Origin of the sequence: Psychrobacillus sp. AK 1817, assembly GCF_008807035.1 — a bacterium.
In the GTDB taxonomy this organism is placed as follows: domain Bacteria; phylum Bacillota; class Bacilli; order Bacillales_A; family Planococcaceae; genus Psychrobacillus; species Psychrobacillus faecigallinarum.
Genome location: NZ_CP031739.1, coordinates 2,364,531 through 2,422,201 on the forward strand (window position 1 = coordinate 2,364,531; position 57,671 = coordinate 2,422,201).

The window sequence follows — 57,671 nt, forward strand, 5'->3', positions numbered from 1 at the left end:
ATAAAAGCAGTAGATCCTACTCATCTTAGCTTATTTGCAGGTACTACCTTTGTTGGAATTGTTTCTGCCGTTGCATGGGGACTTGGCTACTTTGGGCAGCCTCATATCATTGTTCGTTTTATGGCTATAAGCTCTGTAAAAGAAACTAAACAAGCTCGTCGCATCGGTATCGGTTGGATGATTTTAAGTTTAGCTGGAGCAATTGGAACTTCTTTAGTTGGAGTTGCATATTATCAACAAAATCCAAACCTTAGTTTAGATAATCCTGAAACTGTATTTATTGCTCTTGGGCAAATTATATTCCATCCATTTATTGCAGGCATTATGCTAGCTGCTATTTTAGCTGCAGTAATGAGTACCATCTCATCTCAGCTAATAGTTACTTCTTCGGCTCTAATAGAAGATTTGTACAAAGCAGTGATTAAAACAGATGCTTCTGATAAAACATATGTTTTATATGGACGCCTTGCGGTACTAGTTGTATCTATAATAGCCTTGGTAATTGGTTGGGATCAAGAGTCTACTATCTTGAAACTTGTTTCCTTTGCTTGGGCTGGTTTTGGAGCTGCTTTCGGACCGGTTATTTTACTTTCTTTGTATTGGAGAAAGCTAACTTCACAAGGCGCAGTATGGGGAATGGTCATCGGGGCAATAACTGTTGTCATTTGGGGTACTAACGAAACACTTTCAGATACATTATATGAAATTGTTCCAGGTTTCCTTTTAGCTCTTATTTTCACTGTTGTAGTAAGCTTGTTAACCTACAAGCCTAATGCAGAGATTGAAAAAGAATTCGATGAAACAGTTCGATTGTTAAAAGAAGAACGTAGTAAAAAATAAGCAAAGGGCTAACCGCATATCTACGGTTAGCTCTTTTTCTATATATTGTCCTATATGATATTTGTCATAGTGTTGACTTGACGTTTATGCCTACTCCTAATACCAACACTTCTATATAGTTAACCTAACAAGTTCTATATGTAGGAGGAATAATAATGAGTAGAGAAAAAACACTCGAGTTACGTAAAAATGTAAAGCCATTTGAAAATTCCGAGTTAAAGAAAAGTATCGTCCAGTTGGTTAATACGATTCCACCATTTTTTATCCTCTGGTTTTTAGCCTATTTAAGCCTCGACATTTCTGTATGGCTGACTGTTGGATTGTCTGTCATTGCTGCAGGATTTGTCGTTCGTATATTTATTATCTTTCATGATTGCACACACGGATCCTTCTTTAAAAATAAAAAAGCTAACAATATAACAGGAACTATCACTGGTATTATCACATTGTTTGCTTACGAAAAGTGGAAACGCGAGCATAATATTCATCATGCAACTAGCGGTAACCTAGATAAACGTGGAGTCGGCGATATTTGGATGATGACCGTTGAAGAGTATGTAGAGGCTTCACCTATGAAGCGACTTTCTTATCGACTATATCGCAATCCTATCGTTATGTTTGGCTTAGGACCTGCATTACTATTTTTAGTAAGTAATCGTTTTAATCGTAAAGGCGCTCGAGGAAAAGAGCGTAATAATACGTATATCATTAACATTTCAGTGATTGCAATTTATTCTTTCATGATTTGGATGATTGGCTGGCAAGCCTTTGCAATTATTCAAGGAACTATTCTTTTTGTAGCAGGAGCATTAGGTATTTGGTTATTCTACGTACAACATCAGTTTGAGGATTCCTATTTCGAGGATGAGAAAGAATGGGATTATGTGAAAGCTGCCATCGAAGGAAGCTCTTATTACAAGTTACCACGTGTACTACAATGGGTAACTGGCAATATCGGCTTTCATCATGTGCACCATCTAAGTCCAAGAGTTCCTAATTACAATTTAGAAAAAGCACATGAATCGACACCACCTTTACACAAGGCAACAACCATCAATCTTCGTACTAGCTTACAGTCCATTCATTTCCGTTTGTTTGATGAAGAAAATAAAAGCTTTGTAAGCTTTAAAGAGATTAAGCATTTGCTGAAGCAATCCAATCTAAATGCTAAAAATACAACATTTGAAGGAAAATAAATCCCTAATTTAACCATTCCTTTTTACGAGGGAATGGTTTTTCTATTATAATGTAGGAAAGCGTATATGCGAGAGGTGTCTTATAAATGACAAAGTGGTATCAAATTTTCCCTAAATCTCCCTGGTTAAGTATTTATGCTTGGGTAGTATTTTGTATCTTCCCTTTCTTCTTCATCTTTCGTTCCAATGAGCTTTCAGAAATTATTTTCGGCTTACTCTTAACCGGTATATTCTTTCTTGCATATCGTCTTTCCTTTAAGTCTACAGGTTGGTTTTTATACGTTTGTTTAGCTATTGAAATTACGATTAGCTTATTTATGACCTTCTTTTACGGCTATATATACTTTTCTATTTTTCTTTCTTTCTTTATTGGTAATATCACACAAAAGGTAGGCTTCTTTTTAATATATAGCTTAAATATTGTTGCAACCTTAACTGTAGTCATCATTGGTTTCTTTGTAGAAATAGAGCTATTTATCTCTCAATGGCCATTTTTAGTCATATGTATGCTTGGTGTAATCCTATTGCCTTTTAGCAGCTATAATCGACATAAACGAGAAATGTTAGAGGGCCAATTAGAGGATGCTAATAAACGGATTGCTCAGTATATGGTTATAGAGGAACGAGAAAGAATAGCAAGAGATTTACACGATACGCTTGGTCAAAAGCTATCAATGATAGGATTGAAAAGCGACTTAGCTGGAAGATTAATGGATAAGGACCCTGAGGCAGCCAAGCATGAAATTCAAGATATTCACCAGACTGCACGTTCCGTTTTGAAGGAAGTACGGGAATTAGTTACAAACATGCGGGGTACTAAATTAGAGGATGAGATTTATCGAGTGCAACAAATATTAAACGCGGCGGAAATTTCTTGTAAGTTTAGTGGTTCTCTCAACACTGTTAAACTCCCTCCAATTGTAGAAAATATGCTAAGTATGTGTCTGAAGGAAACAGTCACGAATGTAGTAAAACATAGTGGAGCTACATCGTGTTCGATTTCTCTCAAGCAGTCTGCTAAAGAAACCCTACTGAAGGTACATGACAATGGCAAGGGTTTAGATCTTAGTAAGGATTGGATTAAAGGACATGGATTGCAAGGTATTAAGGAACGATTGGAATTTGTAAATGGCAGTCTTGATATCTATTCAAAAAATGGCACTACCATCAATATACGAGTTCCAAATGTAATATTACAAACACGGCAGGAGGATTAGACATGATACGAATTGTTATAGCTGAAGATCAACGGATGGTGTTAGGGGCACTTGGCTCTCTTCTCAATCTAGAAGAAGACATGGAAGTAATCGGTAAAGCAAATAATGGAGAGGAAGCTCTTAAACTTATTCAACAGCTTCAACCTGATATTTGTATTATGGATATTGAAATGCCTATTAAAAGTGGACTAGATGCTGCGGAAGAGTTAAAAGATAACCCTTGTAAGGTAATTATATTAACTACCTTTGCCCGCTCAGGATATTTTGAAAGAGCACGTAAAGCAGGAGTTAATGGTTATCTTTTAAAGGATAGTCCTAGTGAGGAGCTCGCAAATTCTATCCGTATAATTATGGATGGCCGCAGAATTTATGCTCCAGAATTAGTAGATATGGCCTTTGAAGAAGAGAATCCTTTAACCGAAAGAGAGAGCCAAGTTCTTGAACTAATTGCCGATGGCAAAAATACAAAAGAAATTGCAAATGAGCTTTTCATTACAACAGGGACTGTCCGAAATTATATATCAGTGATTTTAGAAAAGCTTCAAGTGGGTAATCGAATTGAAGCAATCTCTCGTTTTAAAGAAAAAGGTTGGTTCAAATAATAATTCTCCATTTTTATAGTTACTTTTTTCCATATTTCGCGTCTAATACTTTACACACTTTTGAATTGTACTAGTCAAGTCAATAATCCTTTAATAAAAGGAGGAGAGTGAAATATGAAAAAAAAGTATCTTATTTTAACCCTTGTCCTAATTGCATGTGTCGTACTATTAATTGTTTTTGTCCCAAATGTATTTAGCAATGTTGAAGCTCCCGACAAGGAAGTATCCGAGGAGAATCAAGAGGCAATTATGACGGAGCGGGAACAGGAAAGCACTGACAAGCAAGTGCATTACACGATTAACTTTGACGAAGATCGTTATAAGCTAATCGTAGGCGACCAGTCGGACGTTCTTACAACAAGAGAGCCTTTAGAGGAAAAGTATCCAGAGGTTTCTATGAAATTTGAACAAATCAAAGATCAAACACCGGATGAGCTGCTCCCCATTTTAGAAAAACAAATAGAATTGGATTATACCAGTCCGAAAGAAACAGAAACTGTTACAGAACCAGTGAGAGGATACTGGTTGCACGCAATTAGCCATGATACTACGGGGTTAACTAATTGGGATAGTCCGGTCGGCGACATTTATATCATTGACAATGGTAATGGTGGCAGCTTTGTTATTACACAGAAGTATTTTCTAGAAGCTGCTGAAGGTCACGGTTCGAATTTCCGAAGTATACTAGAGACATTTCAAATAGTAGATAAATAAATATAAAACCCCCTGCTTTTATTCACTCTAAATGTGAAATTTGCAGGGGGTTTTACTTACTTTTTAATGTGACAACGACTAACTCAGGAGTATTAAATACACGAATAGGTACCAAACTGTTACCTAAACCACGGCTTACAATCATTGTTGTATCCTCTGCTTCATAGGTTCCTGATGTATATTTAGGAAACACTCCCTGCCCAGGAGCAACTAAACCTCCTAATCCGGGAATTCGGAATTGGCCTCCATGCGCATGACCAGAGAACACTAAATCCATTTTATAATCTACATAGTCTTGAAATACCTCTGGTCGGTGGGACAGCACTAGCGTATAATCCTCGCTATCTTCAAACCGCTTAAGCTGCTCATTAACTGAGAAACCGCTTAAGGGGTCTTCAATGCCGATAATACGCATCTTTTCACCGTTATATTCCATCATTTCTTCTTCATTGGTTAAAACATGGACACCCACATTCTGTAAGGAAGTTTTAATATGATTTACATCATTGGTGGCAATTTCATGATTCCCTGTAACATAGTAAACTGGTGCTATATTAATAATTTGATTGACTAAATCTAGACTATTCTGTAAGTCATAGCGATTGCTGTCAATTATATCACCCGTTATAAAAATAATGTCCGGGTTTATGTCCTTAATCTTATTGACGAGTTTAACTTGTTTTTCCCCAAATGTTGCATCATGTAAGTCTGAAATTTGTAGTATTGTCCAATCATTAAAGCTAGCTGGAATCTTTTCTGATTCAATTGTAACTTCGTTAATACTTACGCGAGTGTTCCCTATGTAAAGCGCCACAGCTAATATTACTACTAATAAAAAAATCCATTTTTTCATCTAAAATCTCCTAGTTTGTATGTACAAAGAGGTTGTTCACGTGAGATTCAAAATAATCCCCATACATTTATATGGGGATTGCTAAATTTGTCGACTTTTCTTATTTCCCAGGAAATAAGTGCTAGTTCATTCCACTAGTGGCTGAAAAAACAAAGAAAATTATAATAGCATAAAGCAAAATAGTTAACACTATAGAAATAGCCATCCAAATAAGTGTTGCTCGTGCATAGTTACGTCTTGGATCTGGATTTCCAAACCCCCAGATAAACAGCATAACTAAATTGGCGATTGGAATAATCATAATAAGCATTGTAATTAGCCAATCTCCTACGGACATCTCAGTAGAAGTCTTTGAAGTCGAGCCTTCTGGTTTGTACTTTTGTAGCTGCTCCTCTTCATATGTGTTCAAATCAATTCCTCCATTCCCTATTATAATTACATGAGAAAATCATGTCTATTTCCATTTTACGTTATAAAAGGTAAAATAGTCATCTAATTATAGAAAAGAATTATTGAATTTTCATCATACTCATCGGAGTTACAATTCCAATTAATTGATTGCTTAATTTTCCATTCTTGGTAATGAGAAGAGCTTCTAATCTCTTCCCTCTTCCAATTGCAGATTTGAATATTTCCAGCGCCTCATAGACAGACATATCAGCTTCTACAAACCGATGATTCTCTCTATTACTTTCATGCTTCAGAATTTCACCCAAAGTAGCTTTTTTTCGGGAGAAGTTCTCGGATTCAGCCTCACTTGCCATCCACATAGTAATCCCTACAGGTGTAATGAGCCCCTTAAATTTATCATCACTATATACAGGAAACTGATTATATTTTTTGTCCTTAATAATCTTTAGTGCATAGATTAAAGAATCTGTTTCTTGAAAGGTAGTCACATTACCTGAGAACATTTGAGCCACAGTTATAGGTTTACTAAGAGCGCCCTCTAGTTCTTCCATCCTTGCTACGACCTCTTCATGAGGTTCAGCTATAGCATATTCCATTGTTGTTCTATGATGTACAATGGCATTTCTTAAATCGCCATACTCTCGTAAATCTGCTTCATATCTTCTAATAATAGCGTTCTTCTTTTTCGCGAAGTCAATTAGCCTAAAAAAAGATAGGTGCTCCTGCGTACCAACCATCTCTCTCATGATTTTGTCTAAACGGTTATAGGATGTAATGAAACGATCCGAGTTACGTAACTCCATGCTTTAGTCACCTCGTATTATATTTTTGCTTTAAATATATTCTTTTTAGCAAAATACACTGCTCCAATCAGTAAAATGCCAATTACCAATATAGTGATTAACATGCTCCACATGAAAGAACTCTGTGGTATATCCCCATTTAAGACTAGCCCCGCATACATCGGTAGCTTCCATGGAGAGATAGTCCAGTATGTGCCTAACAATCCATCTACAAACTGAACAAATATTACCAAAATGACAGATATGGTAGAAGCAATCCCTGTAGAGAATGCAGCGCTTGAAAACAAAACAATACTTACGACAAATAAAAGCCATATGATATAAGTACCTGAAAATCCAAAGAAGCTGGAGAATTCAATTGTTCCAAAAAGAATCGACGTATAATATAGACTTGCCATAATTCCTATAATAAAACTTCCTACAACGATTATACTCATTACAGCTAGTTTGCTACTTACATAGTCGGTAAATGAAATAGGCCGAACATATAACAAAGTAGCTGTTCCATTTTTTCGTTCCCTAGATACTAGCCCTGCAAACGCTAATGTCACTACTAGCATTCCGATTAATTGATATTGATTAATGGTGGACATTAGTATTTGCTCAGGCGTCATTGGAGGGAATTGAATGACTGTACCCTCTGGTAGATTGCCAACAGAGCTTAAAATCTGTGGCATATAGTAATTAGCTACTGGCTCAGTAATTCCAAAGAGAACAAATACGAGAGGAATCCATAGAAGTTTGAAATTACGAGTATTTTCTCTCCATTCCTTTTGAAATAACACTAGAAATGTCCTCATTGTTTGTTCACCACCTGCATAAATATTTCCTCGAGATTAGCTGCAGCCTTCTCTATCTTTTGGATATTCCAGTCATCCAGGGCAACATACGCTAGAATCTCTCTCATTTCAGGCTCCATTCCTCGTAAAGGAATCCAGACAGATTTCCCTTTTTGAATGGCTTTCCATGGGGAACTACTCACAAACCTTCCAGAATCTTGCTCGTTAGAGAAAAAAACTTTAATCATTGGATTGGCATACTTTTCACGAACCATCGATAGAGATCCTTGTTCGACTAGTTCTCCGTTTCTTAAAAATAATAGTTGATCTGTCATTTCCTCTGCATCATTTAAAATATGCGTGGAATATAGGATAGTCGTTTTTTCTTGAAGCTCCTTTAAGAGATTCAATATCTCTCGTCTACCTACTGGGTCCAAAGCCGATACTGGCTCATCTAACAAAAGGAGGGATGGTTGGTGTACAATAGCCTGTGCTAATCCTAACCTTTGTTTCATTCCACCAGAAAATGTTCCTATTTTTTTCTTCTTTGCTTTTTCTAAACCTACAAAATCTAATATTTTCTCTGCTTCTAATTTGGCCGTTCTCGTCTCTATCCCACTTAATTTTGCTGTCATCTCGGTAAACTCAAGTGCTGTGAGCCACGAAAAAAATTTAGGATACTGCGGTAAAAAACCAATCATGCTCCTAAGATCACTCTTATTTCCATCTAACTTAATATCACCAAATTTTGGCTCCACAAGACCTGTCAGCATAGAGAGAGTAGTCGTTTTACCCGCCCCATTAGGCCCAATCAAAGCAGTAGAAGTATTTTTCATCAATGAAAAGGATACATCTCGAACTACTGTTTCTCTTCCATATTCTTTTGTTAGTGATTCTACGCTTAATAATATTGTCATTCGTTACGTCTCCCCACTATAAAATATAAAATAGAACCTAATATTCCAGATATTAATATAATTATTGCCCATAGCCACTTAGGACCATTTGTTGCATATATTCTTATAAGGTCAATAAAGGCTACCAACATTAAAATGAATTGTAAAATAATAATTGGTAATACTAATTCCCAAGGTATAGTTGAAAAATTCAATATAGTTCCTCCTTTTTAATTCCTACCTTTATAAAAGAAAGGTTTCATAAATTATGTTATAATAAAAAATTGGGGGGTGAATTGAATGGAAACTATTATAAGAAAAGCTAAAAGAGAAGACGCCGAAGCCTCAGTTCCGCTGATCATGGAGGCAATCGGAGATATTTCTATGCAAATGACTGGTGAAACTGAAGAATCAGCAATTACCCAGGAATTCATTCACTTATTTACTCAAACCAGCAATCGTCATTCATTTTTAAATACATACGTTGCAGAAATGGAAGGTCAAGTTGCTGGAGTTCTAGTTTTTTATACTGCTGAACAAGCAGTTACTTTGGATGCTAATTTAGAGAAGTATCTTTCGGCCAAAAGTGGAACACAGGTTACGATCGATAAAGAGACGTTACCTGGAGAATGGTATATAGATACTGTAGTCGTTGATCCAACCTATCGTGGACATGGGATTGGAACGAAACTGTTAAATTTTGCTGAACAAGTAGTTAAAAATAACGGTGGCGGGAAACTCTCCTTGAATGTAGAAACTGAGAAAGAGGCTGCAATACGCTTATATAATCGTCTAGGATTTGAAAATGTTTGTCCTTGGACCATTATCGGCGAGCCTTTCTATCACATGGTGAAAACGGTAGGCCCCTGATTGAAGGAGAAGCAAGGTTATGAAATTATGGATTTACCCTTTAATGGTTGTCTTCGCAGCCAGCTGTTATGGGACCTTATCAACAATGGTGAAGTTAGCAATTGGACAAGGATATACAGCTTCTGAAGCTGTTTCCAGTCAATATATTGTTGGTTTCCTATTAGCATTACTCATCTACATGGTTACACAAAGAAAAATACCACGCCTTTATGGCGGGTTTAAAATTGTACTGTTAGCAGGTATTTTTACAGCAACTACGGGTATTGTCTATGGACAAGCTCTTATATATTTACCAGCCTCTCTAGCAGTAGTCATGCTCTTCCAGTTTACTTGGATTGGCACATTGATTGATTGTATAATAAGAAAAAGATTACCTTCTCGAGCAGAAGTTATCTCTCTTATTATTTTATTTGCTGGTACTTTACTAGCTGCAGGTGTACTAGATGTCGATTTAAGCGGAATCGACTGGAGAGGCTGGGTTTATGGTTTCGCAGCCGCGGTATCCTTCTCACTTAACATGAACATCAATACTAAACAAGTAGAGGGAATGAATACTACTACTCGTCTGCTATGGGTTTCCTTTATCGCTGCTTTGATGATTTCGGTTTTCCAAAGCCCAGAAATTATGTGGAATGGGAAACTTTTCACAGAATCTCTTCTTTTCTTGGGACTAGGCTTAGGATTACTAGGTATCATTATCCCAATCTATTTCTTCGTAATTGCTGTACCAAAAGTAGGCGGGGCAGTTTCATCTATTTTAAGTGCAATGGAATTACCAGTTGCTGTTATGGTATCCGTGCTTGTTCTAAGTGAAGCTCTTACCTGGCTACAGGTACTAGGAATCGTTGTCATATTGATAGGTATGTGTATACCAACAATTGCAGACATCCGAAGAAAACAAAAACAACAGAAGGCTATATTTTAACTTGAAACGCTGAACTACTAGTTCAGCGTTTTTTTAATGATAAGAAAAGATTTAGGAATAGGCTTTCTATCACTCATTTACTTAAAGTAGATACCTTCATTTTTTATTTAATAAACTCAAGGATTCCTTCAACCAATCCATCTGCTAGAGGAAGGCTGGGATCTGTATATGTTGCCATATTTCCTGCTTCATCGACTGGAGATTCCTTTAATACATGATTCATCTTCTCAATGATCAATAGTTCAGAATCTCCCTTTGCTTGATGTAAAAGTTTTGCATCGTTACTTGGAACTTGCATATCAAATGTACCGTTTACGATTAATACTCTTGAATCTAATTGTTGAATTTGTTCAGCTGGATTGTATTGTAGCCATGAAATCATATATGGTTGAACAGACGGACGAAATATGCTTTGCAATTCATTAGAGACTTCTTCCACCTGTAGACCTTGCTTAAGCTTTTCTAATATTTTTTGAGATTCCTCCATAAGATTATTTGGTAACTGAGCGCTTAATTGCTCTTTTAATATCTCATCTATTGGTCTCCCCGCACCTGCTAGTGATATAAAGATAGAGGCATCTACCTCTTTTGCAGCAACCATACCTATAAGAGATCCTTCACTATGACCTATGAAGCCTATATCACTAAAGCGTTCGTCTTCTTTCGCAAAGTTTGCCCAGGCTTCTGCATCTTCAATATAGTGATGAAATCGTAGCTCTACTTCCTTTGTGGCAAGATCAATATTTTGTCCTACTCCTCTTTTATCATAGCGTATGCTAGCAATTCCTTCAGCTGCTAGTTCTTCTGCAATCATTTTTAAGCTATTATTTTTCCCTACCATAACTAAGGAGTTCCCATTACGATCGGTGGGTCCTGAACCTGCAAGAATAATCATAAGCGGAAAAGGTCCTTCCCCCTCAGGAACTTCTATTTGACCAATCATTTTGCCACCCTTTACTTCAATTTCTTCTAAATGCTCAGCAGTTCCTTCAAGTTCATTTACTTTGCTCACTTCAAACGGGAACGACTGCCCTTGTTGTGTAAACGTCCCGGCGATTTTTTCATTTTCCAGCTTTCCTAGAAAGGATATCTTTTGTCCCGGCAGCGGCATGTTAAAAGTAATATCAGTATCGTTTAGAGTAATGTTGGTAAGCGGGTGATCATTTAAACCCTGGATAGGGATACTAATACTTCCTTTTTCTTTTGTAAACTGTATAGTGATTGGTAACGGCTGATCAGGCACATTAATAGATCCTTCCCATATCCCTTCTACAGTCTCTAAGGAAACAGTTTTCTTTGATTCATCCTTACCTTTGGACACATCGTTCACCCCCTGTTTGTTACTACAAGCTGAAAGTATTATAAAAAGAAGTATTAAAGTTAATATAAGGCCCTTTTTATTGATTATTTCCATCCCCCTTCTGTTCTATTTTAAGTATAACAGTAGTGCATAAAGGAGTAAATATTTTAATTGTTGTTTAAAATAATTATTATAATTATTCATCATAAGCTTAAAGGGTTTAAATTTGCATGTCCCTTGGGCTGCGAAAACAGATGGGTGGCAGATTTCTTCGTCACCCGCAGTCGATCGGTTCTCGCGTATGCTATACGCTCCGAGCCTCTCTTCCTTGCTTCCTCGAACTCTTTGCCCCTCTGCTTTCTCGTACACTTGCTTAGATAAAGATGATTGCCTTCGGCCTTTTTCTCTTTATACAAAAAAGCCGCCACCGATTACTCGGTAACGACTTCCTATAGTGCCCAGCGACGTCCTACTCTTGCAGGGGAACCCCCAACTACCATCGGCGCGGCTACGAAACCAGATGGACGGCAGATTTCTTCGTCAGCTGCAGTCGATCGGTTCTCGCGTATGCTATACGCTCCGAGCCTCTCTTCCTTGCTTCCTCGAACTCTTTGCCCCTCTGCTTTCTCGCACACTTTCTTAGATAAAGATGATTGCCTTCGGCCTTTTCTCTTAATACAAAAAGCCGCCACCGATTACTCGGTAACGACTTCCTATAGTGCCCAGCGACGTCCTACTCTTGCAGGGGGAGACCCCCAACTACCATCGGCGCTGAAGAGCTTAACTTCCGTGTTCGGTATGGGAACGGGTGTGACCTCTTCGCCATCATCACTAGACTTGTCGGCTTTCAATACAAATTGTATGGAAACCCTACTGAGTTGTTCACTCAAAACTGGATAAAAGACATCAGTTGAAACAAACAATTTGGTTAAGTCCTCGATCGATTAGTATTCGTCAGCTGCACGTGTCGCCACGCTTCCACCCCGAACCTATCTACCTCATCGTCTTTGAGGGATCTTACTTACTTGCGTAATGGGAAATCTCATCTTGAGGGGGGCTTCGTGCTTAGATGCTTTCAGCACTTATCCCGTCCACACATAGCTACCCAACGATGCCCTTGGCAGAACAACTGGTACACCAGCGGTGTGTCCATCCCGGTCCTCTCGTACTAAGGACAGCTCCTCTCAAATTTCCTACGCCCACGACGGATAGGGACCGAACTGTCTCACGACGTTCTGAACCCAGCTCGCGTACCGCTTTAATGGGCGAACAGCCCAACCCTTGGGACCGACTACAGCCCCAGGATGCGATGAGCCGACATCGAGGTGCCAAACCTCCCCGTCGATGTGGACTCTTGGGGGAGATAAGCCTGTTATCCCCGGGGTAGCTTTTATCCGTTGAGCGATGGCCCTTCCATGCGGAACCACCGGATCACTAAGCCCGTCTTTCGACCCTGCTCGACTTGTAGGTCTCGCAGTCAAGCTCCCTTCTGCCTTTACACTCTTCGAATGATTTCCAACCATTCTGAGGGAACCTTTGGGCGCCTCCGTTACACTTTAGGAGGCGACCGCCCCAGTCAAACTGCCCGCCTGACACTGTCTCCTACCCGGGTTACGGGTATGGGTTAGAATTTCAATACAACCAGGGTAGTATCCCACCGACGCCTCCTCCGAAGCTGGCGCTCCGGGCTCTAAGGCTCCTACCTATCCTGTACAAGTTGCACCAAAATTCAATATCAAGCTACAGTAAAGCTCCACGGGGTCTTTCCGTCCTGTCGCGGGTAACCTGCATCTTCACAGGTACTATAATTTCACCGAGTCTCTCGTTGAGACAGTGCCCAGATCGTTACGCCTTTCGTGCGGGTCGGAACTTACCCGACAAGGAATTTCGCTACCTTAGGACCGTTATAGTTACGGCCGCCGTTTACTGGGGCTTCAATTCGCACCTTCGCTTGCGCTAAGCACTCCTCTTAACCTTCCAGCACCGGGCAGGCGTCAGCCCCTATACTTCACCTTACGGTTTTGCAGAGACCTGTGTTTTTGCTAAACAGTCGCCTGGGCCTATTCACTGCGGCTCTTCTAGGCTATACACCCAAAAGAGCACCCCTTCTCCCGAAGTTACGGGGTCATTTTGCCGAGTTCCTTAACGAGAGTTCTCTCGCTCACCTTAGGATTCTCTCCTCGACTACCTGTGTCGGTTTGCGGTACGGGCACCTCCCACCTCGTTAGAGGCTTTTCTTGGCAGTGTGAAATCAGGAACTTCGGACTAAGTCCTCGCCATCACAGCTCAATGTTACAGAGTGCGGATTTGCCTACACTCACACCTCACTGCTTGGACGTGCATAACCAACAGCACGCTTACCCTATCCTACTGCGTCCCCCATCACTCAAACGGTGGGGTGGTGGTACAGGAATATCAACCTGTTGTCCATCGTCTACGCCTATCGGCCTCGACTTAGGTCCCGACTAACCCTGAGCGGACGAGCCTTCCTCAGGAAACCTTAGTCATACGGTGGATGGGATTCTCACCCATCTTTCGCTACTCATACCGGCATTCTCACTTCTAAGCGCTCCACCAGTCCTTCCGGTCTGACTTCAACGCCCTTAGAACGCTCTCCTACCACTGATACCAAAGGTATCAATCCACAGCTTCGGTGATTTGTTTAGCCCCGATACATTTTCGGCGCAGCGTCACTCGACCAGTGAGCTATTACGCACTCTTTAAATGATGGCTGCTTCTAAGCCAACATCCTGGTTGTCTAAGCAACGCCACATCCTTTTCCACTTAACAAATACTTTGGGACCTTAGCTGGTGGTCTGGGCTGTTTCCCTCTTGACTACGGATCTTATCACTCGCAGTCTGACTCCCAAACATAAATCATTGGCATTCGGAGTTTGTCTGAATTCGGTAACCCGGGATGGGCCCCTAGTCCAAACAGTGCTCTACCTCCAAGATTCTAACGTTTGAGGCTAGCCCTAAAGCTATTTCGGAGAGAACCAGCTATCTCCAGGTTCGATTGGAATTTCTCCGCTACCCACACCTCATCCCCGCACTTTTCAACGTGCGTGGGTTCGGACCTCCAGTAAGTGTTACCTTACCTTCATCCTGGACATGGGTAGATCACCTGGTTTCGGGTCTACGACCACATACTCATTCGCCCTATTCAGACTCGCTTTCGCTGCGGCTCCGTCTTCTCAACTTAACCTCGCATGTAATCGTAACTCGCCGGTTCATTCTACAAAAGGCACGCCATCACCCGTTAACGGGCTTTGACTATTTGTAGGCACACGGTTTCAGGGTCTATTTCACTCCCCTTCCGGGGTGCTTTTCACCTTTCCCTCACGGTACTGGTTCACTATCGGTCACTAGGTAGTATTTAGCCTTGGGAGATGGTCCTCCCGGATTCCGACGGAATTTCACGTGTTCCGCCGTACTCAGGATACACTCTGGAGGGAATGAATTTTGGACTACGGGGCTTTTACCCTATCCTGCGGACCTTTCCAGGTCGCTTCATCTAACTCATTCTTTTGTAACTCCGTATAGAGTGTCCTACAACCCCAAGAGGCAAGCCTCTTGGTTTGGGCTCTTCCCGTTTCGCTCGCCGCTACTCAGGGAATCGAATTTTCTTTCTCTTCCTCCAGGTACTTAGATGTTTCAGTTCCCTGGGTGTGTCTCAGATGCGCTATGTATTCACGCAAATGTACTGCCCCATTACGGGCAGTGGGTTTCCCCATTCGGAAATCTCCGGATCGAAGCTCACTTACAGCTCCCCGAAGCATATCGGTGTTAGTGCCGTCCTTCGTCGACTCCTAGTGCCAAGGCATCCACCGTGCGCCCTTATTAACTTAACCTAAAAGTTAAAAGTACTACACTTGCGATCACGTAAGTGATCACAATTTGAATATCTTGCGTTTGTTTCTTTTTTTGATGTCGTTTTATCCAGTTTTCAAAGAACAAAATTATTTCGTTGGTGGAGCCTAGCGGGATCGAACCGCTGACCTCCTGCGTGCAAGGCAGGCGCTCTCCCAGCTGAGCTAAGGCCCCGAAATAAAAAAAGGTATGGTGGGCCTAAATGGACTCGAACCATCGACCTCACGCTTATCAGGCGTGCGCTCTAACCAGCTGAGCTATAGGCCCTCTTTGAATTTCCATATCTATTATATGTTAATATACATGAACATTCAAAACTGAACTGCAAAACGTTAAGATACAGATAAAGATCTGTATTCCGAATATATCCTTAGAAAGGAGGTGATCCAGCCGCACCTTCCGATACGGCTACCTTGTTACGACTTCACCCCAATCATCTGTCCCACCTTCGGCGGCTGGCTCCCAAAAGGGTTACCCCACCGACTTCGGGTGTTACAAACTCTCGTGGTGTGACGGGCGGTGTGTACAAGGCCCGGGAACGTATTCACCGTGGCATGCTGATCCACGATTACTAGCGATTCCGGCTTCATGTAGGCGAGTTGCAGCCTACAATCCGAACTGAGAACGGTTTTATGGGATTAGCTCACCCTCGCGGGGTTGCGACCCTCTGTACCGTCCATTGTAGCACGTGTGTAGCCCAGGTCATAAGGGGCATGATGATTTGACGTCATCCCCACCTTCCTCCGGTTTATCACCGGCAGTCACCTTAGAGTGCCCAACTGAATGCTGGCAACTAAGATCAAGGGTTGCGCTCGTTGCGGGACTTAACCCAACATCTCACGACACGAGCTGACGACAACCATGCACCACCTGTCACCGCTGTCCCCGAAGGGAAAAGCCTATCTCTAGGCCGGTCAGCGGGATGTCAAGACCTGGTAAGGTTCTTCGCGTTGCTTCGAATTAAACCACATGCTCCACCGCTTGTGCGGGCCCCCGTCAATTCCTTTGAGTTTCAGTCTTGCGACCGTACTCCCCAGGCGGAGTGCTTAATGCGTTAGCTGCAGCACTAAGGGGCGGAAACCCCCTAACACTTAGCACTCATCGTTTACGGCGTGGACTACCAGGGTATCTAATCCTGTTTGCTCCCCACGCTTTCGCGCCTCAGCGTCAGTTACAGACCAGAAAGCCGCCTTCGCCACTGGTGTTCCTCCAAATCTCTACGCATTTCACCGCTACACTTGGAATTCCGCTTTCCTCTTCTGTACTCAAGTCCCCCAGTTTCCAATGACCCTCCACGGTTGAGCCGTGGGCTTTCACATCAGACTTAAAGGACCGCCTGCGCGCGCTTTACGCCCAATAATTCCGGACAACGCTTGCCACCTACGTATTACCGCGGCTGCTGGCACGTAGTTAGCCGTGGCTTTCTAATGAGGTACCGTCAAGGTACGAGCAGTTACTCTCGTACTTGTTCTTCCCTCACAACAGAGTTTTACGATCCGAAAACCTTCTTCACTCACGCGGCGTTGCTCCATCAGACTTTCGTCCATTGTGGAAGATTCCCTACTGCTGCCTCCCGTAGGAGTCTGGGCCGTGTCTCAGTCCCAGTGTGGCCGATCACCCTCTCAGGTCGGCTACGCATCGTCGCCTTGGTGAGCCGTTACCTCACCAACTAGCTAATGCGCCGCGGGCCCATCCTGTAGTGACAGCCGAGACCGTCTTTTAACATCTCCTCATGTGAGGAAATGGATTATTCGGTATTAGCCCCGGTTTCCCGGAGTTATCCCAATCTACAGGGCAGGTTGCCCACGTGTTACTCACCCGTCCGCCGCTAAATCAGAAGAAGCAAGCTTCTTCATCATTCGCTCGACTTGCATGTATTAGGCACGCCGCCAGCGTTCGTCCTGAGCCAGGATCAAACTCTCCATAATAGAGAACTTAAAAAGCTCATTTTGTTTTGCTGGCATCATCATTAAATGATGTCAAAAATTGTTTTGCGTCAATACAACCGAAGTTGTTTGATGCTATATGTCTTAACGTTTTGCATGTTCAGTTTTCAATGTTCATGGTGGAGCCTAGCGGGATCGAACCGCTGACCTCCTGCGTGCAAGGCAGGCGCTCTCCCAGCTGAGCTAAGGCCCCAATATTATAAATAACTGGTCGGGAAGACAGGATTCGAACCTGCGACCCCTTGGTCCCAAACCAAGTGCTCTACCAAGCTGAGCTACTTCCCGTATATATGGCGCGCCCGGCAGGAGTCGAACCCACAACCTTCTGATCCGTAGTCAGACGCTCTATCCAATTGAGCTACGGGCGCTAATGTTTCATAAAAGTGGTGCCGAGGACCGGAATCGAACCGGTACGGTAGTCACCTACCGCAGGATTTTAAGTCCTGTGCGTCTGCCAGTTCCGCCACCCCGGCACTTTGATGAATCTTTGGAGCGGAAGACGAGGTTCGAACTCGCGACCCCCACCTTGGCAAGGTGGTGTTCTACCACTGAACTACTTCCGCTCGGTTATTAAGTTAAATGGTGCGGGTGAAGGGAGTCGAACCCCCACGCCTTGCGGCGCTAGATCCTAAGTCTAGTGCGTCTGCCAGTTCCGCCACACCCGCATATTTATTTCACAAAAAGTGAATGAGCCATGTAGGATTCGAACCTACGACCCTCTGATTAAAAGTCAGATGCTCTACCAACTGAGCTAATGGCTCGAAAAATGGTGCCGGAGAAAGGACTTGAACCCTCAACCTACTGATTACAAGTCAGTTGCTCTACCAGTTGAGCTACTCCGGCAGGAGTAAAGTTATGGTGGAGGATGACGGGCTCGAACCGCCGACCCTCTGCTTGTAAGGCAGATGCTCTCCCAGCTGAGCTAATCCTCCTGGGTAATATTAATTTCTTATTACAAGCCCAGCGACGTCCTACTCTTGCAGGGGGAGACCCCCAACTACCATCGGCGCTGAAGAGCTTAACTTCCGTGTTCGGTATGGGAACGGGTGTGACCTCTTCGCCATCATCACTAGACTTGAATAATTTAATTGAAAGACAAGTTCTATTATAACAAGTTTGTAGAGTTTTACAAGCCTTATTATCAAAAAAATATTATTCTTTCAAAACTGAATAAACTGACATCATTAGAAACAAACAATTTGGTTAAGTCCTCGATCGATTAGTATTCGTCAGCTGCACGTGTCGCCACGCTTCCACCCCGAACCTATCTACCTCATCGTCTTTGAGGGATCTTACTTACTTGCGTAATGGGAAATCTCATCTTGAGGGGGGCTTCGTGCTTAGATGCTTTCAGCACTTATCCCGTCCACACATAGCTACCCAGCGATGCCCTTGGCAGAACAACTGGTACACCAGCGGTGTGTCCATCCCGGTCCTCTCGTACTAAGGACAGCTCCTCTCAAATTTCCTACGCCCACGACGGATAGGGACCGAACTGTCTCACGACGTTCTGAACCCAGCTCGCGTACCGCTTTAATGGGCGAACAGCCCAACCCTTGGGACCGACTACAGCCCCAGGATGCGATGAGCCGACATCGAGGTGCCAAACCTCCCCGTCGATGTGGACTCTTGGGGGAGATAAGCCTGTTATCCCCGGGTAGCTTTTATCCGTTGAGCGATGGCCCTTCCATGCGGAACCACCGGATCACTAAGCCCGTCTTTCGACCCTGCTCGACTTGTAGGTCTCGCAGTCAAGCTCCCTTCTGCCTTTACACTCTTCGAATGATTTCCAACCATTCTGAGGGAACCTTTGGGCGCCTCCGTTACACTTTAGGAGGCGACCGCCCCAGTCAAACTGCCCGCCTGACACTGTCTCCTACCCGGGTTACGGGTATGGGTTAGAATTTCAATACAACCAGGGTAGTATCCCACCGACGCCTCCTCCGAAGCTGGCGCTCCGGGCTCTAAGGCTCCTACCTATCCTGTACAAGTTGCACCAAAATTCAATATCAAGCTACAGTAAAGCTCCACGGGGTCTTTCCGTCCTGTCGCGGGTAACCTGCATCTTCACAGGTACTATAATTTCACCGAGTCTCTCGTTGAGACAGTGCCCAGATCGTTACGCCTTTCGTGCGGGTCGGAACTTACCCGACAAGGAATTTCGCTACCTTAGGACCGTTATAGTTACGGCCGCCGTTTACTGGGGCTTCAATTCGCACCTTCGCTTGCGCTAAGCACTCCTCTTAACCTTCCAGCACCGGGCAGGCGTCAGCCCCTATACTTCACCTTACGGTTTTGCAGAGACCTGTGTTTTTGCTAAACAGTCGCCTGGGCCTATTCACTGCGGCTCTTCTAGGCTATACACCCAAAAGAGCACCCCTTCTCCCGAAGTTACGGGGTCATTTTGCCGAGTTCCTTAACGAGAGTTCTCTCGCTCACCTTAGGATTCTCTCCTCGACTACCTGTGTCGGTTTGCGGTACGGGCACCTCCCACCTCGTTAGAGGCTTTTCTTGGCAGTGTGAAATCAGGAACTTCGGACTAAGTCCTCGCCATCACAGCTCAATGTTACAGAGTGCGGATTTGCCTACACTCACACCTCACTGCTTGGACGTGCATAACCAACAGCACGCTTACCCTATCCTACTGCGTCCCCCCATCACTCAAACGGTGGGGTGGTGGTACAGGAATATCAACCTGTTGTCCATCGTCTACGCCTATCGGCCTCGACTTAGGTCCCGACTAACCCTGAGCGGACGAGCCTTCCTCAGGAAACCTTAGTCATACGGTGGATGGGATTCTCACCCATCTTTCGCTACTCATACCGGCATTCTCACTTCTAAGCGCTCCACCAGTCCTTCCGGTCTGACTTCAACGCCCTTAGAACGCTCTCCTACCACTGATACCAAAGGTATCAATCCACAGCTTCGGTGATTTGTTTAGCCCCGATACATTTTCGGCGCAGCGTCACTCGACCAGTGAGCTATTACGCACTCTTTAAATGATGGCTGCTTCTAAGCCAACATCCTGGTTGTCTAAGCAACGCCACATCCTTTTCCACTTAACAAATACTTTGGGACCTTAGCTGGTGGTCTGGGCTGTTTCCCTCTTGACTACGGATCTTATCACTCGCAGTCTGACTCCCAAACATAAATCATTGGCATTCGGAGTTTGTCTGAATTCGGTAACCCGGGATGGGCCCCTAGTCCAAACAGTGCTCTACCTCCAAGATTCTAACGTTTGAGGCTAGCCCTAAAGCTATTTCGGAGAGAACCAGCTATCTCCAGGTTCGATTGGAATTTCTCCGCTACCCACACCTCATCCCCGCACTTTTCAACGTGCGTGGGTTCGGACCTCCAGTAAGTGTTACCTTACCTTCATCCTGGACATGGGTAGATCACCTGGTTTCGGGTCTACGACCACATACTCATTCGCCCTATTCAGACTCGCTTTCGCTGCGGCTCCGTCTTCTCAACTTAACCTCGCATGTAATCGTAACTCGCCGGTTCATTCTACAAAAGGCACGCCATCACCCGTTAACGGGCTTTGACTATTTGTAGGCACACGGTTTCAGGGTCTATTTCACTCCCCTTCCGGGGTGCTTTTCACCTTTCCCTCACGGTACTGGTTCACTATCGGTCACTAGGTAGTATTTAGCCTTGGGAGATGGTCCTCCCGGATTCCGACGGAATTTCACGTGTTCCGCCGTACTCAGGATACACTCTGGAGGGAATGAATTTTGGACTACGGGGCTTTTACCCTATCCTGCGGACCTTTCCAGGTCGCTTCATCTAACTCATTCTTTTGTAACTCCGTATAGAGTGTCCTACAACCCCAAGAGGCAAGCCTCTTGGTTTGGGCTCTTCCCGTTTCGCTCGCCGCTACTCAGGGAATCGAATTTTCTTTCTCTTCCTCCAGGTACTTAGATGTTTCAGTTCCCTGGGTGTGTCTCAGATGCGCTATGTATTCACGCAAATGTACTGCCCCATTACGGGCAGTGGGTTTCCCCATTCGGAAATCTCCGGATCGAAGCTCACTTACAGCTCCCCGAAGCATATCGGTGTTAGTGCCGTCCTTCGTCGACTCCTAGTGCCAAGGCATCCACCGTGCGCCCTTATTAACTTAACCTAAAAGTTAAAAGTACTACACTTGCAATCACGTAAGTGATCACAATTTGAATATCTTGCGTTTGTTTCTTTTTTGATGTCGTTTTATCCAGTTTTCAAAGAACAATTTAAATGCTCATCATAAAAATGAACACTCAAAACTGAACTGCAAAACGTTAAGATACAGATAAAGATCTGTATTCCGAATATATCCTTAGAAAGGAGGTGATCCAGCCGCACCTTCCGATACGGCTACCTTGTTACGACTTCACCCCAATCATCTGTCCCACCTTCGGCGGCTGGCTCCCAAAAGGGTTACCCCACCGACTTCGGGTGTTACAAACTCTCGTGGTGTGACGGGCGGTGTGTACAAGGCCCGGGAACGTATTCACCGTGGCATGCTGATCCACGATTACTAGCGATTCCGGCTTCATGTAGGCGAGTTGCAGCCTACAATCCGAACTGAGAACGGTTTTATGGGATTAGCTCACCCTCGCGGGGTTGCGACCCTCTGTACCGTCCATTGTAGCACGTGTGTAGCCCAGGTCATAAGGGGCATGATGATTTGACGTCATCCCCACCTTCCTCCGGTTTATCACCGGCAGTCACCTTAGAGTGCCCAACTGAATGCTGGCAACTAAGATCAAGGGTTGCGCTCGTTGCGGGACTTAACCCAACATCTCACGACACGAGCTGACGACAACCATGCACCACCTGTCACCGCTGTCCCCGAAGGGAAAAGCCTATCTCTAGGCCGGTCAGCGGGATGTCAAGACCTGGTAAGGTTCTTCGCGTTGCTTCGAATTAAACCACATGCTCCACCGCTTGTGCGGGCCCCCGTCAATTCCTTTGAGTTTCAGTCTTGCGACCGTACTCCCCAGGCGGAGTGCTTAATGCGTTAGCTGCAGCACTAAGGGGCGGAAACCCCCTAACACTTAGCACTCATCGTTTACGGCGTGGACTACCAGGGTATCTAATCCTGTTTGCTCCCCACGCTTTCGCGCCTCAGCGTCAGTTACAGACCAGAAAGCCGCCTTCGCCACTGGTGTTCCTCCAAATCTCTACGCATTTCACCGCTACACTTGGAATTCCGCTTTCCTCTTCTGTACTCAAGTCCCCCAGTTTCCAATGACCCTCCACGGTTGAGCCGTGGGCTTTCACATCAGACTTAAAGGACCGCCTGCGCGCGCTTTACGCCCAATAATTCCGGACAACGCTTGCCACCTACGTATTACCGCGGCTGCTGGCACGTAGTTAGCCGTGGCTTTCTAATGAGGTACCGTCAAGGTACGAGCAGTTACTCTCGTACTTGTTCTTCCCTCACAACAGAGTTTTACGATCCGAAAACCTTCTTCACTCACGCGGCGTTGCTCCATCAGACTTTCGTCCATTGTGGAAGATTCCCTACTGCTGCCTCCCGTAGGAGTCTGGGCCGTGTCTCAGTCCCAGTGTGGCCGATCACCCTCTCAGGTCGGCTACGCATCGTCGCCTTGGTGAGCCGTTACCTCACCAACTAGCTAATGCGCCGCGGGCCCATCCTGTAGTGACAGCCGAAACCGTCTTTTAACATCTCCCCATGTGAGGAAATGGATTATTCGGTATTAGCCCCGGTTTCCCGGAGTTATCCCAATCTACAGGGCAGGTTGCCCACGTGTTACTCACCCGTCCGCCGCTAAATCAGAAGAAGCAAGCTTCTTCATCATCCGCTCGACTTGCATGTATTAGGCACGCCGCCAGCGTTCGTCCTGAGCCAGGATCAAACTCTCCATAATAGAGAACTTAAAAAGCTCATTTTGTTTTGCTGGCATCATCATTAAATGATGTCATTTCTTTTGCTTGAAGAACTAGTCTATCAAGCTATATTTCTTAACGTTTTGCATGTTCAGTTTTCAATGTTCATTGCGCCGTTTCGTTTTGGCGACTTTAATATCATACCAAATCTACTTTTCAATGTCAACAACTTTTTTTAAATTGTTTTTCGTGAAATTCGAAGTAAAAATGAGAACTTGATTACTATACCACCATGTGTGCACCTATTACAAGGGTTTTATACAAAAAAATAAATAAAACTTTCGGCGCACTATATATAGTGATATAAATTAAAAGAGATACTACCAATGGTAGTATCTCTTTCCTTGTTCCTTTTAATCTCTATGACGCATTGTAGGGAATAATAGGACATCGCGAATAGATGGAGAATTTGTTAATAACATCACCAAACGATCTATCCCGATTCCTAGTCCTCCTGTAGGTGGCATTCCATATTCTAAAGCTTCTAAGAAATCCTCATCCATTTCATGTGCTTCATCATTTCCAGCAGCTTTTTCTTCTAATTGCGCTTCAAAGCGTTGACGTTGATCGATAGGATCGTTCAACTCCGTGAACGCATTAGCATGCTCACGACGAACTATAAACAACTCAAAGCGATCAGTAAAGCGTCCATCTTCTGGATTTTTCTTCGCAAGCGGAGAAACCTCTACTGGATGACCATAGATAAATGTTGGTTGAACTAAAGTCTCTTCTACTTTTTGCTCAAAGAATTCATTTAACACATGACCTACTTCCATAGAAGGTTTCACATCTACACCATGTTCTTTAGCCAATGCATGAGCATCCTCTTTCGTCATCTCTTTCCAGAAATCAACTCCAGTTGTCTCTTTAACCGCATCAGCCATATGCCAACGTCTCCAGCCAGGCGCTAAGTTAATCTCATCGTCTCCATATTTAACGGTAGAAGAACCTAGAACTTCCTGCGCTACATGCGCTACCATGTTCTCTGTCAGGTTCATAATATCTTTATAATCAGCATACGCCTCATATAACTCAATCATTGTAAACTCTGGGTTATGTCGAGTAGATACACCTTCGTTACGGAACACACGACCTATTTCGTATACCTTTTCCAGTCCACCTACAATTAGGCGTTTTAAATGTAATTCGATTGCAATACGTAAGTAAAGCTCCATATCTAACGCATTATGATGCGTAATAAACGGACGAGCTGCTGCCCCTCCTGCTACAGTATGTAACAATGGTGTTTCTACTTCTAAGTAGCCCTGGCTATCTAAGTAACGACGCATCGATTGAATGATTCGACTTCTAGTGATAAATGTATTTTTGCTTTCCTCGCTAGTCATTAAATCTAAATAGCGTTGGCGATAGCGTTGTTCCACATCTTTTAAGCCATGAAATTTTTCCGGCATTGGACGTAATGACTTTGTTAAGAAGGTAAATTCTGTTGCTTTTACTGACAATTCACCTACCTGAGTTCTAAATACATTTCCGCGAACTCCTACAATGTCTCCTAAGTCAGCTGTTGTAAATAGTTCATAGGCATCTTCACCGATTGCATCTTTTCGTACATATATCTGAATTTGCCCACCCAAGTCTTGGATATGCGCAAAGCCAGCTTTCCCTTTTCCACGCTTGGTCATAATTCGACCTGCAACCACTACTTCGTGAGATGTTTCTTCTAACTGTTCTTTTGTGAACTCATCAAATTCAGCAATAACTTGATCACTTAAATGAGTTCTTTCATATTTACCACCAAAAGGATCTAATCCTTTTTCTTGTATGGTAGTCATCTTCTGGCGTCTCACCAAAAGTTGATCATTTAATTCTTCCATGTTAGACATTTCCTTCACTCCTTTTGCAATCTATTATTCGCAAGTATCATTTACGTTGCATTTATTGTACACAATTTCAGGGTTCTCTTCATCTTTTATTTCACAATCGAAGATTTTTCATTTTTCTGACGTATGATAAAAACGGAAAGAGCCGCCACTTGTCGTGACAGCCCACTAATTAAGCAAGAATTGTACTAGCCTCATTATATTCCTTTGAGGATTCTTCTGCAAAGAATCGTAAGTAGTCCTTAAGCTCTTGAGCAGTTTCTGTTTGGTTAATCATATTTCTTGCTGTACCATTCCCTCGAATGCCTTTAAGGTACCAAGATGCATGCTTACGCATTTCACGAACCGCAATGCCCTCTCCCTTTAAAGCTGTTAAACGATCAAAATGTAATAAACACACATCTATTTTCTCTTGGACTGTCGGCTCTGGTTTCAATTCTCCTGTTTCTAGGTATTCCACTGTACGATAAATCATCCATGGATCCCCTAAAGCAGCGCGTCCAATCATTACTGCGTCGACACCTGTTTCCTCTAACATACGCTTCGCATCTTGCGGTGTATTTACATCACCGTTACCGATGACTGGTATATTTACTGCTTCCTTTACTTGGCGGATTAAATCCCAATTTGCATGACCTTCATACATTTGTACACGAGTACGTCCATGAACGGCAACCGCTGCTCCACCAGCTCGTTCCACAGCTTGAGCATTTTCAACCATGTATAAATGCTCTTCATCCCAGCCAGTGCGCATTTTAACACTTACCGGTTTTTTTACGTTATCTACAACTGCAGAAACCATTTCATATATCTTGTTAGGGTCTAGAAGCCATCTTGCACCAGCTTCACATTTTATAATCTTGTTAACTGGGCACCCCATGTTAATATCTATAATGTCTGCAGAAGTATGTTCATCTACATACTTAGCAGCTGCTACAAGTGTTTCCTTCTCACCACCAAAAATCTGAAGTGATAGTGGATTTTCTCGCTCATCAATATAAAGCATGCTCAAAGTCTTTTCGTTCTTAAACACGATCCCTTTATCACTGATCATTTCAGCGTAGACTAGTCCTGCTCCAAATTCTTTTACTGTTAGGCGGAATGCTGAATTACAGATGCCAGCCATAGGAGCTAAAACTACTCGGTTATCCATTACGTGCTTACCAATTTGAAATGGTTTAGTTGATGCGTTAGTCATTATTCTTCACCTTCTTCTGCTACTCCTTTTAGTTCTTCTAGCTTTATATCGAGTATGGCAGCTATTTTTTCCAACTGTTTTTCGGTTGGAACACGCTTACCTTGTTCTATTTTGCCAAGTATAGACACAGACATATCCATTTCTTTTGCAAGTTCTACTTGCTTAATCATCTTTAACCTTCGAAATGCACGAATGCGTCGACCCCATCGAACGATTTCCATAAATGGACGCCCTCTTTCTGATCATGCACTATATTCGAAAAAGCTTGTTTTGTACTTGGATGGACTAATTCAGAGTTTATTTCCACAAGCGGAACAAGCACGAACCCTCTTTCTGTCATCCTAGGATGAGGAATGATTAGGTCTTCCGTTTTCATATTTTCTTCATTATACAACAAAATGTCAAGGTCTACAGTTCTCGGACCCCAGCGAACTAATCTCTTTCTTCCGAGCAAGTCCTCTATTTCGTTGCATTTTTTTAATAATTCATGAGGAGAATATAAAGTCTTAAGCTCTACGACTATATTTAAAAAAGCGGCTTGGTCCACGTATCCCACTGGATCTGTCTCATAGACCGATGACATCCTTTTTACCTCTATCTGTTTTGTCTCTTTCAATAAACCGACTGCCTCTTGTAAAAACTCTAAACGATTTCCAATATTAGAACCTAGAGAAATATATGCTAAATTCATATTGTACCTCTCGTTATATTGACAGCCACCGAAGTGTAGTGCCCAATAATCGGAGGATTTGGTTTCACTAAATGTATTCGACATCCACTTACCTTTTCTTTATACTCCTCCAGTATTCGAGAGGCAATTCTCTCAGCCACAGCTTCTATTAACAAATAAGGTTTTCCTTCCACTATTTCCTTACAAAGCTCAAATACCTCAGCATAGTTAACCGTTTCGTCTAAATTATCTGTTTCTCCAGCTTTTTTTAAGTCGCAAGCAAGCGTCACTGTCACTTTAAAAATTTGACCAAGCTTTGTTTCCTCTGGAAGCGCTCCATGAAAGCCGTAAAATTCTAAATCGTTTAAATGAATATAATCCATTCGTTAAACCTCCACTTTCATATCGGTGCCTTTGCCCATTAAAGCATCCATCATTTTTGTCATTCTTGCAATCTCCATGACATCATGCACTCTTACTATATGACAGCCAAGCTGGACACCATAGCAAACAGTGGCTCCTGTGCCCTCCATTCGCTCGTCCACAGGTAAATTTAACACATTGCCAATCATGCGCTTACGGGATGTAGCAAGCAATACTGGGTAGCCCATATCCACTAGGTCAGCTAAATGCTGCATCATTAAAATATTTTGTTCGTGAGACTTCGCAAATCCAATACCGGGGTCTAACCAAATATTTTCATGAGGAATACCTGCTGACCTTGCAATTTGAATGCTTTCTTCTAAATCCCGCTTCGCTTCTGTCCAAAAATCTACATAGTCTTCATTATCTCGATTGTGCATTAGAATAATAGGGACATTCAATTCTGCTGCCACCTCGGCAATCTTGGTATCTCTCTTGGCTCCCCAAATATCATTAATAATGTGGGCACCAGCTTCTATAGCTGCTCTTGCAACAGTAGATTTATACGTATCAATAGAAATAATAGCATTTACCTGCTGACTGATAGCCTTAATGACAGGTACCACACGTGCAATTTCTTCTTCGTCAGATATGAGTGTGTATCCCGGTCTTGTAGATTCTCCTCCCACATCTATTATCTTTGCTCCTTCTGCCACCATTTGTTTTGCTCTAGCAACAGCTTGTTCTATCTCATTAAACTTTCCTCCATCTGAAAAAGAATCTGGCGTCACGTTTAGAATACCCATTATGATTGTTTCATTTCGAAAATCTAGAGTGACTCCTCCCATTTCAAGTGGATGCGAGTTGTATTGTAAATTCATGCTATGTCCTCCTTTCTCCCTCTATACATTCTACGTATTGTTTATGAAGCACTTTATAAACAGGGCCCTGGTTACCCAAAAACTGTTTCTCCCCAATACTTTTAATCGGAACTATTTCCTGAACTGCGTTTGTTATAAATACCTCATCCGCCAATTCTAGTTGAGACTTTGTATAAAGACCTTCCGCTATATCCATTGTACAGTTTTTTAAAATCCATTTCCTAGTCGTGCCATTTAAAATACCAGTCTCTACTGAGGGAGTATATACTTTACCGTCCTTCACCCAAAAGACATTAGAAGTAATGCCTTCTGCAACAAAACCTTCTGCATTTACAAAAATTCCTTCCTGCGTGGCCAAAGAATCTATTTCAAATCTAGCTTGAACATTGTTTGCAAAGTGATGGGATTTATGACGTATGGAGCTTTCTGGAGAATTTCTGACAGTCTTTAACCAAATTGCTGACTTCTCTTTTCCTCGTACGGTAGAAGGAAGAGGCTTTCGAAATATAATAACGGTTGGTTGAGGATAATCGCTTGGCTGAAGACCAATGTCATGAATGCCTGCAGAGACATTTAATCGAAAATATCCATCTTCCCCGTTATTCGCTGCTGTTAATAAATTCACAGCCTTCAGAATAGACTGCTTCTCATATGGTATTGCTATTCGAAAGTCTGACAGCGCCTTCGAGAGTCTTGACCAATGCTCGTCCCACAAAAAAACTTCGCCATTGTAAGTTCGAAACGTTTCGAAAAAACCTAGACCATACAAAAAGCCATGATCATAGGCTGATACTGTCAGTTCACTTGCTTTAAATAGCTGTCCATCCTTCCATGCCTCCATTTAAAGCATCTCCTTAGCGTAACAGTGATCTTTTACAAAATTTTGGATAAGCTTTTTCCCTTCCTCCGTCATAATAGATTCGGGATGGAATTGTACACCTTCTACCGCAAACTCTTTGTGACGCAGCCCCATTATTTCTCCCTCTTCCGTCCACGATGTAACTTCAAGACAGTCTGGAAGGGATTTTCTTTCCACTATTAAAGAATGATAGCGAGTAGCATGGAACGGGTTAGGCATATCCTTATTTACACCCTTATCATCATGAAAGACTAGAGACGTTTTCCCGTGCATCAATCGTTCTGCGCGAATTACTTTACCGCCAAAAGCTTGACCAATTGATTGATGCCCTAAACAAACCCCTAGTATAGGAATTTTTCCTGCGAAATAGGTTATTACATCTAAGCTAATGCCTGCCTCATTCGGAGTGCAAGGACCGGGAGACACCACAATGATTTGAGGTGACAATCGTTTGATCTCTTCTATAGAAAGCTCATCATTACGAACGACCCTTACCTCTACACCCTGCTCTCCGATGTATTGCACAAGGTTGTAGGTAAAAGAATCGTAGTTATCAATCATTAATATCATTTGCTTCCCCCTTCTGCCATTGCCTTCGCCTGCCATAATGCCTTCGCTTTGTTAATCGACTCCTTATATTCTGCGCTAGGCTTCGAATCAATCACAATACCTGCTCCAGCTTGGATATGTGCCATTCTATCTTGAATAAACGCCGTCCGGATAACAATATTAAGCTCTATATCCCCTGAATAACCAAGCCATCCTATAGAACCTGTATACAAACCTCTTCGCACAGGCTCTAATTCTTCTATTATTTCCATCGTTCTTATTTTAGGAGCGCCAGTAATAGTACCACCCGGGAACATTGCCCGTACTATATCTGCGTTTGTGACACCAGGACGTAACTCTCCTTTTACATTGGAGACGATATGCATGACATGAGAATATCGCTCAATCGCCATGAACTCATTCACTTCAACGGTGCCATAGGCAGAAACACGTCCTAAGTCGTTCCGTTCCAAATCAACAAGCATTACATGCTCAGCACGCTCTTTTTCATTTTCAATCAGCTCATTAGCCAACAATATATCCTCTGCTTCGTCTTTTCCTCTAGATCTTGTACCAGCAATAGGACGTGTAGAAAGTTCCATTCCCTTTTTCTTCACTAACAGTTCTGGAGATCCCGATACAACAGCAAAGTCCGGAGAATGTATATACGCCATATAAGGAGAAGGATTGAAAGTACGTAATGCCTCATACATCTCGACGGGTGATGCCTTTAACTCTTTTGATTGGCGAACTGATAAATTAACTTGGAATACATCTCCTTGAGCAATATAATCTTGAATTTTTAGAGTAGCGGCTTTAAATTCCTCTGCACTAACAGATACATGTAGCTGAGCTGAATCCTCATGAAATTCCGTGGCAGCTCCCGGTAGAAATATTCTGGACGATATGCCCTGGTCAGCTGCCTGTCTGTATTGTTCCTCCATTTTAACTAAGTCCTCTTTACTGTTGGAGAGCTTCATCAGTGTTACCACTTCTGTCTCCACATCTAAAACAGCCCAGCAGTCTAGCAGGTAAAAATAGATATCCGGTATTTGCAAATCGTCTTTTGAGAGATTTGGTAGGGATTCTATCTTTCTAGCATAATCATAGCTAATAAAACCAGCAGCCCCTCCTTGAAAATCGGGAAGCTTTTCATCGTAAAGGATTTTATATTCAGCAATGAGTCGCTCTAGCTCCTCTAAAGGTTCACCTTCTCTAAATTCTTTTTCTCCTTCTCTCCAAACAATGTGGATTCCCTTCTCATCAGACTTGACAGTAGCTAAAGGATTCCATGCTGCAACAGAAAGATGCCCACCTCTCCCGCTCTCTAAGAACAAATGATGTGTTTCATTTTTGGTAAGTTCTTTATATCCATAAAAAAATGCCTCTTTAGACATTTGAAAAGAATGTGTATCAAGGTGTAATTCCACTATTTTTTATCCCCCTAAAAAAACAATCTGACTTCATCTTAACGCGAAACTGTTGCTTTTTGCCACAAAAAAGAGAGGAAGTAAATAAACTTCCTCTCATGAAATCAACTATTATGAAATTAACATCCCAAGCACTTAATTAGTCTTCGAATTGATAAAGAGGTGTGCTTAAGTAACGCTCACCGTTATCAGGGATAACAGCAAGAACTTTTTTACCTTTGCCAAGCTGTTTTGCCAGCTGAAGCGCTCCATATATAGCAGCTCCTGCAGATACTCCGCCTAAAATCCCTTCGTTTTTAGCTACTTCACGAGAAGTTGCATAAGCGTCCTCGTTAGAAACTTGAATAATGGAATTGTATAACTCTGTATCTAATACTTCTGGTACAAATCCTGCTCCAATTCCTTGGATTTTATGGGGTCCTGGTTTACCACCAGAAAGAACACTAGAATCTTTTGGTTCAACAGCAGCAATATGAATGTTTGGGAATTTTTCCTTCAACACGCCACCAGCACCTGTGATTGTACCACCAGTACCTATTCCTGCAACAAATCCATCTAATTGGTCAAACGCTTCAACAATTTCAGGACCAGTTGTTAAACGATGTACCTCTGGGTTAGCTGGGTTATTAAATTGTTGGGGCATGAACCAGCCATTTTTGTCCGCTAATTCTTGCGATTTCGCAATTGCTCCCTTCATACCGTCTGCTCCAGGAGTTAAAACTAATTCCGCACCGTAAGCACGAAGTAGGTTTCTACGCTCTAAGCTCATTGTATCAGGCATTACTAATACCGCTTTATACCCTTTAGCTGAGGCAATCATCGCAAGTCCAATCCCTGTGTTTCCGCTAGTCGGTTCGATAATAGTACTGTCAGCAGTTAATTTACCCGATTTTTCAGCATTTTCAATCATTGCTAGAGCAATACGGTCTTTTACGCTGCTACCTGGGTTGAAGTATTCTAATTTTACGTAAACTTCAGCATCTTCTAGGTTAGTCACTCTGTTTAGTTTGACAATCGGTGTTTTACCTATTAAATCCGCTACACTATTCGCTAACTTTGCCATTCTACGATTCACTCCTAATCCCTACTTGATTGATAGGTTTTATTTCCTATATCATATCAATCTTAGAGAACTACTGTCAATTAATACAGTTCGCCAAATAAAGTAAATTTTTTCGAGGTAAGATCCACTAAATTATTGGAGCCTCTCTTAATTTTATGCGACTTCAAACAAAAATAGTCTACCTACAATTCTCTCGATCAATACAAAACTACTTATTTTCTTTACGATAAATAAAAAGACAAAGAAAACCAAGAATTGAGATTCTCACTTTTCTTTGTCCATCGCCTATTGCATTAAAAAATATTTTTGTTTATTGTTCACCGTATATCCACTCTGCTTTATATTCCTGCCAGAATGATTCTTGAGTTACGGATTGGGGTATTTGGCTCAGCGCAAGCTCTCGCTTTATATGACCTTCTACTTCATCATAAGAGAAGGCTTGCCCTTCAAATATATTCTGTACAAGTGCTATCGCGTACCTGCCATCCTTAAGCTCAATTACCCCACTCGTTTTTCCTTCTTTAACCTTAGCTAAAGCTTCAACTATAGCCTCATCTATCGAATCAGTGCCTTTTGAAATGTAGCCGACATCTCCCCCTAAGCTCGCGGAGCTAGGATCTATGGAGCGCTCTCTTGCTAATCCATCAAAGGAAGAGCCATCCTTTAATTCTGTTAAAACAGCATTACCTTCCTCTTCTGTAGCAATATAAATTAAACTAGTACGATAGGAAGTTGGGATATTGTAGAGATTTTTGTTATTTTCATAGAAATCTTTCATCTCTTTCGCCTCTACGTTAATATCTTTTGCCAATACCTTTTCTAAAATTAGACGAGCGCGAATTTTTTTCCTTAATACCTCTTCGTCATATGCTTGAAGGGAAGTGTCTGTGCCTTCCCTTGTAGAACGTATTAATGCCAGTTCTAAATTTATTTCATCATCTGTTACCTTAATATCATTTTTCTTAGCTGCAGCTTCCATTACCTCTGCATTAACCATGTCCAAGAGTACTTCTTTCCCATACACCATTTCCATTGAAGCCATCCATTGCTCTTTCGTAATAACCTTTCCATCAACTGACGCGACTTCTTCAGATGCTTTTGCTTGTCGATCATTTGGTATTAACCAAGCTATAAACCAAAGTAGGTTGCCAAGTAAAAGTATACCAAGTACTACAAGTACCGGTTTAGTTTTTAAATGTCGTTTAGGTTGAGATGGAATATTATTATGAATTGATTTCATCGATAAAGGACTCCAGTTCATTTACTGAGTAATTATATTTTTCCATACAGAAGTGACAATGAGCCTCTGCTCCTCCGTCCTCTTCTATCATGTCCCGGATTTCACTTTCTCCTAAGCTAATAATAGCACTGCCAAATCGATCTTTAGAGCAATTACATTCAAACGCCACAGGCATATTATTTAATATTTGTACATTGTCCTCCCCTAAAATTTCAAACAATAGTTGCTCGGGAGTTAATCCTCTTTCGATTAACTTGGACACTGGTTCCATTTTATTTAAATGTTCTTCAATAATTGTAATTGTTTCATCATCTGTTCCTGGTAATAACTGAATGATAAATCCTCCAGCCGCCAAAATAGAGTTATCTGGATTTACTAAAACCCCTAACCCTACAGAGGAAGGAACCTGTTCAGATACTGCATAATAGTACGTGAAGTCCTCTGCTACTTCGCCAGAAACAATTGGTACTTGTCCTGTAAAGAAATCACGCATACCTAAATCCTTCACAACAGTCAAAGTACCTTCTGTTCCTACTGCACGACGAACATCCAGCTTACCAACGGCATTCAAGTCAAAATGTACTTGAGGATTGGTTACATATCCACGAACCTCACCTTTTGCATTGCTATCAATGATCATTGGACCAATAGGACCGTCGCCTTCCACTTTAACCGTTAACTTGTCCTCACCTTTTAACATTGCCCCCATCATAACGGCTGCTGTCATTGATCTACCAAGTGCTGCAGAGGCAGTTGGCCACGTTTGATGACGTCGTTGCGCCTCTCCTACTGTATCTGTTGTGCGAACTGCAAATGCTCGTACACTGCCTTCAAAAGCCAGAGCTCTTACTAAATAATCATTCATTTATTTTATACCTCTTTCTTCTAAATTTCGTTGATAAATTAAATATAACCCTTTCAATGTCAAGAAGGGATCAATGATATCCATGACAGTCGACTCATTTCCTATTAAAGAAGCTAGCCCTCCTGTGGAGATAACTTTTGGTGCCTTTTTAGAAACTTTTTTCATCCTATTTACGATGCCCTCAACCTGCCCCACATATCCAAAAACAATCCCTGACTGCATGGCAGAAACTGTGTTTTTTCCTATAACATGCTCGGGAGTAGTAAGTTCAATCCTAGGAAGTTTACTAGCCTTTTCAAACAATGCTTCTGTGGAGATTCCGATGCCGGGCGCTATTGCTCCTCCCATATACTCTCCTTTTTCGTTGACATAACAGTATGTTGTTGCTGTTCCAAAATCAACAATTATTAAAGGAGCACCATATTCATGAATTGCCGCTACTGCATTGACAATACGATCTGCACCGACCTCACGTGGGTTTTCATATTTTATATTTAATCCCGTCTTTATACCGGGACCTACTACTAAGGGTTTTATACCGAAATATTTTTTACACATTGCCTCTAATGAAAACATGATTGGTGGAACCACCGAGGAAATAATAATACCTTCTATTTGTTCAAAGGATATATTCACATGGGAAAAAAGTGCTTTGACCTGCATCCCGAATTCGTCCTCTGTTTTACGACGGTCTGTTTCCATTCTCCAGTGATGGATCAGCTGATCATCTTGATAAACTCCTAAAACAATGTTCGTATTTCCTGTATCAAGCACAAGTATCATGAAGCTTTTCCTCACTTTACGTAGATTTCCAAAACATCATACCATATTTCCCACGGAATAAAAAAGCTGAGTGACTCGTCTAATGACGAAAATCACTCAGCTTTTATATATTATTATTTATCTGTAGGTCGTTTTTCTTGAATTGGACCTGATGTATCATCTGGACGTTCCTCTTGAATAGGACCTGCCTCGCTAGTTTCTCCAACCTCTTTTGGTAAGTCACCAATAGTAGGGTCAGAAACTGCACCTGTAGCATCAGATTTTTCATCTTTACTTAAATCAACAGCTTGGTTGTCTTGGTCGTATTCACGAACCGGAAGTGTTCCATGCTCTTGTAAATGTAAGATTTGAGCAGCATCTAACGTTTCAACCTCTAATAACGTATTTGCGATTAAATCTAACAAATCGCGTTTCTCTGTTAAAATCTGTTTAGTTCGTTCGTATTGCTCTTTAATCATCGTTTGCATTTCATGGTCGATTTCATAAGCAATCTTATCCGAATAGTTTTGCTCTGAGTTAAAGTCGCGGCCCAAGAATACATTTCCTCCTTGAGTTTGACCAAATTGCATTGGTCCTAACTTGTCACTCATACCATATTCAGTAACCATTTTTCTCACTATACCTGTCGCACGCTGGAAGTCATTGTGAGCACCTGTAGATACCTCTCCAAAGACGATATCCTCCGCAACACGTCCACCAAGTAATCCTGAAACTTTATCCAGAAGTTCTGGTTTAGTCATGAAGTAACGGTCTTCTTTTGGAAGCATTACTGCATATCCTCCAGCTTGCCCACGAGGGACAATAGTTACCTTATGAACGATCTCTGCGTCATCTAGAGTTAACCCTACAACTACGTGTCCAGCTTCATGGAAGGCAACAATTTTACGTTCTTTTGGCGATATAACCTTACCTGATTTAGCTGGTCCAGCGATAACGCGATCCGTTGCTTCATCAATATCAGACATATCGATTTTTTTCTTATTTCTTCTAGCAGCAACAAGTGCAGCCTCGTTCAATAAGTTTTCTAAATCTGCTCCTGAGAATCCTGGTGTGCGTTGAGCAATCGCTTTCAAGTCCACTGTGTCATCTAAAGGCTTGTTACGAGCATGTACTTGAAGTACTGCTTCACGGCCCTTCACATCCGGGCGACCTACAGTAATCTGACGGTCAAAGCGTCCAGGACGAAGAAGTGCTGGGTCTAAAATATCTGGTCTGTTTGTAGCCGCAATGATAATAATACCTTCATTTGCTCCAAAACCATCCATTTCAACTAGCAATTGGTTTAGTGTCTGCTCACGCTCATCGTGACCTCCACCAAGACCTGCTCCACGTTGACGACCAACTGCATCAATTTCATCGATGAAAATGATACATGGCGCATTTTTCTTCGCATTCTCAAACAAATCACGTACTCGTGATGCCCCGACACCGACGAACATTTCAACAAAATCAGAACCACTGATTGAGAAGAAAGGTACTCCAGCTTCGCCAGCTACAGCACGAGCAAGTAATGTTTTACCAGTACCTGGGGGACCTACTAAAAGAATCCCTTTCGGTATACGTGCTCCAATTTCCACGAATTTGCGTGGATCTTTTAAGAAATCTACAACTTCTACTAGTTCTGCTTTTTCTTCATCTGCACCTGCAACATCTGGGAATTTAACTTTTTTCTTGTCGTTATCATACAGTTTTGCCTTACTCTTACCGAAGTTCATCACACGGTTACCACCGCCCTGAGATTGGCTCAATAAGAAGAAGAATAAAATGATGATAATCAAGAAAGGTAGTAAGCCAGTGAAGAATTGTACCCAGCCACTTGTTTTAGAAGTTTCAATTACATCAATTTTCACTGAATTTGCTGTTGCTAGTGAATCTATTCTATCTAGCAATTTTTCACTATTATAAGGAAGTTTAGTTAAAAACTTTTCTCCTTCCTCATATCCTTTCATGGAACCTTCTACAAAGTAAACACCTTGTTCTGGTTGCATTGAAAAGTTGGTAACATCACCTTTTGAAAGTGAAGTCATAAATTCATCATAGCGAATATTTTTAGTTGGGGTATTATTTGTGTTAAACGTAGCAAAAATACCTACTATCACAAAAAATATCAATAAATACAATATGGCGTAGCGCAATGCTCGATTCATTCCTAGCCTCCTCACAAGGTAAACAGAAAAACTAATGATTATCTTAACATACGTTTTTTTTGGCGTACAATGAAAAGCCTTCTTAAAAAGGAACTTAAATTTAAGGCTATGTCCTCTATTGCTGTTTTTCTTTCAAAATTCTAATTTTGCTAGAAATGAGCAATTAGACGTTTACAAAACCTAGCTTAAAAAGAATAAACTTCTTTTTTTAGCACACCAACATATGGTAAGTTTCGGTATTTTTCTGCATAATCTAATCCGTAACCAACAACAAATGCATCTGGGACATTAAAACCAACATAATCTGCTTCTAAATCTACTTTTCTACCCGTAGGCTTATCCAACAGTGTGACAATTTTAATTGATTTTGCTTTGCGGTACTTAAATAGGTCCACTAAATAGCTTAACGTCATACCGCTATCAATGATATCCTCAATAATTAGAATATCGCGCCCTTCCACACTTGTATTCAAGTCTTTTACAATTTTTACTTCTCCGGAAGAAACAGTAGCATTTCCATAACTAGAAACATCCATATAGTCCATTTCAATATATGTATCTACACGTTTCATCAAATCAGACATAAATGGCATTGCACCTTTCAAGATTCCTATTGCAAGTGGAAACTTGTCCGCATAGTCAGCAGTCAGTTGTGCCCCAAGCTCAATTGTTTTCTCTTGAATCTGTTCTTCTGTCAATAAAATCTCTAGTATGTCTTTCTCTAGCATTTTTTAGTCCCCCTAATGATTAATACGCTTTAAATACATTACATAATTTTGCGAGTTGTATTGCTTCGAAAATTGTTCTCCATAGCGTAAGCCAATTACTGCAATTATATCATTTTTAGCTGTTACTAGTAATGGCCAAGATAAACGGGCCTCAGGAGAGATTTTCTCATCGATAAATAAACGGGAAACTTTTTTAGAGGAGGACATTCCTTTGATATGGATCCGGTCGCCCTGAGTCTTTTGTCTAATAGTAAGCGGCAAAGATTCACCCTCTAATTGTACAAAATACTTTTCACCGGTAATTTGGTCTGTTAAATTTCTCGTCAAGTAGATGAAAAAACCTGCACCACAATCAATCCAACAATCTTCCTTCATTACAATTTCCTGACTAACTACAGGTTCCTTATGATACGGAGTAAATTGTATGTGATTGTAATGGCGTGTGAGAGTAACAGCATTTGGCAAGTTTAATACTGTGTTGCCATCATGATTATTGCAAGCTGTAAGAATGGATTCAATCATTCGATCGTTAAGTAGTATATCGGAGTTTTTGTATAGATACTCTAATAGTAGTAGAATCACTCTTCTTTGTAAAGCAATGGGAACTGTAGAAAAGCTTACAGAATCTATAACAAATACCCCTTCCTCATTAACTGTCACAAGCTGTTCATACTTTTCATTAGCCACCTCTTGAAGATACTCTTCATCCTGAAGCTGTTTTTCTACGAAATTCATTATTCGATCGCTTACATTTGGATTTTCTTCCTTCAAGAGAGGCACTAATCGATGACGGATTCGATTTCTTGTATATGTATGTTTGTCATTGCTTGGGTCATGTCTATGAAGTTGATTTTTGTCTAAAAGATATTCTTCAATTTCTTGCTTTGTAACTCCTAAAAAAGGACGGATAATTTGTCCCCTAGAAAAAGGCCTTTTTTTAGGTATCCCGGTAATAGTGGAACTATTAGTACCTCGGATTAGAGACATTAAGACAGTTTCAATTTGATCGTCAGCATGATGCCCTAGTAAAAGCTTATCGTAACTATTGGTATTCATAACGTGATTAAAGAAGGCATACCGTTCTTCTCTACAAATTACTTGGACATTGCCCCCCTCTTCCTCCACTCTTCGCATAACCTCTAATGCTGCAGAATAGAAAGGAAGGTTTAACTGATTCGCCAACTCTTTAACGAATTCCATATCTTCTGCAGATTCCTTACCTCTTAACTGATGGTCAGTATGAACAATGCCTAACTCACAATGATAAAAGCTTTCCAATTCCTTCATCGCAAGTACAATAGCAACAGAGTCTGTTCCACCAGAACAAGCGATAAGAAGACGCTCTTCTTTCTCAATCAATCGGTATCGGTCTATATATTGCTTCACCTTCCGAACGAATGAATGCATCTTCTCATCTCTCCCTTCAATCTATCTACATAATTCTCTTCTATATAAGCATTTATACTAGTCTAGTGTACCATTTTTTCATGGAACTTAGATGCTTGTCTAGGTGAAAATATTGACCATTCCGGAACAGTATGCTTTACGTGCATAAAAATAACCGTGCGATCATCTCCTGGTAATGAGTAAGTTTCTTCTAATATTTTTACGAATTTCTCTGCGTTCATAGAAGGATCCTGTAATACTTTTTTATAATATGCCTCCTGCTTCTCTATAGTTGTATTTGCTGAAAACACCCCATCCGATAACATTAATAATATATCGCCGTCCTTAATATCGACCTTTCTCGCCTCTATCGAGAACGTAGGTAAGAAGCCGAATGGAACGTGTTTACTTTCTATTTTCCTCATCTCATTTCCTCGAATTAGATAAGTAGACATACTGCCTGCTTTCCAAGACCATAGTTCCCCCTTCTGAAGATCAATTAGTGCCAGATCAACGGTTGCGTAGCTATCAGAGTCATCCTGTAGGCTCATCATATAATGCAACGTATGCATGGTCGTTTCAGGATCCATTTTTTTGTTAAGGCATTCTCTCATAAATTGCATAACCCTTCTGCTTTCACGGTGTGCTTCTACATTGTTGCCCATTCCATCCGATAAAATAACTGCAAGTAATCCGGGATGTAAAGGAAATACAGCATGAGCATCCCCAGAATAGATTGTATTTCTACTTGAGGAAGTAAATATATCGTGGGAAATATTAAATCTAACGGATGATTTAAATGTCATTTGAATATGCTCATACGGCTGATGCACCTCTTTCATGGAGGTTATCTCAAAAGGCTCCTTCCATAGTTCATAGAGGATTGGTATGATCAATCGTTCGCCTATCATTTTGCCTCTCGACTCTACTGGCAAACAGCAGACTACCTCCATCTGTCCTACATCAATATTTAAAATGTCTATTTGATAAAACGGAATATTACATTGTTGAAATTTTTGCTTCACTTCCTCTTCATGTGATGTATATAACGATACATTATTTTCTAAGTTGTTCATAAGCTCACTCATATGATTTCCCATATCTCTCAGCTTTAGTGCGAACATTTTCTTACCGTGCTGCATTTCATATGCTAGCTGTCTTTTCGCCTCTCTTTCCTTTAACTCTTGCAATATTTGAAGTGGTTTAACGCATTTATATTGCATCTTCTTCTCCAGCTGAATTCTCGCTTTTCTTGGTTGGTCCTCCCATTGTTGTATAAGACTCGGTATTCCGTTAGATTTCTCCCCCCAACATTTTTCATAATGAAAGCAAGACTGACAAGCTGCTAATGGCTCCACTACTTCCTCGGTTGCCGATTTAGGTTCAAAACGATCCGATATAAAACGTGTGATAAAATCTACAAAATGCTGAAATTCCTGTAGCTGATGATTCACCTTCTCTGTCATCCACTTTTGCCTTCTCAAAAGGACATGAGTCGTATCTGGGTATAGCTGCTCCTTCACATCTTTAATCCACTTCGAGGGAATCATAAAAAAGATTAGTGAGGCCGCTACTAGAGAACCGATATAAACGGAATCTAATGGCAGTGTATGATCATATAAGATAAAGAAAAAAGTTGCACCTAGCATACTAAATGCTTGCCAAAGCCGGCCAAATCTTTTGTGCAAGCCTGCTAAAAAACCAGTCAAGGCATAAACGGCAATCATTCCACTGAAGCTTAAGGTGGAGATACTTAATATCGTACCTGCCAGGACTGCTACAACAGTAGAAAGCTGAACACCCCCTACCGCGGCAGCTACAACAATTACTAAATGCGCAATAATTAACGGAACAGAGACGTAACCAACTATTAAAGAAGACATGCCAGTCAAGACTAATGCCCCTATCAATAAAGCTGATCCCATCCTTTCCATAGTCCATCTCTTATGGAGGAACTCAGGTAAAGGAAGAAATAACTGAAATAAAAAGATAGTCATGAACAAACTTAAGATTCCCTCATAGCCTATAGCTAACAAAATAGACATTGGAACGGCGCCGCCATACGATACAAATTGCCAAATCAATTGAATAAGGACAACATCTATCAGGACAAATAAAGGTATTGGGATTTTCTCTATAAACCTTTTTCCTTGAAGTGTAAAAAATACCGCTTGAAATACATGGATTATTAATTGTCCTAGCCCAAGCGTCATACTACCCAAAAGTGCTCCTGCAAACGTCCAAGGTATAAAACGTTGAAACCTTAAATTAACCAACGCCCATATAGGTAAGAAAAATGGGACCGATGCCTCGAATAGAACAACCTGGGCTAAGAAAAAAGAAAGAACAAAGAATGTGACCATTAAAGAGATGGTGACCTTTCTTGCCTGAATATTTTCTACTATCCTTCTCCACGCAAAGCTTCTTTTTTGTTCTTGTTCGTAAATCGTTTTCATATTTGTATACCTCCCTATTCAACTCATGTTCGAAGTATACCTACTGCATTTCAAAAAGTATGTCTCTTCCTGACACTCCTCTCAAAAACTTTTCGACCTGATATACCATGATTTGAATATTAAAATATGAGGCCTACACTTAAGGTCCATACTTCTTTAAAAACCTAGTAATTTAGGTGCTTTTGCAGCCACGTAAATTGTCAGTTTTTTTTGTAGATATATTTTTTAAAATATCTTTTCAAAAAAGTATTGACACTTTGTCCAAACGCTTGTAATATGATATTTGTTCGTTAAAACGGCGGCCTAGCTCAGCTGGCTAGAGCGTACGGTTCATACCCGTGAGGTCGGGGGTTCGATCCCCTCGGCCGCCATTATACGGCCCCTTGGTCAAGCGGTTAAGACACCGCCCTTTCACGGCGGTAACACGGGTTCGAATCCCGTAGGGGTCATCTTAAAAAGAGGTTGCACAAATGCAGCCTCTTTTTTGCTATCCTTTAATAAAAGGGGGCAAGAAAGTGTTTAAGGAAAAAAACGATCCAATTGCAGTGGCTAATCACTTTATTCAGCAATATTATCCTCACTGTCAGGGTGCCATTTTGGCTGGGAGTATTGTTCGTGGAGAAGGTACTTCCACATCTGACTTGGATATTGTAATTTTTGATAATAGTATTCTTTCAGCTTTTAGAGAGTCCTTTTATGTAGAAGGGTGGCCTGTAGAAGTATTTATCCATAATTTAAGTTCCTACAAACATTACTTTGAGTTGGATTGCGAGAGGGCTAAGCCATCGCTTCCGAAGATGATAGTCGAGGGAATGGTTTTAAAGGATGATGGGTTATTATCGTCTATTCAAGGAGAAGCCCGCTTGTTATTGTCGAATGGACCGAAGGAATGGTCAAAAGCTACCATTACATTGAAGCGCTATTTTCTTACAGATGTTTTAGACGATTTTATCGGAAGTACAACCCCCGAAGAGGATATCTTTATTGTCCATACCCTCCTAGAGCTAGCTAGCGAGTTTGTGTTAAGAGTGAATCGTCAGTGGGTTGGTACTTCTAAGTGGGGATATCGCGCATTGAAGCAATTTGACGAATCGTTTGCTCATAAATTTATTGAAGTCTTCGACGCCTATTACAAGCATCGGGATAAAGTAAAAATTATCGAGCTTGTCGACGAAATACTAGAACCATTTGGTGGTCGCTTGTTTGAAGGTTTTTCATTAGGTAAATCTACCAGTAACGATCACTAACCGTTTTCCGACATAGAAAAGTACTTATTTTGTTTTGAGCCAACCAAATATAGGCCCACTATAAAGTGGGCTCAAACTGTATACATTTTCAAAGAGGTCGGAGTTTCCTGTGCTTTTCCTTCCTTAAAATAAGTAACTATATGTTGTCTCAAGCCTTTAGGAGAAAAATTATATTCCATTAGCTGGAAATAGGTATCCACTCTAAACCGATTTGGCCTCTATCAGGTAAAGTACTTTTTGCGAAGTTTAACGGCTCGACTTTACATAAAAACATAAACTCCGTCTGATGATAATCTCCGTGTCTCCCTGCTAATTCATGGTTCTTCCCAATATATTCTCGCACAAATATTATATCTCCAATGATAATCTCTGCTCCTGCCTCTTCCCTACACTCTCTTTTGAGGGCTTCATGTAAAATTTCCCCCGTCTCTTGCCCTCCTCCCGGCAAAATATAGTAGATTTCATTATTTTCATGGAGCTTGATAACTAATATTCTCTTATCATCAATTATAATAGCCTTCGCTGAGTTTCTCTTTATCATTCATTAATCCCCCTAGCATACTTCTTTCCCAAAATTTTATTAATCTCCTAAACATTAAAAACCCGCAGACCATATATTGCTTTCAAATTGGTCTACGGGTTGCAATTTTAACTATGAATTTAACTACTATAGCCTGGTGAAATCTGTTTTTGATGATGTAGGTCGTGCTCCAGGAAGTCAGTGAAATAGTTGCGTATAGTGCTGGAATGATCCCCAATATAAAAATATTTATCCCATTCTATTTCATCAATCTTCTTAAGCTCTCCCATGATGGCTTTGCGCTGTTCTTTTGCATGAGCAATGGTTTCTTTAAATGTTTGTTCATTAGCAAGGGCTGCAGCTTTTGCATTGAAGTCTTCGAAATTTGGATACGCTTGATGTTTTTCTCCTTCTTTCATTAAAGGTAGACGTTCCTGTAACGTAAACTTGTCCCATTCCGCCATATGCATAATAATTTCATTTGGCGTCCATTTTCCTTCACGGTAAGGAGTGTTCCCTTCTTCTTCACTTAAGCTCTCAAGAGAATCCAACCACTCTAAATATTGCTGATGCGCTTTTAGTATTTCATCTTTAGTCATGCTTTTCCTCCTAAACTGATAGTTCGTAATATTTAACTACCCAATCACTCTACAATTAATCATTTTTCATTTAAGTCAATTCACATTTCCCATGAGATAAACCCAAAGTACGGGTGCCGTTAGGGGTTCTTGTCTGTATCGAACATTCAACTAGATGCTTGTGTGTTCTATTAATAAAATTCATTTATTTTAAATTACATATATATTTTACCTCATTTGTTCCAATAGTGAAAATATTTACCATACAAAAAAGGCGTTAGCAATGCTAACACCTTTCCACATCTATTAAACATTTTTTCTACCGATAAAACAGACAGCATATTATCCTCGTTTTGCGCCTCTACCACCGCGTTTAGACTCTGTTGCGCGTTTTAACGTAGACAAACGATCTTCACTATCCTTTAAGAATCTTGCCATTTTTTGCTCAAAATTCTCTTTGCTCGGACGATCACGATCGTTCGGGCGGTTATTATTGCGTGGACGCTGAGGACGTTCTGGTCTCTCTGGTCTTTCTGCTTGTGGCTTTGCTTTACGAATAGATAAGCCGATTTTGCCATCCGCTTCAACATTCATCACTTTTACTTCGACCATATCGCCTACTTTTAAATGCTCATTAATATCCTTCACATAGTTATCTGCAACTTCACTAATGTGAACTAGACCTGTTGAGCCCCCAGGAAGCTCAACGAACGCTCCGAAGTTAGTGATTCCTGTTACTTTACCTTGTACCTTGCTGCCTACTTCAATTGACATAAAAAAAATGCTCCTCCTTAGAATTTAAGCGGTTCTTTATAAATGAATTTGTATATTTTTTATACAGACCCTATCTTTTATTATAGCTAACAAAAAAAGAGTGTCAACAAGACCACTCTCTTCAAGTTAGATTTTTTATGTTATTTGTCACTTTCCTCTGGTAAGGAGAAGATAATTTCTCCTTCTTCTGAAAGGAAAAATTCTTTTCTTAATAGCTTCCCAATGTATTCATCATCGTTTAACTTAGATATTTGAATTTTAAGCATTTCTTGGTCTTCTTGCGCTTTTGCCAGTTCTTCTTCTACCTGCACCTGCTGTTCTTTTTTCTCAGCCAAGGTTTGATGACTGTTAACCAAGATGGTAACTAAAAATCCTATTACTGCTATAGAAACAATGAAGAAACTTACTAAGCGTCTAAACAACCGAACTTTTTTAGATTTAATACGAGAATCGCGACGTTGAACAGAGCGTAAATAGTCTGTATTTATAGATGCCACTTGTTTTTCGTATGGTTCTTCTTTTATTTGCCTCTGTCTCACATCGTTCTCTCCTATCTTTTCTTAGATTTCTTGTATCTTTTATTATAACTCATTTTTGGCAATTTCTGTAGGGCCAATTGCTTTATTTTTTTATATAGAATAAGAAACGGCGTTAGGATAAAACGAATAATGAATAGTATTAAATGCATAATTTTTCTAAGAATCGTCAAAATGATACGAATTATAAACCAAATCGGCATTACTACTAAACGCAAAAAGATTCTTCCAGCTAGTCGAAAGACGGGCTGAAAAAATAACTGATACAGGAGAATTCCAAATACTTGAGCAAGTGGATCATAAATTCTCCATATCCCGTCGCGTACATTGAAAAGAATATAAAAGGTTGCTAGTCCCATAAGAATCCAGACTATTATTTCTAAAATTACTCGGTATTTAAAAACAAAGGAACGCCTCGGAGTATGCTCCGTTATAAATCGCGTTCCTTCGATTATTGCACCTACTAAGATACCACTAGCAATCATTAATAATAAACTATAAAACTGTAGAGAAAGTGTCATCCGAATAATTTATGAAGTAATCCTCTAGCGCCGTCTGAACTTTGTTCCTCATCATACTCCATTGATCGTACAATGCCCTCCAAAGTTAGAAGCCCTTTATCAACATCTAGATGGACAATCTTCAAGTCCTCTCCTTTAATATGAAGGGTTCCTTGAGATGTACGTACATAAAACTCTTGCTGATCAAATCGTTCGATTGTTTTTACAGATGTTAAGTCCATTCTTTTACGATTTCTTAGTGAAATTAAATGATCCCCCGACGGAATTGTGATAGTTTGATTCTCTGCTTGATATTGCATATACTCTCTCCTCTCCTTGTCCTAATCTATTGTATGCAGCATTGAAAAGATGCATGACTTGTTATCACGCTTTTTTTAAAAAGAATTTATTCGTGATAGATTTAGTTGGATAAGGAGATTACATTTTAGCAGAGGTATTGCTACGAAACTTGTTACACTTGATCTAAACTAGTTGACCAGTTAATTATTATCCTCTTTAAGAATCTACCATTAATCTTCGTCATCAATAAATTGAGAGTCGACCTTTTCTAATCTCTCCTCTTTAATAATCGTAAACATGGAAGCAGCATCCTCTTTTTTGGCAGAATCTTTAATCCCGTCCACTGAAGCAGTGACAACCTTCTGTCCAAAACGAATAGATAATTCGTCTCCAACCTTTACATCTGAACTGGCCTTTGCCACCTTCCCATTGATGGTGACACGCCCTTGATCTGCTACTTCTTTGGCTAACGTTCTTCGTTTAATCAGTCTTGAAACCTTTAAAAACTTATCTAATCTCATGTACTCACTACCTCTCTAATTTTTTTGCGTCGTTCCAAAATTGGTCAAGCTCCTCTAAATTATATTCTTCAAAGCTTCTTCTACCTTGGTTGACACATTTTTCTATATATTCAAATCTTCTTTTAAATTTTTGATTGGCCTGCATCATAGCAAGCTCTGGAGATAGCCCATAGAAACGTGCTAAATTCACTACAGTAAATAATAAATCTCCTAACTCATCTGTTTGAGCTTCTTTATCGTTTGACTGGAGCTCAACCTTCCACTCCTGTAATTCTTCCTCAAATTTCTCCCAAGCTTCAGAAACCTCCGGCCAATCAAAACCTACTTTGGCTGCTTTTTTTTGATAGTTAAAAGATGTTAGCAAGGAAGAATCTGTTCGCAGTCCATCCTCAAGTAGAGATTTAGTTGACTCCTTACCCTCTTGCGCTTTAATCGTCTGCCAGTTACGTAAAACGTCATCTGTATTGTTTGCTACTGCATCCCCGAAAACATGTGGATGTCTTCGAATCATTTTTTCAGTTACAGAAGCTAAAACATCCTCTAAACTAAAGTATCCATTATCTTCCCCAATTTGTGCATGTAAAAACACCTGTAACAAGACATCTCCTAGCTCTTCAACAATATGATCGTCGTCTTCCTCATCTATCGCCTGAAGTAGTTCATATACTTCTTCTACTGCATATTTTTTCAAGGTTGTATGAGTTTGTTCTTTATCCCAAGGACAGCCATCAGGACCTCTTAATTGGGCTACCACTTCTCTAAGGGTCTGCCATTCCTTTATACGATTTTCTTTTTCATGAATTGGTGGAACGTATAGAGTAGTGAGATTATTTAATTCCATTTCTCGGTCTAGCTCAAATAAAGGCACCTTCTTTAAAATCTCCTCCGAGGAGCCCGCTGCCGTAACAATGGTCACCTCATAATCGTCAGGATACTTCTCCATTAAAGTTAGCTTCACCTCGGAAGCACTAAACGCATCATATACTTGTCCTATTAACACATGGGCATTCATCTGAACTTCATCTCGTTTAAAGCTCGTTCCATCTAATAATTGAAATCCTTCAATAGGATCAATACGAAGAGCACCAAAGATAGGATCTAAAAAGCTCTGTCCACCTTCTATTTTAATCTTTATCTTACTTTGCTCTTCCGCTTCTATTAAAAGCTGTACGGTTTGTTCTGCCACTAGTGGATGTCCCGGAACAGCATAGACTAGTGGGAAATTTTCTGCCTGCTGTAAAAGACTTTCTACAATCTCTTTGTACACATTCTCAAATTGATCATTTTTTTCATAAATTTCATCAAAGCTAGTCCACGACACTCCCTCTTTTTGTAGCTCTTGAAGCACGGGATGCTGTTCCGTCCGAACATATAAGTGTGCTGTATTTTTTAACTTTTTGTAAATTCCTAGAGGAAGCTGGTCTATATCGCCGGCTCCAAGTCCAATTATCGTGATTTCATTCATCTTCTCACAACCTTACTTTTCTTTATTCAACCAAAGCTGAAGTTTGGCCATTCTTCTTCCAAAGGGAAGTAAAAACCATTCTTTCTCCCCGATAACTCTCTTCTTCGTCAATATAAATATAAAGACACCGGCTCCCAATGATACGGCACTAATTGAAATTACTATTGCCTGCATTCTGCTTGAGAGACTCGCTAGGAAGATATTCTCTGCCAGCTTAGTGTATGCAATCACGGCAAGAAGCATCATAAATGCCGCTAGAGAAACTCCTTTATAAAATTTTAACGTAGCAAAACGGATTCTCCAGAGATTCTTAAAGTAGAAAAGCATTAAGAAACATATAAGAGCTAAACTAATATTACCCGCTAAAGCAGCACCTAATACACCATAGCTAGGTACTAGTATGTTGTTTAATATCCATTTACCGCACACACCAAGCAATAAGATAGTAGTTGGAATTCTAGTTTTACCGCCACCCTGAAGCATAGCCATTAGCGTTAAGATTAAAGACATCCAAATAATCTGAAATGAAAATACCATTAGAGTAATAGATTCTGCACGCGTTTTAAACAACATCTCATTCAAATAAGGCAGTACTGCGATAAGTCCTAACGCTGCAGCGACTCCAAATGTAAATGCTACTCTAAATGTAAGCTGCATAAAAGGTAGGGCTGTTCTTCCTTTTTCTTTATTTAAACGATGAGCAACAAGAGGTACAATGGCAAGTGAAAGAGTGGAAGCAATGACAATCCCTAGCTGCACTAATGGTTGGCCCCTATCATACACACCCTTTTTTTCCATCGCTTCCTGTCTTGCCATTCCATTATCTACTAGTATTTGAAATACCGTAAAGGAATCCACCAATTGAAGGAGTAGGAACAGCAATGCACTAATACTTGCACTTACACTTAGCATCGTCAATTCCTTTACAATTGGCCAAATAGGCACCAATAATTTGTTTTCTTTAGTATGTGTTTCTCTTGTTATTTTCCAATAGATTATCCCTAAAAAGAATACCCCACCTAATTCTCCTGCAACTGCACCATACATAGCCATACTTCCTGCTTTGTATAGATCCATGCTGTTTAAGAGGACCAACCAAGTTCCAAATAAGATAACAGAAACTCGAATTGCCTGCTCGACTACTTGAGCATACGCAACGTATCCCATTCGCCCGTCAGCTTGAAATTCTCCTTTTAAGACAGCAAGCATTGGCATAAGCAGAATAACATATGAACCTACTTTTAAAAGCTGAGCTAGTTGGATATCTCCCATAAAATTAGCCAATAGATTGGCACCAAAAAATAATAAGCAAAAGAATACTACCGAAATAATTGCTATATAGTAAAAAGCAATCCTTCTTATTTGGGGAATTGCAAAGGATTTACCAGAAGCTCGATAGTCTGACATAATTTTAGAAAGGGCTACAGCAAAGCCAAAAGATGTCCAAGTGGTAATAATCGCAATGAAAGGGTAAACCTGTTGATATATATAAAAGCCTTCATCCCCAACTAGATTTTGAAAGGGTACCCGATAAATAGCACTTAACAGTTTAACGATAATAGCCGCGACTGTTAGCATGGCAGCACCCTTCATATAAGTTTTCATATTCCATTCGTTGCTCATCTGTTAATCCTTCTTCCATCCAGCAATAGCACTATTATACATGAATATAAAGAAACCTTCCTCTTGTATAAGAGGAAGGTCGGTTTAATTTTCCATTTGTTTTGCTAAGAAATTAGCTGCAGTTTCAATAGCCTTCATTTCTGCTTCTCCAATAAAGTGCACTTTAGAGAAAAGGAATATAGCACCTATTGGATCCCCAGATGCGATAATTGGAGCGATGCAGTAAGACTTAACTGTTTCTACCACTCCTGGAACCCATTCAACAGAATTTTCATGTTTTTCAATAACCATCGTTCTATTGTTGACGACGTCTTCCACATCTGGACTCAATCTTCGTTTTAAATAATCCTTTTTAGATAACCCGGCTGCCGCGATCATTTCATCACGGTCACTTATAAGCACTGGTGTGCCCAATGTTTCATATAGTGTTTCTGCGTATTCTTTTGCAAAGTCACCAAGCTCACTAATTGGAGAATATTTTTTTAAGATGATTTCCCCTTCACGGTCAGTGAAGATTTCTAATGGATCTCCCTCTCTGATACGAAGGGTTCTACGAATTTCTTTTGGTATTACAACTCTACCTAAATCATCGATACGACGTACTATGCCAGTTGCTTTCATGTAATGTGTGCCTCTCTTTCGACAGAATGGAAATTAAAGTTCATTTCTGCCATAGTATGGCTCACATCTCCTAATAATATGCAATACGTTAATTTACTTCTAATATCTTTTTTGATTTAGGCAATAAACTCATGATATCTTCTAAAACATCAAACGCATTATACTTCCCAGTTTTACGTTCATCGATCGTTAAAACTAGATTTGTCTTGTCTACATTAAAGCCTATGGCACGACCATATTTCATCGATTCCTCCAGAAGCTTCGCTCCATCAATAGTCTTGGTACCCTCTGCACTTAAACGGATAGTAGTAACTTTATCGGATTCTTTGATAGATTCTACACCGGCCTCTTTGCCCCAAACCTTCATCCTAGCAATACGGAGCAATCTTTCAGCTTCTAAAGGAATATCTCCAAAACGATCCTGTAGTTCATCTACTAAATCGAGGTACTCTTCTTCTTTTTCCATTGCTTTAACACTCTTATACATTTGAATTTTTTGATATCCGTCAGGGATATATTCATCTGAAATGTAAGCATCTGTTCCTAATACTATTTCGATTTCCTGTAATTCTTCCTTTTTAATACCGGTTTGTTTTTCTTGGATAGCGTCTTCTAGCATTTGCGTATATAGATCAAAACCTACTGAATCGATAAACCCATGCTGTTGGGAGCCAAGTAGATTTCCAGCTCCACGAATCGATAAATCTCGCATTGCTATCTTGAACCCGGAACCTAGCTCTGTGAATTCCTTCACTGCCTGTAGTCTTTTTTCCGCTACGTCAGTCAATACTTTATCTCTTTGATACATTAAATAGGCATAGGCAACACGGTTGGAACGACCCACTCGACCACGTAATTGGTACAGCTGGGATAGCCCCATCTTATCAGCATCATGAATAATTAATGTATTAACGTTCGGTATATCAATCCCAGTTTCTATAATAGTCGTCGTAACAAGCACATCATATTCACCCTCTAAGAAACTGATGATTACTGATTCCAACTCTGTTTCAGACATCTGCCCATGTGCGTATCCAACTCTAGCAGTTGGAACAAGCATTTGAATCTCATCCACTTTGCGTGTAATGTCTTCTACTCGATTGTAGAGGAAAAATGCCTGTCCTCCCCTTGCTAGCTCTCTTTCAATTGCCTCTCTTACTAACGCACCGTTATATTCCATTACATAGGTTTGTACTGGAAAACGGTTTTTAGGAGGAGTTTCGATGACGGACAAATCACGTACGCCTATCATCGACATATGAAGTGTACGAGGAATTGGTGTAGCTGTTAGTGTAATAACATCTACGTTGGTTTTTAGCTGTTTAATCTTCTCTTTATGCTTCACCCCAAAACGCTGCTCCTCATCGACGACTAATAGTCCGAGATCTTGATACTCCACGTCTTTTGACAAGATTCTGTGCGTACCCACAGCAATGTCTATAAGACCCTTTTTCAAACCATTAATAGTTTCCGCCTGTTGCTTTTTAGTTCTAAAGCGACTTAACAGACCTACTTGAATCGGAAAATCTTGAAAACGCTCCATCATCGTCTCGTAATGTTGCTGTGCAAGTATGGTCGTAGGACATAGGAATGCTACTTGTTTACCTTCCATGACTGCTTTAAACGCAGCACGAATAGCAACTTCTGTCTTACCATAACCAACATCCCCGCATACTAAGCGATCCATCGGCCTCGGTCTTTCCATGTCTCTTTTAACTTCTTCTATTGTACGAAGCTGGTCTTCTGTTTCCTCGTATGGGAATGCTGCCTCAAAGGTATGTTGCATTTCCCCATCTGGTTCGAATGCATATCCCACCTCGGCCTCTCGTTTTGCATAGAGCTTGATAAGCTCATCTGCAATATCCTGCACTGCTGCAGATACTTTAGATTTTGTTTTCTTCCAGTCTGCTCCACCCAGTTTATGAAGCTTTGGATCCTTTTCTCCGGAAGCTACATATTTTTGTATTAAGTCAATTTGATCTACAGGGACAAATAACTTATCTTCTCCACGGTAGCGGATATGCAAATAGTCTTTATGGATTCCGTTTACAAGTAATGTTTCTATTCCTATATACTTCCCTATCCCATGATGGATATGTACAACGTTGTCTCCAGGTTTTATCTCTGAGTAGCTTTTAATACGTTCTGCGTTTGTTACTTTTTGTGTTCTCGCTTTTTTCTTATGCTTTTGCTTAAACAATTCAGAATCTGTAATAACCGCAATTCTTTGCAGAGGCAATTCGAAGCCAGCCTCTAAATCACCCTCAACGATAAAAATACCAGGTTTGTCAAAGTCCTTTGCAGTTGGCCCAATCTTAGATACTATTTCATAGTCTTCTAGTACAGTATGAACTTTTTGTACACGGTCCTTACCGTCTGCCAAAATGACTACTCTAAATTTACCTTGGGCAAACCTCTCCGTTTCGTTCTTCAACAAATGCATTTGTCCATGGAAATTTTGCATTGGCTTACAAGATACATTCATCGCTTTCTTAATAACTACCCCGGAGAACGTGCGCGAGAATAAGGATAGATATACTTTAAAGTTGGGAAGCTTTTGGATAATCTCTTTTAAGTTATACGATGGTTTTACATCGTGGACTGTTTTTCCTTCTTCGAGCAATGAAAGATACCAATCCTTCTCTTCCTTTTCTAACGTTTCCGTTACTTCTTGAATACGTCCGAGCTCGTCAAATAAAATAATTCCACTCGGATCAAAATAATCTCCTAAGAAACTATCTTCTTCTATTAACGAAATATACTTCATGTATTCTTTCGGTTGTTCGCCTTGTTTTAATAACTCTATATCCTGTTGAATGTTTTGATAGAACTTCTCCTTCATGTCAGGAAGCTTTACCTTTTTCAGGCTCTCCGCTAATGCGTCCTCTAGCTTTTGAGCAAGCAATACCTTTTTCCCCTTAGTCAGTACGTATTCAGTAGCTGGTAGTATACGAATATCCTTTAACTTCTTTAAGGAACGCTGATCTTCCGCAGAGAAGGTACGGATTGAATCAATCTCAGTATCAAACAATTCAATACGAATTGGATCCTCTAAATACAAGGGATAAATATCAATTATGCCGCCACGAAGCGCAAACTCCCCAGGTGCGGTAACCATCGGCTGACGGACATAACCCATATCCACTAGATTTTGCAGGAAGGTGTCTAATATAAGGTCCTCTCCCTCTACAAGGACGATGGAGCTATTCTTCCAATCATTTACATTTCCCATACGCTTTTTCAAGCCAGACACCGGGACAATGTAGACTCCTCGTTTAACATTGAGCATATGGTCTAGTGCTTCTAACCGTTGCGCACGCAACTCGGGGCTTGCAATGGATATATCTGCAGCTATCAATTCATCTGCAGGATACAATCTCACCAATTCTTCTCCTAGGAGCTTAACTAAATCCTCAGTAAGCTTCTGCGCATGTAGCAGGTTTGGTGTGACAATAAGGATTGGTTTTTCTAATGCTTTATGCAGCATTTTAGTAAAGACAGCCCTGGCACTCCCTGAGAGGCCCGTCACTAAAGTTTGATCAGTACCACTCTCTAAATCTTTCACTAGCTTTTGCATTTGTATATCTTCGATCAATAAATTACTTAGCAGTTCCATTTCCACCCACCCTTATCTAATAAACAAATAAAACGATTTATTCGGAACAGCAAAAACAGAAAAAGGCTTTGTGCACAAAATGTGCCAAAGCATTTACTGTATCCATTTTTTTAATGCGTAGTAACTCGGAAATTTCTGCAAAGAGGTTTGGCACTCTTCGCAAATACACTGGATTGTATAATCTCCCTCAGCTCCCGTTTGAATATATATATGTTGTTCTTCTGGCTCAATATTATTTTTTTGTAGAAAAGCCTCGTCTATGGAATCCAATGGTAGCTGGCCTACTTCTGTTTCACAATGGCGACATCTATAACGAATTGGCATAGCCATTAACCCCCTTTTTAGGAAGTATAGGCTTTTACTTCTTGTTTTATGCACCGTTAAAAATATTCATGACTTCTAAGAAGCTCTTATTAAACCATTGTTCACATGCATCTGCACTCTTTTGGGTAGCTATTTCTATTTCAATTTTTTCTTCCTTCGTAAAATCTGAGAGGACATAGTCTGGAACCTTCATGCCGTTTTTGGGTCGGTCTATCCCTATGCGAATACGATTGAATTCCTGCGTACCCAGATGTTGAATGATTGACTTTATCCCGTTATGTCCTCCAGCGCTTCCCTTTTGTCGTAGTCTTAGTTTTCCTACTTGAAGATCCAAGTCATCGTAAATTACAACTAATTCTTCATCCTCTACCCCAAAATAATCCATCAGGGGAACAATACATTCTCCCGATAGATTCATGTAAGTTAATGGCTTTAAGAGCATCACTTTCTCAGTTCCAATATGTCCTGTCCCATACATACCATTAAACTTCGATTGGTTAAGTGGGATACTCAAACGTTTTGAAAGCTCATCTATTACTTGAAAACCAATATTATGTCTCGTAGCTTCATACTGCTTGCCTGGATTTCCAAGGCCAACGATCATTTTCATTACATTCCATTCCTTTAACTCTTATTTCTTTTATTCTAACATAACAGTGGATATAAACATCTATAAAGCGAGTGGAATGTCTTGGTGTGTATACACGGCATGAAATCGGGAAAGTCCAAACTTCTTACTTACCTGAAAAAAAGAGATTGTCTATGACAATCTCTTCTACCTATTCCTCTGATGGTGCTTCTTCTGTGTCTTCAGCTTCTGTTTCTGTTTCAGGCTCTGTTTCTACTCTTGGTGCAGATACTGTTACTAAAGTGAAATCATCATCTTCTACTATAGTATAATTTACCTTTTCCCTAACATCTCCGACTGTTATAGTATCACCAATAGCAGTTTCTGTAACATCTACTTCAATGGAATCTGGGATATCAGAAGGTTTTACTAATACAGTTACTTCTCTATTTGGTTGTTGCAGTAACCCACCCTCTGAAACACCAATAGAAGTTCCAGTAGTATTGACCGTTACACTTACTTCTAACTCTTCCTTCATATTAATCGCAAGGAAATCTGCATGAATCATTTGTCCCTTTAGGATGTTCATTTGATAATCATTCAATACTACATTAACAGAACTGCCTTCCACATCTAGCTTCATTACACCATTTCTTCCAACCTCACGTAGTGTTTTTGTTAAATCTTTTTCATCAACCGCAATTGGTTGGGAATCGACCTTAAAACCATAAACTACTGCTGGTATGTAACCACTGTTTCTTAGTTTGGAATTTTCTTTTTGTGATCTTTTTTGTGCCTTTATAATAGTAGCCATAAACAAATCATCCTCCCGATGTATAAGTAACTATAAATAAGATACCCTTCGGAAGGATGATTCAAACATATATTAAGTTAAATAAGCATTAATCAAACAACGTACTTACAGATTTTTCTTCAAATACACGAACAATCGCATCTCCTAATAGTTTGGCTACAGATAGCTCTTTAATTTTTGGAGAATGCTTATCTTCTGGTAATTGGATAGAATTTGTAATAACCAATTCTTTAATAACAGAGTTATCAATACGTTCAATTGCAGGACCTGATAACACAGGATGTGTACAGCATGCGTAAACCTCTTTAGCGCCACTCTCCATTAAGGCATTAGCAGCAATTGAAATTGTCCCTGCTGTATCAATGATATCATCGATTAAAATAGCCGTTTTACCTTCTACATTACCAACTATGTTCATTACTTCAGCAACATTCGGGCGTGGACGTCGTTTATCGATAATAGCAATTGGTGCTTTTAAACGGTCTGCCATTTTGCGAGCACGTGTAACTCCACCGTGGTCAGGTGACACTATAACAACCTCAGAAGGATCTAGGTTTTTCGTTAAGAAATAGTCAGATAGAATAGGCACAGCCACTAAATGGTCTATTGGAATATCGAAGAAACCTTGAATTTGTGGTGCATGCAAATCTAGAACGATTGCTCGAGTTGCACCTGCAGAAGTCAGTAGATTAGCTACTAGCTTAGCTGTAATTGGCTCACGTGCACGAGCTTTTCTGTCTTGACGAGCATATCCGTAATAAGGTAAAACTACGCTTACGCTACGAGCAGAAGCACGTTTTACTGCATCTAACATTATTAATAGTTCCATTATATGTTCGTTTACAGGACCTGAGGTGGATTGAACGATAAATACATCACACCCACGAATGCTCTCTTCGATATTGATTTGGACCTCGCCATCGCTAAATCTTGTAACAGTACTTTTCCCTAGCGGAACTCCAACTTCTTTTGCAATTTCTTCAGCTAATTTTTTATTAGAATTAAGAGTAAATATTTTTAGTTTGGCATTTTCATATCGATGAGTCATGATAATCCTCCTGAATAATTGGTTATTTTAGTTTGAGTTTTTTTACGTAGCCTTCTTTATTCTCTTGTCTTGCTCGGCCAATAGCCAGTGCTTCACCAGGAACATCCTTGGTTATTGTAGATCCTGCTGCTACATATCCTTTTTTACCTATCGTTACCGGTGCTATAAGATTAGAATTACATCCAACAAATGCATCGTCTTCAATTGTCGTCATAAATTTGTTTTTACCATCATAATTAACCGTAATTGCTCCGCAACCAATGTTTACATTTGTACCAATGGCTGCATCTCCCATATAACTTAGATGAGAAATTTTACTTCCATTACCTACAACCGACTTTTTCACTTCAACGAAGTTACCAATTTTAACTTGGTCTCCAAGTTCCGATTGTGGACGAATATGTGCGAACGGGCCAATAGCTGTATGATTTCCAACTTCACTAGATAATACAACCGAGGAGTGGACAGTTGTTTCTGCCCCAATAACACTAGATACAATATGGCTGTTAGGACCAATTGTACACTTTTCTCCAATTATTGTTTTTCCCTCAATAATGACTCCGGGCTGTAATACAGTGTCAGCGCCAATAACTGCTTCACTGCTTATATATGTACTTTGAGGGTCTATGATTGTTACACCTTCACGCATATGATGATGAGCAATTCGTGAGCGCATAATTTGTTCTGCTTGAGAAAGTGCTACACGATCATTAATACCAAGAGTTTCGTCAAAATCTTTTGCTGCGTAAGCAGAAACAATTTCTCCGTCCTGCTGTAGTATACCAATTACATCAGGTAAATAATATTCACCCTGAACATTTTCATTTTTTACTAACTTTAGTGATTTAAATAGTGCTTCATTATCAAAACAGTAAGTACCAGAGTTAATTTCTTTTACTAGCTGCTCCGTTGCTGTTGCATCTTTATGTTCTACTATAGATTTAACGTGTCCCGCCTCGTTACGAATAATTCTTCCATAACCAGTAGGATCATCTGCTATAGCAGTTAAAATGGTTGCTTTTGCTTTGGATTCTTCATGA

General features: G+C 40.7%; 48 protein-coding genes, 13 tRNA genes and 6 rRNA genes (2 of these 67 cut by a window edge). 10 read left to right on the plus strand and 57 right to left on the minus strand.

All coding sequences use genetic code 11. From position 1 onward, the window contains the following. The 5 genes from putP to D0S48_RS11695 all read left to right on the plus strand — a co-directional run. Positions 1-840: the 3' portion of a sodium/proline symporter PutP gene (putP, locus tag D0S48_RS11675; protein WP_144538278.1), read on the plus strand. The gene continues 654 nt to the left of window position 1, outside the view; only the last 840 of its 1,494 coding nucleotides appear in the window; its start codon lies beyond the left edge, outside the window; it ends in the stop codon at positions 838-840. A 155-nt stretch (positions 841-995) separates the two neighbouring features. After that, the gene (locus D0S48_RS11680; RefSeq protein ID WP_144538277.1) at positions 996-2,036 is read left to right on the plus strand and encodes a Delta(5) desaturase DesA; all 1,041 of its coding nucleotides are present in this window, start codon (positions 996-998) and stop codon (positions 2,034-2,036) included. 86 nt (positions 2,037-2,122) lie between these two features. Beyond that, on the plus strand, positions 2,123-3,253 hold the full coding sequence (locus D0S48_RS11685; protein WP_144538276.1) for a sensor histidine kinase: 1,131 nt from the start codon (positions 2,123-2,125) through the stop codon (positions 3,251-3,253). 2 nt (positions 3,254-3,255) lie between these two features. Then, a complete protein-coding gene (locus D0S48_RS11690; RefSeq protein ID WP_144538275.1) occupies positions 3,256-3,855 on the plus strand; it encodes a response regulator transcription factor in 600 nt (199 codons plus the stop codon). Between the two features lie 114 nt (positions 3,856-3,969). Next, the gene (locus D0S48_RS11695; protein ID WP_144538274.1) at positions 3,970-4,569 is read left to right on the plus strand and encodes a hypothetical protein; all 600 of its coding nucleotides are present in this window, start codon (positions 3,970-3,972) and stop codon (positions 4,567-4,569) included. A gap of 52 nt (positions 4,570-4,621) precedes the next feature. On the opposite strand, the gene D0S48_RS11700 is transcribed toward D0S48_RS11695, so the two are convergent. The 6 genes from D0S48_RS11700 to D0S48_RS11725 all read right to left on the minus strand — a co-directional run bounded on the left by D0S48_RS11700 (position 4,622) and on the right by D0S48_RS11725 (position 8,526). Continuing rightward, positions 4,622-5,422, minus strand: coding sequence for a metallophosphoesterase (locus tag D0S48_RS11700; protein WP_151111808.1), 801 nt, complete (start codon positions 5,420-5,422; stop codon positions 4,622-4,624). A 121-nt stretch (positions 5,423-5,543) separates the two neighbouring features. Beyond that, positions 5,544-5,831 carry a hypothetical protein gene (locus tag D0S48_RS11705; protein WP_222123068.1) on the minus strand — a complete coding sequence of 96 codons (288 nt, stop codon included), beginning with the start codon at positions 5,829-5,831 and terminating at the stop codon, positions 5,544-5,546. 100 nt (positions 5,832-5,931) lie between these two features. Next, the gene (locus D0S48_RS11710) at positions 5,932-6,636 is read right to left on the minus strand and encodes a CBS domain-containing protein (RefSeq protein WP_144538272.1); all 705 of its coding nucleotides are present in this window, start codon (positions 6,634-6,636) and stop codon (positions 5,932-5,934) included. 17 nt (positions 6,637-6,653) lie between these two features. After that, positions 6,654-7,436, minus strand: a complete 783-nt coding sequence (locus D0S48_RS11715; protein WP_144538271.1) for an ABC transporter permease — start codon at positions 7,434-7,436, stop codon at positions 6,654-6,656. Continuing rightward, on the minus strand, positions 7,433-8,332 hold the full coding sequence (locus D0S48_RS11720) for an ABC transporter ATP-binding protein (RefSeq protein ID WP_151111810.1): 900 nt from the start codon (positions 8,330-8,332) through the stop codon (positions 7,433-7,435). The genes D0S48_RS11715 and D0S48_RS11720 overlap by 4 nt, the downstream gene beginning before the upstream one ends. After that, on the minus strand, positions 8,329-8,526 hold the full coding sequence (locus D0S48_RS11725) for a PLDc N-terminal domain-containing protein (RefSeq protein WP_225216048.1): 198 nt from the start codon (positions 8,524-8,526) through the stop codon (positions 8,329-8,331). Before D0S48_RS11725 ends, D0S48_RS11720 begins: the two co-directional genes overlap by 4 nt. 85 nt (positions 8,527-8,611) lie before the next feature. Between D0S48_RS11725 and D0S48_RS11730 the strand changes: the two genes are divergently transcribed. Together D0S48_RS11730 and D0S48_RS11735 are read left to right on the plus strand one after the other, a co-directional pair. After that, the gene (locus D0S48_RS11730) at positions 8,612-9,181 is read left to right on the plus strand and encodes a GNAT family N-acetyltransferase (RefSeq protein WP_144538269.1); all 570 of its coding nucleotides are present in this window, start codon (positions 8,612-8,614) and stop codon (positions 9,179-9,181) included. A 19-nt stretch (positions 9,182-9,200) separates the two neighbouring features. Further along, a complete protein-coding gene (locus D0S48_RS11735) occupies positions 9,201-10,106 on the plus strand; it encodes an EamA family transporter (protein ID WP_144538268.1) in 906 nt (301 codons plus the stop codon). A 103-nt stretch (positions 10,107-10,209) separates the two neighbouring features. Here the strand turns inward: D0S48_RS11735 and D0S48_RS11740 are convergent, their stop codons facing one another. The 35 genes from D0S48_RS11740 to D0S48_RS11920 all read right to left on the minus strand — a co-directional run bounded on the left by D0S48_RS11740 (position 10,210) and on the right by D0S48_RS11920 (position 41,576). After that, positions 10,210-11,427 (minus strand): alpha/beta hydrolase family protein, encoded by a 1,218-nt coding sequence (locus tag D0S48_RS11740; RefSeq protein ID WP_225321613.1) that lies wholly within the window; start codon positions 11,425-11,427, stop codon positions 10,210-10,212. Between the two features lie 699 nt (positions 11,428-12,126). Further along, positions 12,127-12,242, minus strand: a 5S ribosomal RNA gene (rrf, locus tag D0S48_RS11755). Between the two features lie 88 nt (positions 12,243-12,330). Next, positions 12,331-15,257, minus strand: a 23S ribosomal RNA gene (locus tag D0S48_RS11760). Positions 15,258-15,374: 117 nt separating this feature from the next. Next, a tRNA-Ala gene (locus D0S48_RS11765) sits at positions 15,375-15,450 on the minus strand. Between the two features lie 16 nt (positions 15,451-15,466). Then, positions 15,467-15,543: transfer RNA gene (locus D0S48_RS11770), tRNA-Ile, on the minus strand. A gap of 107 nt (positions 15,544-15,650) precedes the next feature. Next, a 16S ribosomal RNA gene (locus D0S48_RS11775) occupies positions 15,651-17,204 on the minus strand. Positions 17,205-17,339: 135 nt separating this feature from the next. Continuing rightward, positions 17,340-17,415, minus strand: a tRNA-Ala gene (locus D0S48_RS11780). Positions 17,416-17,430: 15 nt separating this feature from the next. Further along, positions 17,431-17,507 (minus strand) — tRNA-Pro (locus tag D0S48_RS11785). Positions 17,508-17,513: 6 nt separating this feature from the next. Further along, positions 17,514-17,590 (minus strand) — tRNA-Arg (locus D0S48_RS11790). Between the two features lie 16 nt (positions 17,591-17,606). Next, positions 17,607-17,695: transfer RNA gene (locus D0S48_RS11795), tRNA-Leu, on the minus strand. Positions 17,696-17,710: 15 nt separating this feature from the next. Next, positions 17,711-17,785: transfer RNA gene (locus D0S48_RS11800), tRNA-Gly, on the minus strand. A gap of 17 nt (positions 17,786-17,802) precedes the next feature. Continuing rightward, positions 17,803-17,887: transfer RNA gene (locus D0S48_RS11805), tRNA-Leu, on the minus strand. A 23-nt stretch (positions 17,888-17,910) separates the two neighbouring features. Beyond that, positions 17,911-17,983, minus strand: a tRNA-Lys gene (locus tag D0S48_RS11810). Positions 17,984-17,989: 6 nt separating this feature from the next. Continuing rightward, positions 17,990-18,065: transfer RNA gene (locus D0S48_RS11815), tRNA-Thr, on the minus strand. A 13-nt stretch (positions 18,066-18,078) separates the two neighbouring features. Continuing rightward, a tRNA-Val gene (locus D0S48_RS11820) sits at positions 18,079-18,154 on the minus strand. A 26-nt stretch (positions 18,155-18,180) separates the two neighbouring features. Further along, positions 18,181-18,296: ribosomal RNA gene (gene rrf / locus D0S48_RS11825) — 5S ribosomal RNA — on the minus strand. Positions 18,297-18,421: 125 nt separating this feature from the next. Further along, a 23S ribosomal RNA gene (locus D0S48_RS11830) occupies positions 18,422-21,348 on the minus strand. A 196-nt stretch (positions 21,349-21,544) separates the two neighbouring features. After that, positions 21,545-23,098, minus strand: a 16S ribosomal RNA gene (locus D0S48_RS11835). Together the 16S, 23S and 5S rRNA genes with 11 tRNA genes alongside form the textbook arrangement of a ribosomal RNA operon. Positions 23,099-23,470: 372 nt before the next feature. After that, positions 23,471-24,961 (minus strand): lysine--tRNA ligase, encoded by a 1,491-nt coding sequence (gene lysS, locus D0S48_RS11840; protein WP_151111816.1) that lies wholly within the window; start codon positions 24,959-24,961, stop codon positions 23,471-23,473. A 169-nt stretch (positions 24,962-25,130) separates the two neighbouring features. Further along, positions 25,131-26,156 (minus strand): tRNA dihydrouridine synthase DusB, encoded by a 1,026-nt coding sequence (gene dusB, locus D0S48_RS11845; protein ID WP_151111818.1) that lies wholly within the window; start codon positions 26,154-26,156, stop codon positions 25,131-25,133. Next, positions 26,156-26,377 carry a helix-turn-helix domain-containing protein gene (locus D0S48_RS11850; protein ID WP_144541472.1) on the minus strand — a complete coding sequence of 74 codons (222 nt, stop codon included), beginning with the start codon at positions 26,375-26,377 and terminating at the stop codon, positions 26,156-26,158. Before D0S48_RS11850 ends, dusB begins: the two co-directional genes overlap by 1 nt. Continuing rightward, positions 26,329-26,847 (minus strand): 2-amino-4-hydroxy-6-hydroxymethyldihydropteridine diphosphokinase, encoded by a 519-nt coding sequence (folK, locus tag D0S48_RS11855; RefSeq protein WP_151111820.1) that lies wholly within the window; start codon positions 26,845-26,847, stop codon positions 26,329-26,331. The genes D0S48_RS11850 and folK overlap by 49 nt, the downstream gene beginning before the upstream one ends. Continuing rightward, a complete protein-coding gene (gene folB, locus D0S48_RS11860) occupies positions 26,844-27,209 on the minus strand; it encodes a dihydroneopterin aldolase (protein ID WP_151111822.1) in 366 nt (121 codons plus the stop codon). Before folB ends, folK begins: the two co-directional genes overlap by 4 nt. Positions 27,210-27,212: 3 nt before the next feature. After that, positions 27,213-28,070: a dihydropteroate synthase gene (gene folP, locus D0S48_RS11865; RefSeq protein WP_151111824.1), complete on the minus strand. Its 858-nt coding sequence runs from the start codon at positions 28,068-28,070 to the stop codon at positions 27,213-27,215. Between the two features lies 1 nt (position 28,071). Continuing rightward, positions 28,072-28,911, minus strand: coding sequence for an aminodeoxychorismate lyase (gene pabC / locus D0S48_RS11870; protein WP_151111826.1), 840 nt, complete (start codon positions 28,909-28,911; stop codon positions 28,072-28,074). After that, complete coding sequence (gene pabA, locus D0S48_RS11875) at positions 28,912-29,499, minus strand: aminodeoxychorismate/anthranilate synthase component II (protein WP_151111828.1); 588 nt, start codon at positions 29,497-29,499, stop codon at positions 28,912-28,914. Next, the gene (locus tag D0S48_RS11880) at positions 29,496-30,875 is read right to left on the minus strand and encodes an anthranilate synthase component I family protein (protein WP_151113801.1); all 1,380 of its coding nucleotides are present in this window, start codon (positions 30,873-30,875) and stop codon (positions 29,496-29,498) included. Before D0S48_RS11880 ends, pabA begins: the two co-directional genes overlap by 4 nt. A gap of 172 nt (positions 30,876-31,047) precedes the next feature. Beyond that, complete coding sequence (gene cysK / locus D0S48_RS11885) at positions 31,048-31,971, minus strand: cysteine synthase A (protein ID WP_151111830.1); 924 nt, start codon at positions 31,969-31,971, stop codon at positions 31,048-31,050. A 310-nt stretch (positions 31,972-32,281) separates the two neighbouring features. Beyond that, entirely contained in the window at positions 32,282-33,211 is a 930-nt protein-coding gene (locus D0S48_RS11890; protein WP_151111832.1) for a peptidyl-prolyl cis-trans isomerase, read from the minus strand. Then, positions 33,195-34,076, minus strand: coding sequence for an Hsp33 family molecular chaperone HslO (gene hslO / locus D0S48_RS11895; RefSeq protein WP_151111834.1), 882 nt, complete (start codon positions 34,074-34,076; stop codon positions 33,195-33,197). Before hslO ends, D0S48_RS11890 begins: the two co-directional genes overlap by 17 nt. Next, positions 34,077-34,859, minus strand: a complete 783-nt coding sequence (locus D0S48_RS11900) for a type III pantothenate kinase (RefSeq protein WP_144541491.1) — start codon at positions 34,857-34,859, stop codon at positions 34,077-34,079. 113 nt (positions 34,860-34,972) lie between these two features. After that, positions 34,973-37,006, minus strand: coding sequence for an ATP-dependent zinc metalloprotease FtsH (gene ftsH, locus D0S48_RS11905; RefSeq protein ID WP_151111836.1), 2,034 nt, complete (start codon positions 37,004-37,006; stop codon positions 34,973-34,975). Positions 37,007-37,191: 185 nt separating this feature from the next. Then, complete coding sequence (hpt, locus tag D0S48_RS11910) at positions 37,192-37,734, minus strand: hypoxanthine phosphoribosyltransferase (protein WP_144541496.1); 543 nt, start codon at positions 37,732-37,734, stop codon at positions 37,192-37,194. 12 nt (positions 37,735-37,746) lie between these two features. Continuing rightward, a complete protein-coding gene (gene tilS, locus D0S48_RS11915) occupies positions 37,747-39,141 on the minus strand; it encodes a tRNA lysidine(34) synthetase TilS (protein WP_151111838.1) in 1,395 nt (464 codons plus the stop codon). 62 nt (positions 39,142-39,203) lie between these two features. After that, positions 39,204-41,576, minus strand: coding sequence for a SpoIIE family protein phosphatase (locus tag D0S48_RS11920; protein ID WP_151111841.1), 2,373 nt, complete (start codon positions 41,574-41,576; stop codon positions 39,204-39,206). A gap of 297 nt (positions 41,577-41,873) precedes the next feature. Here D0S48_RS11920 and D0S48_RS11925 point away from each other — a divergent pair. The 3 genes from D0S48_RS11925 to D0S48_RS11935 all read left to right on the plus strand — a co-directional run bounded on the left by D0S48_RS11925 (position 41,874) and on the right by D0S48_RS11935 (position 42,823). Then, positions 41,874-41,947: transfer RNA gene (locus tag D0S48_RS11925), tRNA-Met, on the plus strand. Between the two features lie 6 nt (positions 41,948-41,953). Further along, positions 41,954-42,025: transfer RNA gene (locus D0S48_RS11930), tRNA-Glu, on the plus strand. Between the two features lie 66 nt (positions 42,026-42,091). Continuing rightward, a complete protein-coding gene (locus tag D0S48_RS11935; protein WP_154311957.1) occupies positions 42,092-42,823 on the plus strand; it encodes a nucleotidyltransferase domain-containing protein in 732 nt (243 codons plus the stop codon). A 178-nt stretch (positions 42,824-43,001) separates the two neighbouring features. On the opposite strand, the gene D0S48_RS11940 is transcribed toward D0S48_RS11935, so the two are convergent. From D0S48_RS11940 to glmU, 16 genes are all read right to left on the minus strand, one after another. After that, positions 43,002-43,364, minus strand: a complete 363-nt coding sequence (locus tag D0S48_RS11940) for an NUDIX domain-containing protein (RefSeq protein WP_151111845.1) — start codon at positions 43,362-43,364, stop codon at positions 43,002-43,004. A 119-nt stretch (positions 43,365-43,483) separates the two neighbouring features. Next, the gene (locus D0S48_RS11945) at positions 43,484-43,942 is read right to left on the minus strand and encodes a DinB family protein (protein WP_151111847.1); all 459 of its coding nucleotides are present in this window, start codon (positions 43,940-43,942) and stop codon (positions 43,484-43,486) included. A 321-nt stretch (positions 43,943-44,263) separates the two neighbouring features. Then, complete coding sequence (locus D0S48_RS11950) at positions 44,264-44,695, minus strand: S1 domain-containing RNA-binding protein (protein WP_144541508.1); 432 nt, start codon at positions 44,693-44,695, stop codon at positions 44,264-44,266. A 140-nt stretch (positions 44,696-44,835) separates the two neighbouring features. Continuing rightward, complete coding sequence (locus D0S48_RS11955; protein WP_225321614.1) at positions 44,836-45,234, minus strand: FtsB family cell division protein; 399 nt, start codon at positions 45,232-45,234, stop codon at positions 44,836-44,838. A gap of 11 nt (positions 45,235-45,245) precedes the next feature. Continuing rightward, positions 45,246-45,752, minus strand: a complete 507-nt coding sequence (gene yabQ, locus D0S48_RS11960; RefSeq protein WP_144541510.1) for a spore cortex biosynthesis protein YabQ — start codon at positions 45,750-45,752, stop codon at positions 45,246-45,248. Next, on the minus strand, positions 45,749-46,051 hold the full coding sequence (yabP, locus tag D0S48_RS11965; RefSeq protein ID WP_144541512.1) for a sporulation protein YabP: 303 nt from the start codon (positions 46,049-46,051) through the stop codon (positions 45,749-45,751). The genes yabQ and yabP overlap by 4 nt, the downstream gene beginning before the upstream one ends. A 210-nt stretch (positions 46,052-46,261) precedes the next feature. Then, a complete protein-coding gene (locus D0S48_RS11970) occupies positions 46,262-46,552 on the minus strand; it encodes an RNA-binding S4 domain-containing protein (protein ID WP_144541514.1) in 291 nt (96 codons plus the stop codon). Between the two features lie 7 nt (positions 46,553-46,559). Then, positions 46,560-48,017, minus strand: coding sequence for a bifunctional methyltransferase/pyrophosphohydrolase YabN (gene mazG / locus D0S48_RS11975; protein WP_151111849.1), 1,458 nt, complete (start codon positions 48,015-48,017; stop codon positions 46,560-46,562). 12 nt (positions 48,018-48,029) lie between these two features. Beyond that, positions 48,030-49,640 carry a putative polysaccharide biosynthesis protein gene (locus D0S48_RS11980; protein WP_151111851.1) on the minus strand — a complete coding sequence of 537 codons (1,611 nt, stop codon included), beginning with the start codon at positions 49,638-49,640 and terminating at the stop codon, positions 48,030-48,032. 84 nt (positions 49,641-49,724) lie between these two features. Continuing rightward, complete coding sequence (spoVT, locus tag D0S48_RS11985; protein ID WP_144541520.1) at positions 49,725-50,261, minus strand: stage V sporulation protein T; 537 nt, start codon at positions 50,259-50,261, stop codon at positions 49,725-49,727. A gap of 88 nt (positions 50,262-50,349) precedes the next feature. Then, positions 50,350-53,877: a transcription-repair coupling factor gene (mfd, locus tag D0S48_RS11990; protein WP_151111853.1), complete on the minus strand. Its 3,528-nt coding sequence runs from the start codon at positions 53,875-53,877 to the stop codon at positions 50,350-50,352. Between the two features lie 93 nt (positions 53,878-53,970). Further along, on the minus strand, positions 53,971-54,201 hold the full coding sequence (locus D0S48_RS11995) for an anti-sigma-F factor Fin (protein WP_144541524.1): 231 nt from the start codon (positions 54,199-54,201) through the stop codon (positions 53,971-53,973). Positions 54,202-54,247: 46 nt separating this feature from the next. Next, positions 54,248-54,811, minus strand: coding sequence for an aminoacyl-tRNA hydrolase (gene pth / locus D0S48_RS12000; RefSeq protein ID WP_144541526.1), 564 nt, complete (start codon positions 54,809-54,811; stop codon positions 54,248-54,250). Positions 54,812-54,980: 169 nt separating this feature from the next. Then, positions 54,981-55,583: a 50S ribosomal protein L25/general stress protein Ctc gene (locus D0S48_RS12005; RefSeq protein WP_144541528.1), complete on the minus strand. Its 603-nt coding sequence runs from the start codon at positions 55,581-55,583 to the stop codon at positions 54,981-54,983. Positions 55,584-55,671: 88 nt separating this feature from the next. Then, positions 55,672-56,631: a ribose-phosphate diphosphokinase gene (locus tag D0S48_RS12010; RefSeq protein ID WP_144541530.1), complete on the minus strand. Its 960-nt coding sequence runs from the start codon at positions 56,629-56,631 to the stop codon at positions 55,672-55,674. A gap of 22 nt (positions 56,632-56,653) precedes the next feature. After that, positions 56,654-57,671: the 3' portion of a bifunctional UDP-N-acetylglucosamine diphosphorylase/glucosamine-1-phosphate N-acetyltransferase GlmU gene (gene glmU / locus D0S48_RS12015; RefSeq protein WP_144541532.1), read on the minus strand. Its footprint extends 353 nt past the window's final position; the window shows 1,018 of its 1,371 coding nt (coding positions 354-1,371); the start codon falls outside the window, past its right edge; the stop codon is at positions 56,654-56,656.

Coding starts and splice junctions, on each gene's coding strand:
- D0S48_RS11680 (WP_144538277.1), top strand. CDS start 996: ATGAGTAGAGAAAAAACACTCGAGTTACGTAAAAATGTAAAGCCATTT.
- D0S48_RS11685 (WP_144538276.1), top strand. CDS start 2,123: ATGACAAAGTGGTATCAAATTTTCCCTAAATCTCCCTGGTTAAGTATT.
- D0S48_RS11690 (WP_144538275.1), top strand. CDS start 3,256: ATGATACGAATTGTTATAGCTGAAGATCAACGGATGGTGTTAGGGGCA.
- D0S48_RS11695 (WP_144538274.1), top strand. CDS start 3,970: ATGAAAAAAAAGTATCTTATTTTAACCCTTGTCCTAATTGCATGTGTC.
- D0S48_RS11700 (WP_151111808.1), bottom strand. CDS start 5,422: ATGAAAAAATGGATTTTTTTATTAGTAGTAATATTAGCTGTGGCGCTT.
- D0S48_RS11710 (WP_144538272.1), bottom strand. CDS start 6,636: ATGGAGTTACGTAACTCGGATCGTTTCATTACATCCTATAACCGTTTA.
- D0S48_RS11715 (WP_144538271.1), bottom strand. CDS start 7,436: ATGAGGACATTTCTAGTGTTATTTCAAAAGGAATGGAGAGAAAATACT.
- D0S48_RS11720 (WP_151111810.1), bottom strand. CDS start 8,332: ATGACAATATTATTAAGCGTAGAATCACTAACAAAAGAATATGGAAGA.
- D0S48_RS11730 (WP_144538269.1), top strand. CDS start 8,612: ATGGAAACTATTATAAGAAAAGCTAAAAGAGAAGACGCCGAAGCCTCA.
- D0S48_RS11735 (WP_144538268.1), top strand. CDS start 9,201: ATGAAATTATGGATTTACCCTTTAATGGTTGTCTTCGCAGCCAGCTGT.
- lysS (WP_151111816.1), bottom strand. CDS start 24,961: ATGTCTAACATGGAAGAATTAAATGATCAACTTTTGGTGAGACGCCAG.
- dusB (WP_151111818.1), bottom strand. CDS start 26,156: ATGACTAACGCATCAACTAAACCATTTCAAATTGGTAAGCACGTAATG.
- D0S48_RS11850 (WP_144541472.1), bottom strand. CDS start 26,377: ATGGAAATCGTTCGATGGGGTCGACGCATTCGTGCATTTCGAAGGTTA.
- folK (WP_151111820.1), bottom strand. CDS start 26,847: ATGAATTTAGCATATATTTCTCTAGGTTCTAATATTGGAAATCGTTTA.
- folB (WP_151111822.1), bottom strand. CDS start 27,209: ATGGATTATATTCATTTAAACGATTTAGAATTTTACGGCTTTCATGGA.
- folP (WP_151111824.1), bottom strand. CDS start 28,070: ATGAATTTACAATACAACTCGCATCCACTTGAAATGGGAGGAGTCACT.
- pabC (WP_151111826.1), bottom strand. CDS start 28,911: ATGGAGGCATGGAAGGATGGACAGCTATTTAAAGCAAGTGAACTGACA.
- pabA (WP_151111828.1), bottom strand. CDS start 29,499: ATGATATTAATGATTGATAACTACGATTCTTTTACCTACAACCTTGTG.
- D0S48_RS11880 (WP_151113801.1), bottom strand. CDS start 30,875: ATGTCTAAAGAGGCATTTTTTTATGGATATAAAGAACTTACCAAAAAT.
- cysK (WP_151111830.1), bottom strand. CDS start 31,971: ATGGCAAAGTTAGCGAATAGTGTAGCGGATTTAATAGGTAAAACACCG.
- D0S48_RS11890 (WP_151111832.1), bottom strand. CDS start 33,211: ATGAAATCAATTCATAATAATATTCCATCTCAACCTAAACGACATTTA.
- hslO (WP_151111834.1), bottom strand. CDS start 34,076: ATGAATGATTATTTAGTAAGAGCTCTGGCTTTTGAAGGCAGTGTACGA.
- D0S48_RS11900 (WP_144541491.1), bottom strand. CDS start 34,859: ATGATACTTGTGCTTGATACAGGAAATACGAACATTGTTTTAGGAGTT.
- ftsH (WP_151111836.1), bottom strand. CDS start 37,006: ATGAATCGAGCATTGCGCTACGCCATATTGTATTTATTGATATTTTTT.
- hpt (WP_144541496.1), bottom strand. CDS start 37,734: ATGCTAGAGAAAGACATACTAGAGATTTTATTGACAGAAGAACAGATT.
- tilS (WP_151111838.1), bottom strand. CDS start 39,141: ATGCATTCATTCGTTCGGAAGGTGAAGCAATATATAGACCGATACCGA.
- D0S48_RS11920 (WP_151111841.1), bottom strand. CDS start 41,576: ATGAAAACGATTTACGAACAAGAACAAAAAAGAAGCTTTGCGTGGAGA.
- D0S48_RS11940 (WP_151111845.1), bottom strand. CDS start 43,364: ATGATAAAGAGAAACTCAGCGAAGGCTATTATAATTGATGATAAGAGA.
- D0S48_RS11945 (WP_151111847.1), bottom strand. CDS start 43,942: ATGACTAAAGATGAAATACTAAAAGCGCATCAGCAATATTTAGAGTGG.
- D0S48_RS11950 (WP_144541508.1), bottom strand. CDS start 44,695: ATGTCAATTGAAGTAGGCAGCAAGGTACAAGGTAAAGTAACAGGAATC.
- yabQ (WP_144541510.1), bottom strand. CDS start 45,752: ATGACACTTTCTCTACAGTTTTATAGTTTATTATTAATGATTGCTAGT.
- yabP (WP_144541512.1), bottom strand. CDS start 46,051: ATGCAATATCAAGCAGAGAATCAAACTATCACAATTCCGTCGGGGGAT.
- D0S48_RS11970 (WP_144541514.1), bottom strand. CDS start 46,552: ATGAGATTAGATAAGTTTTTAAAGGTTTCAAGACTGATTAAACGAAGA.
- mazG (WP_151111849.1), bottom strand. CDS start 48,017: ATGAATGAAATCACGATAATTGGACTTGGAGCCGGCGATATAGACCAG.
- D0S48_RS11980 (WP_151111851.1), bottom strand. CDS start 49,640: ATGAGCAACGAATGGAATATGAAAACTTATATGAAGGGTGCTGCCATG.
- spoVT (WP_144541520.1), bottom strand. CDS start 50,261: ATGAAAGCAACTGGCATAGTACGTCGTATCGATGATTTAGGTAGAGTT.
- mfd (WP_151111853.1), bottom strand. CDS start 53,877: ATGGAACTGCTAAGTAATTTATTGATCGAAGATATACAAATGCAAAAG.
- D0S48_RS11995 (WP_144541524.1), bottom strand. CDS start 54,201: ATGCCAATTCGTTATAGATGTCGCCATTGTGAAACAGAAGTAGGCCAG.
- pth (WP_144541526.1), bottom strand. CDS start 54,811: ATGAAAATGATCGTTGGCCTTGGAAATCCAGGCAAGCAGTATGAAGCT.
- D0S48_RS12005 (WP_144541528.1), bottom strand. CDS start 55,583: ATGGCTACTATTATAAAGGCACAAAAAAGATCACAAAAAGAAAATTCC.
- D0S48_RS12010 (WP_144541530.1), bottom strand. CDS start 56,631: ATGACTCATCGATATGAAAATGCCAAACTAAAAATATTTACTCTTAAT.